The sequence below is a fragment of the Aminobacter sp. LjRoot7 genome, assembly GCF_964252895.1.
Classification (GTDB): Bacteria; Pseudomonadota; Alphaproteobacteria; order Rhizobiales; family Rhizobiaceae; genus Aminobacter; species Aminobacter aminovorans_B.
Genome location: NZ_CAXUPX020000011.1, coordinates 1 through 55,310, shown reverse-complemented (window position 1 = coordinate 55,310; position 55,310 = coordinate 1). Strand labels below are relative to the sequence as shown.

Here is a 55,310-nt window from a genome sequence, read left to right as displayed (position 1 = left end):
CTGCAGGAACTTGTCGATCCGTCCGAGGACATGTCCAACGAAGGCTTCCCCTTCATGGGCGCCCGCGAGGTCAAGCTGCGCGGCGGTGTCACCGCTCGCCTGTTCCGCATCTCGTTCTCCGGTGAAATCGCCTTCGAAATCTCCGTCCCGGCCCGCTACGGCGCCGCCATGGCGCAGAACCTGATGATCGCCGGGCGCGATCTGGGCGTCACGCCCTACGGCACTGAAGCACTCGGCGTCATGCGCATCGAAAAGGGCCACGTCGCCGGTCCCGAGCTCAACGGCACGACGACCGCCGACGATCTTGGCCTCGGCAAGATGATGTCGAAGAAGAAGGACTTCATCGGTCGCGTCATGGCTGGCCGCGAAGCACTGACGGCGCCAGATCGCCAGGTCGTCGTCGGCATCAAGCCGCTCGACCAGAAGCGTCGCCTGCGCTCCGGTGCCCATGTCCTTCCCAAGGGCGCGATCCCCGGTCCGGAAACCGATCAAGGCTACGTCACTTCGGTGTGCTACTCGCCGATGCTGGAGCAGTGGATCGGTCTTGGACTGGTCGAACGCGGCCGCGAGCGCTTCGGCGAAATCGTGCGCATCCACGATCCGCTGCGCAACGAAGACTATGAAGCCGAAATCTGCAATCCAGTCTTCTACGATCCAGAAGGAGCGCGCCAGCGTGGTTGATTATCTCTGGAACACCCAATCGCCGCTGCAGAAGGCGCTTGTTCCCGGCCGCCACGGCGCAGCTGGAGCACATGTCGGCGTGACGCTCAACGAAGTGCGCGACATCGTGCTGGTGCAGGTCATGGCTCGGCGCGGCAAGGCAGCGGAGGCCGCCAAGGCAGCCAAGAAGCTGTTCGGCATCGAAGCGCCCGCTACGCCCAAGGCTGTCACTGGTAAGGCGGCGACGCTGATCTGGTCGGGTCCCGATCAGTTCACGGTCATTGCACCGCGTACCGACGAGGCTTCGCAGCTTGCAGCCATGGCGCAGGTCTTCGCCGGTTCGGCATCTTTGTCCGACCAGTCGGATGGCCGTTGCCTGATCCGGGTTTCCGGGCCGCGTGGCCGCGACGCCATCGCCAAGTTCTCGTCGCTCGATCTGCACGACCTGGCCTTTCCGGTTGGCGCTGCGGCGAACACCTCGGTCGACCATACGGCGGTGAACTTGTGGCGCGAGGCAAATGGCGCCGACGGTCACCCTGTTTACAACATGCTGGTGTTCACTAGCTTCGCCGACAGCCTGTGGCACACCATCGTGGACGCGTCCCTGGAGTATGGCGTCGAGGCGGCAAGCGCCCGGGCGGCCTGACGTAAGCTAAGCATCCCATCAAGTACAAAAGCCCCGTTCGACTGGACGGGGCTTTTCTTTTGGTGCGCTGGTTCACGGGGCCAGGCTGAAATTCACACATAAAAATGCTCTGCCGCGAACGCTGGAACGCTCACGGCAAAGCTCTTTTTGGACAACTGTGGATCAGGCCTCGACGCAGGCTTTGCGCAGCTCAATCAACGAGGCAGTCGGACGTAGCAGCGATAGCGTCAGACGCTCGACGCAGATCGGCATCACCAGCTTGGCGCCATCGGCATATAGCGAGCCGCCCGAAGCGCGGAACGAACCCTTGTCGATGATGGTCTCGAGCACGTCGCGCGTGCGCAGCGGCAAGAGGTCGGTGCAAGCGCTCATCCGCGCAAAGATGTGACTGATGGGGACGTTGTAGCCATCGACGGCTACGAGAGGCTCTTCATTGCCTTCCTTCCACTCCTCAAGCGCTTCGAGCGCATCGTGGAAGGCGTTGTGAAGGGTGATCGGCGCGTGGCCTTCATAAAGTTCCGGCAGCACTTTCTGCATGTGCATGTTCCTCTTCAAGCTCGTTTGGATCGTGCTGCGGCGATGCGGATCAGAGTAGTGGACCTCACTTTCATGCGCCTCCCGTACTTGCCTTATATGCAACATATTTGCACATGAGTTAAATCGCGTCCACTGCAAAACGCACTGGACCAACCCACGCCAACATCCTGATCGTCGGTCCGGGCCGATAGTCCAATTTGGGCTTGGAGATCATCGTTCGGCCAGTCTCAGCACCACCCGAACGAATGGGAAATCTACCCGTACGGGGCGTTTTCAAGCCGGCACAAAAACTGTCTGCTGTCAGTTAGGAAAACTGCATCTTTCCCGACAGCCGGCTCAACGAAACGGCACGGGGAAACAACTCAAGATGAATGGGTGTCGCTTGGAGGAGAGCAGACCACTCAGCTTTCGCGAAGACGTCCGCAGCCTACTGTTCAGGGTGCTGCTTTCGGTCGTCAGCGAACGCGAGCCCGATATGGCGGAGGTCCTTACCGGCCGTGTGAGCCTTGATGCGCTCGAAAGCGGGCAACGCATTGCCGCGCTGCAGGCCACCGGTATCTGGTTCCAGCTTGTCGCCATCGCCAATGAACTTCTGGCGATGCGCTCGCGCCGCGAACTCGAACAGATGGGCGGTGCCGACGAGGTCATCGGCTCCTTCGCCAATGTGATGGGCGAAATAGCAGCCGGCGGCTACCCGGCCGAGCAGATCCAGACTACCCTCGAAGACCTTTGTGTCGGGCCGACGATGACGGCGCATCCGACCGAGGCCAAGCGCGTCACTGTTCTCGAAATCCACCGCCGCATCTATCGCAAGCTGACCGAGCTCGAGCAGCAACGCTGGGCGCCGCGTGAACGCGAGCAGCTGATCGACGACCTCAAGAGCGAGATCGAGCTGCTGTGGATGTCGGGCGAGTTGCGGCTCGAACGCCCGTCTGTCGAGCGCGAGATCGCCTGGGGCCTACATTTCTTCCGCGAAGTGATCTTCGAAGCGACGCCCAAGCTCTACGACAGCGTCGAGGAGGCGCTGGCCCGTCACTATCCCGAATATGACATCAAGGTGCCGTCCTTCATGAGGTACGCCTCATGGATCGGTGGTGACCGCGACGGCAATCCGAACGTCACGGCCAAGATCACGGCCTATGCACTCAACGAGTGCCGCCAGGCGATTGTCGGCTGGTACATCGGCCAGGTGCGCAAGCTGGTCACCGTGCTCAGCATCAGCGCCAATGTCGTCGACATTCCCGATACCTTCATCAAGGCGCTGGGCCATGCGCTGCACCGCTCCGGCAATGCCTCGGAGATCGTCGCGCGCAATCCCGACGAGCCGCTGCGCCAGTTTGCCGGCGCGATGCTCGACCGGCTGGAAGCTATGCGCGGTGCTGCCTCTGCCAAGCCTTACACCCGCTCGGAAGGCTTCAAGACCGACCTGCGCGAACTCGAGAACGTGCTTGGCCAACTTGGCGGCAAGCTGATTGCCAGGCGCTTCGTCCGGCCGCTGCGCCAGCAGGTGGAGACCTTCGGCTTCCGCACTGTTTCGCTCGACATCCGCCAGAATTCGACGGTGGTGAACCGTGTGCTGGCCGAGCTGTTCAAGCTCGCCGACCCGGCCGCAGCGCCTGCACCCGACACGCCACAATGGACGCAGCGTATCAGGGCTGCGCTCAACTCCGGCGAGCAGCTGGAGGTCGACAGGCTGGCGCTGTCGGAAGAAGCGCAGGAGCTGCTCGATCTGTTCGACGTCATCCGCAAGGCTTCGGCCGGTTTGAATGGTGGCGCTGTCGGTGCCTTCATCCTGTCGATGACCCGGTCGAGCGACGACCTGCTCGCCGTCTACCTGCTTGCACAATATTCCGGCCTGGCAACCGCCATGGATGGTAGCGGAACCATCGCGCTGCGTGTCGTCCCGCTGTTCGAAACCATCGCCGACCTGCGCGCTGCGCCAGACATCCTCGATCAGCTGTTCGCAGTCTCGATCGTTCGCCGGTCGGTCCGTGATTTCGGCAACCGCCAGGAAGTGATGCTCGGCTACTCCGACTCTAACAAGGACGGCGGGTTCCTCGCCTCCAACTGGGAGCTCAACAAGGCGCAGCGGCGCATCACGGCACTTGGCATCAAGCGCAAGGTCAAGATCAGCTTCTTCCATGGCCGCGGCGGTTCGGTCAGCCGCGGCGGTGCGCCGACGGGTAGGGCGATCGCCGCCCAGCCTGCGGGGACCATTGGCGGCGCGATGCGCGTCACCGAGCAGGGCGAGGTGGTGTCGTCCAAGTTCGCCAATCGCGGCACGGGGCTCTATCAGCTCGAAATCCTCGCCGCGAGCGTCTTCGCCCACAGCGTCAAGTCGCCAAACGAAGCCGAGCTCAAGGACATTCCCGAGTTCAGCGAGGCTTTGGAAGCACTGACCGGCATGTCCCAGGCGTCCTATTCGGGCCTGATCAACGAACCGGGCTTCATCGATTACTTCAACCAGGCGAGCCCGGTCGAGGAACTGGCGCTGCTCAAGATCGGCTCGCGTCCAGCCCGCCGTTTCGGCGCCCGCGACATCTCCGATCTGCGCGCCATCCCATGGGTGTTCGCCTGGAGCCAGAACCGCCATCTGCTGACCAATTGGTACGGTATCGGCAGTGCATTGAACTCGTTCGTCAACGTCCGCGGCGACGCCGGGCTGGAACTGCTCCAGCAGATGTTCGAGCGTTCGCGCTTCTTCCGGCTCGTCATCGACGAGGTCGACAAGGGGCTCTACCAATCCGACATGGACATCGGAAAGCTTTATGCCGGGCTGGTCCAGGACCGTGAGGTTGGTGAGCGCATCTACTCCAAGATTTCAGCTGAATATGCGCTGACCCGGCGGATGATCTCCGAGGTCAATGGCGGTCTGAAACTGTCCGAGCGGTTCCCGGCCTTCAAGCGCCATTTCGACCGCATCCGCCCACAGATGGACTCGATCCACCGGCTGCAGGTGCAGCTGCTGCGCGAGGTTCGTGCCCAGGACGATGCCACCGTCAACCCGAAGCGGGCCGTCAACGCGCTTCTGCTTTCGATCAACTGCATTTCCGCCGGTCTCGGCTGGACCGGATGACCCAGATTTCAGGCGTCTCAGGCGCCGCTAGGAGGAGCCCATGAATATACCGACAAGACCCGGCATCGGCAGCGCCCGCAACTTCTTCCGCACAGGTGTCGCCCAGGCAGACCCCGCTGTCAGCGATGCGATGGGACGCGAGCTTCAGCGCCAGCGCGACGAGATCGAGCTGATCGCCTCGGAGAACATCGTCTCAAGGGCGGTGCTCGAAGCTCAAGGCTCGGTGCTGACCAACAAGTATGCCGAGGGCTATCCCGGCCGCCGCTACTATGGCGGCTGCCAGTATGTCGATGAAGTCGAGGATCTGGCGCGCGAACGCGCCAAGGCGATGTTCAACTGCAGCTTCGCCAACGTGCAGTCCAACTCGGGCAGCCAGGCCAACCAGTCGGTGTTCATGGCGCTGATGAAGCCGGGCGACACGTTCCTCGGCCTCAACCTCGCCGCTGGCGGCCACCTGACCCACGGCGCGCCGGTCAACCAGTCGGGCAAGTGGTTCAATGTCGTCTCCTATGGCGTCAAGCCCGACACCCACCGCATCGACATGGATGAGGTCCGCGACCTCGCCAAGAAGCACCAGCCCAAGGTGATCCTCGCCGGCGGCTCGGCCTATCCGCGCATCATCGACTTCAAGGCGTTTCGCGAGATCGCCGACGAGGTCGGTGCCAAGCTGTTTGTCGACATGGCGCATTTCGCTGGCCTAGTTGCCGGTGGCGTGCATCCCAACCCGCTCGAACACGCCCATGTCGTGACGACGACCACGCACAAGACCCTGCGCGGTCCCCGCGGCGGCATGGTGCTGTCCAATGACGAAGAGATCGGCAAGAAGATCAATTCGGCGGTGTTCCCGGGTCTCCAGGGTGGTCCGCTGATGCACGTCATCGCCGCAAAGGCGGTTGCCTTCGGCGAGGCGCTGACGCCTGATTTCAAGGTTTATGCCGCCAACGTCGTCTCCAACGCCAAGGCGCTGGCCGAAACGCTGCAGGAGGGTGGCGTCGACATCGTCTCCGGCGGCACCGACACGCATCTGATGCTTGTCGATCTCAGGCGCAAGAACCTCACCGGCAAGGCGGTGGAAGCAGCCCTCGGCCGCGCCCACATCACCTGCAACAAGAACGGTATCCCGTTCGATCCGCAGGGGCCGATGGTCACATCTGGTGTTCGCCTGGGCACGCCGGCATGCACGACGCGCGGTTTCCTCAACGAAGAGTTCCGCCAGGTCGGCCGCATGACGATGGCCGTCATCGACGGACTTGCGGCCAATGGCGAGGAAGGCAATGCCAAGATCGAGTCTGCCGTTCGTGAAGAAACGCACGATTTGGTCAGCCGATTCCGAATCTACGACTGATTTCTGTCGCTGCAGAGCGGGCATGTCTTGGCGAATTCGATTGGAATGCGCCAAGACATGAAGTCGATGGCGGGCTGATGGCGCAACACAAGAAGCTGAATGTCCTGATCGCCGAGCGCAACCCGCTGGTGATTTCGGCTTTGCGCGACATGATCAGCCGCGACGAGCGTTTTGCCTTCGTCGAGGGCGTGCAAAGCGGCGATGCCTTCATCAAGGCGGTTGCGGCGGCCGAGCCGGCATTTGACGTCGCGATCGTCGCCTGGAAGCTGTCCGACATGGATGCCAGCGAGGTTCTCACCGAGCTGCAGCGCCGGCAGCTCACTGCCCGCATGGTGATCTTTTCCAACGACCATGACGTCGGCATCTTGAAGCAATGTGTGCGGCTGGGCGTGCAGGGTTTCTGCTACCAGTTCGACGATCCGTGCATTCTGTTCGACACGCTGCTTGCGGTCGCGAACGGACGCATCTGCATCCCCTACATCGATGTCGCCAAGATCAACGAGACGCCGCTGTCGCGCCTGACGACGCGCGAACTCGAACTGCTTGGCGTGCTGGCGGACGGCTGGACCAATCTGCAGATCGCCACGCGGACCGGAATCTCCGAGAACACGGTCAAGTACCACCTGAAGAATCTCTACGACAAACTGGGCGTACGCAACCGCGCCATGGCGGTCGCGCTTTATGCCAGCGAGCGCAAGCGCGGCCCGCAACCAGGTCCCCGATAGTCAGCGCAGGCCGAGCGCCTTTTTCTCATCCGCCTCCGAGAGCGGAGCCCCGGCCTGGGTCGTGGTCAGATAGGCGTCGACAGTTTCCGAGGCCCCGGCCGGGATATAGTCCTGCCCGGCAGCCGGTGCTGCCACGGCAAGCCTGAGATCCCAGTTTTGCCCGACCCGGCAAGCGACCGAAACCAGTGACGTTTCCGATACGCGATGAAGCTCGAACTCGCGGCAGAGCGCGCCTGCTTCGTCGCGGAAACTGGAGACGAACTTGATCGTGGTGCCACCGGCATTGATGTCGGTGCCTGAGGGCGTGGTGGCGAGCGCTTTGGTCATCACTGGATCGCTGATCGCGGCAACCATCCCGCCTGAAACGGGCGCGCCGGCCTTGCCGGCGAGATAGCCGCTTGCGCCGACGATAACGGCCGCAAGCGATGCCGCCAGCGGTAGAGTCCAGCTTGAGCTGACCTTGCGTGGTGCTGCCTTCGGCTGGAAGGTCACGACGTTGTCGGCGGCAGGCTGCTGGCTTGCGTCATCAGGTGCATTTTCGCGCCTGCGCGCCTCGTCGATCATCTTCTGCACCGACTGGGTAAGCACTTCGGGGACCGGCTCGTCGATCAGCGGCTTCAGCGCAGCAGACGCCTCGGCGCGGCTTTCCATGAAGGTGGCGACGCGGACAACGAGCGCATCGTCGGTGCCCATGGCCTCCTCGATCGCCGCCGTGGTTTCAGCGTCGAGCTCGCCATCGGCGAAGGCCATCAGGGTTTCGTCGTCGAATTCGCGCCTGTTCATGTCTTCCCACCTTTTCCGGGTGAACGGTCGGCTGCAGGGTTTATTCCTGCTGCCTCTGCAAGATTCTTGCGGGCCCGGGCAAGCCTGCTCATGACCGTGCCAATGGGGATGCCTAGCACCTCGGCCGCCTCCTTGTAGGACAGGTCCTCGATGCAGACGAGCAGCAAAACTTCGCGCTGATCGTCAACAAGCTCGTCTATTGCCACAGCCACGCTTTTCAGCGTCAGCCGGGCTTCGGCATCTTGTTCACCGCTCGCGCCGACGATGTCGTTGCGATCGTCGATGTCCTCGCGCGGCCCGGCCGTCTTGGTGCGGCGCACCTGGTCGATCCACAGATTGCGCAGGATGCGGAACATCCAGGCATCGAAGCGGGTGCCCGCTTCGAACCGTTCCTGGCTGGCCAAGGCACGCTCGCAGGCCGCCTGCACGAGGTCATCGGCAAGATCGCGCGACCGGCAAAGCGAAATGGCGAACCGGCGCAGATTGGGCAGGAAAGCGATCAAGCGATCGCTGACCGAAACATTGTCACCCTTCATGCAGTCGTATCCCGTCTCTCCTCACGGAAATGGCGAGGCAACGGAATAAACCGGGCCGTCGTCCGTTGGGCTCAAAATGCACAAATGTAGTCAAAATGATATGGGATGCCGAAAGGCTTATGTGGATCGCTAACAATTGCCGTCTGCGCGCCATATCGCCAGGAAAGGACGAACCATGATTTCGAAGCGCCCATCGGGTTCACTTGCGGTTGTTTTTGCGCTGGCGTTGAGTGGTGCGACCTTTGGTGTGCCTGCGGTGCCGCCGATGCTGGCAGATGTTTTCGGCAGCGGGATCGCGCTTGCTGACGACGATGATGACGATGGCGGCGGCGGCGGAAGCAGCACCGACCGCAGGGATTCCAGCTCGCCGGGAACGGGGAAGGGGCGCAATCTCTTCGATCTCTTCCGCAAGGCTGAGCCTCGACGAAAGGTGGTCCGGCCCGCGCAAGCGCTTTTGCGCCAGGCGCCGCGGGAGATCGTGGCAATCGGCCTCGATCAGGCCTCGATCACAAACCTGACCGCCGCGGGCTATTTGATCAGCGACCGCGCCGATGTCACGCTCGTTGGAGCCGAAATCGTCAAGCTCAGCGTCCCCAACGGTACGACGCTCGAAGCGGCGCGTGCCGATGTTGCGGCAGCGGCACCCAACGCTGTGGTCGACTACAATCACCTCTACCGTCCCGACCAGAATCGCGCCGAACCTTGCGGCGCCGAACAATGCCTGGCGCGCCACGTCGTGGGATGGCCGGAAGCAACGGCGATGCCGGAACGCTGCACGGCCCCAGTGCGGATCGGCCTCATCGACACGGCGATCAATGACGAACATCTCGCTTTCGCCGGCGGGCGGATCGAGACCATCCGGTTGGGAATGGGCGACCTTCCTGAATCCGCGCGCCAACACGGCACGGCGGTGGCGGCACTCCTTGTAGGCTCTGCGGAAAGCCGAACGCCGGGCCTCGTACCCGGCGGCGAACTCGTGGCGGTGGATGCTTTTCGGCGCGACGGCAGTGACGACCGTTCGGCAGTCTACGATCTCGTTCGGGCCATCGACCTGTTGGCCGGCAAGGGCGTGCTCGTCATCAACATGAGCCTGACCGGCCCGGCAAACCTTCTGCTTGAGCGAACAGTGGAGGCGGCAGCACAGCGCGACATCGTGCTGGTCGCTGCCTCCGGTAATGGCGGCCCGCGCGCGGCTCCGCTCTATCCCGGCGCTTATGAGCACGTGATTGCCGTGACGGCGATCGACCGGCGTAAGAACCCCTACAGGCGCGCCGGAGCCGGTGATCATATCGACTTCGCCGCACCGGGCGTTCAGGTCTGGACGGCGGCTTCAGTCAAGGGCGCCTCCTCGAAGACCGGCACATCCTTTGCCGCACCGTTCGTCACGGCGGCGGTGGCGATGATCAAGGCCGCCAATCCCGAGCTCAAGGCCGACGAGGTCGAGACGCTGTTGCGCCAGGGTGCAGAAGATCTTGGCAAGCCCGGCAAGGATCCGGTGTTCGGCTGGGGCCTGCTCAACGCACGGACGATCTGCCAGAGTTGAGCCGCAGGCGAGGCGCGAGATGCGCCTTGTATAATCCTGTTTTCATGTTGATTTTCATCTTATGCGCCGAGATCGAAAATAGTTTGCCGGCGATGGAATAGGTTTCTGCAACGCCCGTTCTTCCTGACGTAGCCGTTGTGCGGCGCAATTCAGGAGAACCGAAAATGCCAATCCCTTGCCCGCCTTGTCAGGCGCTACGAAGGCCCTCTACGACGACGGGGAGCGGCCGATGATCGCGCAACTTCTCCAGACGCCGTTCGCGGCCGAATTCGTTCGCTTCGGCCTCAACCTTACCGGCATGTCGGCGCTGCTGTTCGGCATGTACTACCGGCGCTACCGCGACAAGGAACTGGTCACCGCGGCGGCCCTGTTCAACATCTTTGTCTTTGCTGTGTTGACCGTACTGTCGACCGTCCAGTTCGGGGTTGCCGCGGGCTTTGGCCTGTTCGCCATCCTGGCGCTGTTCACGCTTCGCTCGGAGCCGCTTTCGAAGACCGAGATGACCTATTTCTTCGGCAGCGTGGCCATTGCTGTCATCTGCTCGGTGCAAGGCACGACCTTGCCTTTCGTGGCAGTGACGGTGGCCTTGGTGCTCGCAGGCGCCTTCGTCGTCGATCATCCCCGCATGCTGCAGTCGGTCAGCGGCACCAAGGTCTCGCTCGATAAGATCAACGTCGCACTGCTGTCGGACCCTGTCGCCATGCGCACCGAACTGTCCGAGCGGCTGGGCGTCGACGTGCTGTCCTACCAGGTGCTGCAGCTCGACTACATCACGGAAATGGCGAAGCTCAATGTCCATTATCGCAAGCACTGACCCGCTGATTGCTGGCGGCTTCGCGCCGATCAGCCTTAAGGCCCTGAACGGTAAGGCCGCCATGCTCGAGCGGCTGGACAACAAGTATGTCGTCGACGGCACCATGCTGATGCGGGCCGCCGGCGATTTCACCGAGGTCTTCGACATGCTGGAGATCGATGGCCGGCGCGCCTTCACCTACGAGACCTGCTACTTCGACGATGCCGGGCGTCGCAGCTATTTCGACCATCACCAGGGCAGGCGGCAACGCGCAAAGGTGCGTATCAGGCGCTATGTCGAGGCGGGGTTGTGTTTTCTGGAGGTCAAGCTCAAGGACAAACGCGGCATAACCGTCAAGAAGCGCCTCGACCTCGATATCGCAAGCTTCGGCAAACTCGACGACGAGGCGATGGCCTTCATCGACAAGGTCTACCATGCGCAGTACGGCCAGGCCTTCCCGCACCAGCTGTCGCGCGTTCTCGACATGCGCTACCGCCGCATGACGTTGGTGGCGCGGCAGGGCGGCGAGCGTATGACCATCGACACTGGCCTCGAGTTCTTTGCCGGCGGCGCGCGTCGTGCCGTCGATCCCAACCTGTTCATCCTCGAAACCAAGTCGGCAAACGGCAACGGCGTTGCCGACGGCATCCTCAGGGCGCTGCACCAGCACCCGACCAAGCGCTGCTCGAAATATTGCGTCGCCACCGCGCTGTTGAACCCCGGCACAAAGCATAACCGCTTCCTGCCGGCCCTGCGCAAGCTTGGTGGCGTGCCCGCCCGCCCGGCTCTTCACCAGCCAAACATCCAATAGGAGTGAGAGACATGATCAAGCACTTCACCGCCGCGCTGCTCGGCGCCTCGGCCCTTGCGCTCGCAACCCCCGTTGTGGCCGGTTCATCCGAACTTGCCGTGCTGGACAGCCAGCCTGCTCCGGTCGCCGCGCCGGACGGCCAGTCGATCAACGAGCTGTCTGGCCTTGCCTGGGATGCCGACGAAAAGCTGCTCTATGCCGTATCCGACGACGGCGTCCTGCACCACTTCCGGCTCGAGATCGCCGACGGCAAGATTTCTAGCTCGGAGCCTGTCTTATCGGTGCCGTTGAAGGCAGGCGCGACCCCTCAGGTCGTCAACGCCGAGGGGCTTGCCGTCACCAATGGCGACAATGGCAAGCAGGGCGACACCGAGCTGCTCGTCGCTTTCGAGGACGGGCCGGCTATCCATCGGTTCAAGGCCGACGGTACGTCGCTCGGTGCCGTGCAACTGCCGGAAGCACTCGCTGATGCCGCAAAGTACAGCGAGACCAACAGCCGCCTGGAGGCGGTGGCGGTCGCCGGCGCGCTCGGTGTCGTCACAGCACCTGAGGAAGCGCTCCTGGGCGAGCCCGGTGATATCCACACCATCCATGGCCTCGACGGCAAGCGCTGGAGCTTCGCCACCTTCCAGCCCAAGCGCAGCAACCTCAAGGCGGTCGAGCCCATGCCTGACGGCAGGCTGCTGCTGCTTGAACGCACGCGTGAGCAGAAGGGTGGGCCGAGCGTCGGCCGTCTCAGGGTCCTCGATCCCAAGACGTGCGGCGAGGCCAATGCTTGCGCCGTCGAAAATCTCGACACTGGAGCCAGCCGGTTGCTCAACGACAATTTCGAGGGGCTGACTGGCCTAGGTGGAGACCTCTATCTGCTGGTCACCGACAAGACGAAGAAGGAAGGGCCGGCAAGCTTCGTCCTGGTCTCGGTCAAACCGGGCGCCTAATCTTTGTCTCACTGCAACAACTGGCGGCGACCGGCACCACATTCCGGTTGCCGCTGCTGGCGTTTGAGACCGCCTTCACCCGGCGCGACTCCCCCAGTCGCTCACTTCGCAAGAACATAACGTGCAGTGCCGTTCCCGCCCGTTTGGGCAACGCGGACCGCCCGTTAGCGACCTCTGGCGTAAAATTTCCGACACCGCGTCAGGCCAACAAAATCCAATCGATTCAATGCTCTTCGGTTTCGTCGAAAGTCGTAGTGCGACAAGTGCGCGCGGTCGTCACTTGACAGGAAATTAACTTTGCCGGACATTCCTCAGGGGAAATTAATTTCCCGCAGAAGCAAACCAGAATGAAGCCGAAAACGGCCGTGGTGGAGGAGGAAAAATGGAAGCGACTTTAAGTCAGCAACGCGGGGACGCGACTCTCGAGCAGCGCATCGACAAGATGCATGGAAGGGATCGAGCGGGTCTCGTGATATTCGTTGCGGTGCTCTGGTGCACCATGTTGTTCGCCCTGTTCAGCGTCTGGTCCTACATTTCCATCCCGGCTATCCGCATCATCCTGTCGATCGCCTGCGGCCTCGTTCTGGCCTTCAACACGGCGGCCATCGTCGCCATGCTGCGCCACTACGTCGAAGACAAACACTTCATCTATGGCCTCGACATCAAGCATCTCGACGAGATGCGGCGCCGTCGCGGCTGAGGAGCGCATAATGGCTTACAAACCTCCGAAACAGAGCCTCGCCGGCCAGATTTTCGACGTCGTGACCTTGCTCGTACTGACCGTGGGCGCGCTCTACATCCCGCTTTATCTGGGCCTCGCTGGTGCCGCCAAGGTGCCAAATCCGATCGCCAACCCGACCTGGGAAGCGCTCGGCCAGAACGCCACCGAACAGCAGCAATGGGCAGCACTCGGCGTCACCGACCCGGCCGCCGCCAATGACATCATCACCGCCCGCTTCGACTACAGCTTCAGCTGGAGCGCGCTGATAGTCATGGCCGTGCTGGTCATCGGCTACTTCGTCATGGTCGTGCGGCTGTCCGACAAGGAATACCGCGAAGTCATCGAAGAACGCTTCGGCGACAAGAAGCGCTAGGGGAGGTCACCATGGATACCTGGAACATTCTGGAATACGTGGCCTGGGCTCTCTCCGCGCTCTTCGGCGTGCTGATGCTCATCGACCTCGTCCGCATCGACACGACCTATGACAATGAGCTGCTGATCTCTTCTCGCGAAGGCGAGATCGAGGCGACCGCAGAACGCCACGAGATCTGAGGGGACGACGATGGCAAATGTGACTTCAACCGCGGCGGAGCCTGAACGGCTCCAGCTGCTGCGCGTGCTCGGCCCGGCCCACATCTGGGCGCTGGGCGTCGGCATCGTGCTCGTCGGCGAATACATGGGCTGGAACTTCTCGGTCGGCAAAGGTGGCATGATCGCCGGCCTGATTGCCTGCTGGGTCGCCGGCCTGCTCTACACCTGCGTCGCCATGATCGACTCCGAGGTGACCTCGACGGTCGCCGCGGCCGGCGGCCAATACGCCCAGGCCAAGCACATCGTCGGCCCGCTGATGGCCTTCAACGTCGGCCTGTTCCTGGTCATGGCCTACACCATGCTGGAAGCTGCCAACGCGATCACGGTGGGCTTCCTGCTCGACACGGTTGCCGGCCTGCAGGGCCATACGGGGCTCAACCAGCAACCCTTCATCATCCTCGCCATCATGTTCCTGGCGTGGCTCAACTACCGCGGCGTTCTTGCGACGCTGACCTTCAACCTGGTCATTACTGCGATCGCCTTCGTCTCGATCATCACGCTGTTCATCGCGGTGCAGTTCGGTGCCTCCAACGTGCCGCTCGACTTCTCGGCCATCACAAGCGATCCGCTGCCTTACGGCTGGGTCGGCATCGTCGCGTCGCTTCATTTCGGCCTTTGGTACTATCTCGGCATCGAGGGCACCTGCCAAGCCGCCGAGGAAGTGCGCTCGCCGGCGCGTTCGCTGCCCTACGGCACGATGGCCGGCATCATGACGCTGCTGATCGCCGCGACCATGACCTGGTACGTCTGCTCGGGCTTGATCCCTTGGGAATATCTCGGCCAGGCCGGCACGCCGCTGTTCGACGCCGCCCGCGTCACCGGCAGCACGTCACTGATGGTGCTGCTGTTCGTCGGCACGACGTTCGCCACGCTCGCTTCGGCAAACGGCTGCATCAACGACGCCTCGCGCGCCTGGTTCTCGATGGGCCGCGACCGCTACCTGCCGAGCTGGTTCGGTGCCGTGCATCCGATCTATCGCACGCCGTACCGTGCCATCGTCTTCCTGGTACCGATCGCGCTGATCTTCGCGCTCGGTGCACCGCTCGATCAGGTCGTCACCTTCTCGATCCTGTCGGGCCTGCTCGGCTACACCTTCATGACCTTCAACATGGTGATGTTCCGCAACAAGTGGCCGCTCGACACGATCAAGCGCGGTTATGTGCATCCGTTCCATCCGCTGCCGACCATCGTGCTCTTGATCTTGTGCTCGACGGCCTACTTCGCGGTGTTCCTCGGCTACGGCACGCAGCTCAGCGCGATGATGTGCTTCTACATCGTGGCGTCACTCTGGTTCCACTTCCGGCGCTACCAGTTCGTGCGCCGCGGCGACCAGTTCACCATGCCCTGGCCGAAGCCGCAGGGTTACTGACAAGCCAAGCATGGCGGCGCGGACCCCGCGCCGCCATTTTCACAACAGCAAGGCGCACGAGATGCTCACCACGCTTGCCTTTTCAGCCTTCGTCGCAGTTTCCTGCGGCTGGATCGGCACGCGCGCGGTCCGCGAGCATCGCGATACTCTCGCCGAACGCAGGGGGCTGCTCGATGACGCTGCCCGACTGCTCCAGAATTCAAGGATTACGTTCGGCCCAGACCAGTTCCCGATCCTCGTCGGCCAGATCGGAGATGGCCGTCGAGCCAAGATCGAGCTCATTGCCGACACCATGGTCACGCGGCGGCTGCCGCAGCTATGGCTCAGGGTGACGCTCAGCGAAGCCAGGGAACGCAAGAGGCCGACAATTGGCGTGCTCGCCCGCCCGACAGGTGCGGAATACTACTCGCTGGTCCACGACATGCCGGAATGGTTGTCACCGCCGCAGACCGATGCCTCGCTGCTGATGCGGGGCGATGGTCAGGCAACGGCATGGCAGGTGGAGCGTGTTTCGGCGCTGGTCCGAAGCCTGTTTGCCGACCCGAAGGTCAAGGAAGCCGTCATCACGCCCCGTGGCACCCGTATCATTCGCCAAGCCGCGCAGGGCGAGCCGGGTGCGCATAAGGTGCTGAGGCAGGTGCGTTTTCCCCTGACGGCGATTCCAACCAACCTAGTGGCCCTGGCCATCACCGAAGCTGAGACGCTGAGCGCATTGCTGGTCGAAGACGACATCGTTGCTCCCGTCTATGAAGCGGCTTGAGGGTTCCATGACAAAACCGATCAATCCTTATGTCGTGCTGGCCCTGGCCATCGTACTGCCCGGTGCCGGCCATGTCGCGGTGCGCGACGCGACGCGCGGGCTCGCCTTCGCCTTCTTTGTCGTCCTGTTTTCGGTGCTTTCCTACGTCACCACAACGCCGGAGACCTCGTTCCTGGGTCGCCATGCCGGTGGCCTGTTCGTCTGGGCGCTGTCGATACCCGATGCCTATCGCCGGGCGCGAATACGCAGCGTCATGGCTCCGAAGGCCTGACTTTTCAGCCCGCAAATCGGCAATCGCCGCGGTTGGCCAAGGCGTCGAGACTGCTGGCGTTGGGGCAGAAATCCCGATAGGATGCCTCGAACTCTTTTGCATCCAGTAGTGCACTGCAAACACGCCGCGCCGAGCACATCATGCAGGTCCGGCGCATGTCGCGGTTCCATTCCGGGTAGCGGTTCTCGAACATCTCTGCATCGACGCCCGTGGACTTGATGGCCTCGGGCAGCAGGGTTTTTGACGCGAAGGCAACACGCATGGCCTGCCTGAAATCCGACTGCGATAGCCCGCACTCCGCCAGCATGCGTTCGCCGTCATGGCCGAGTTGGCTGATCTCCGACACCGCGGCACGGCGCTGGCGCCAGTCTTTGAAGCGCAGCACGGCCAATCGCCAGAGTTCGTAAGACTGCGGTATCGCATTCATTGCTGCCACCTCCCACATGTGAAGAGACCGTTCACCCTCGCAACTGTTGCAGGCGGAGCGGCAGCATTCCTTGCGCTGGATCAAACTGGCGGTCAAAAAATAAGGCGGGCTGCCCTGCGTGCAACCCGCCCAACAGAGGCCTGTATTATGCTCCCGGTCAGGCGGCAGATTGGGAGATCACGCCGCGGCGGATCTGGTCTTCCTCGATGGATTCGAACAGCGCGCGGAAGTTGCCTTCGCCGAAGCCCTCGTCGCCCTTGCGCTGGATGAACTCGAAGAAGATCGGTCCGATCACGGTCTTGGAGAAGATCTGCAACAGGATCTTGGTCATGCCGCCGTCCACCACGCCTTCGCCGTCGATCAGGATGCCGTGCTTCTTCATCTTGTCGAGCGGCTCGTCATGGCCATGCACGCGGTTGCGCGACATTTCGTAATAGGTGTCGGGCGGGCCGGGCATGAATTTCAGGCCCTTGTCGGCGATCCTGTCGGTGGCGGCGTAAATGTCGTCGGTGCCAACCGCGATGTGCTGGATGCCTTCGCCCTTGTACTTCCTCAGATATTCCTCGATCTGGCTGGTGTCGTCCTTGGACTCGTTCAGCGGAATACGAATCTTGCCGCAGGGCGAGGTGATGGCGCGGCTGACCAGGCCGGTGATGCGGCCGTCAATGTTGAAGAAATGGATCTGCTTGAAGCCGAACAGCTCGCGGTAGAAGTCCCACCACTTGTCCATGTTGCCGCGATAGACGTTGTGGGTCAGGTGATCGAGGAAATAGAAGCCGACGCCTGTTGGCTTCGGATCGGTCTCGCCGAGCCAGTCGAACTCCGCCGCATAGGCCGAGCCCTTGGCGCCATACTTGTCGACGAAATACAGCAGTGAACCGCCGATGCCGACGATAGCAGGCACGTCTAGTGCCTTGTCAGCGCCGGTGTAGGGCGTGGCACCCTTCGACACGGCGTGATCGAACGCATGCTTGGCATCGACGACGCGCCAGGCCATTGAGGCAGCGCAAGGGCCGTGTTCGTCCACGAAGCGCATGGCGTGGCTGCCCGGCTCGGCATTGACGATGTAGTTGATGTCGCCCTGGCGCCAGACCGTGATCTTCTTCGTCTTGTGGCGCGCGACCGGCTGGTAGCCCATGCGGGTGAAAAGCTCTTCCAGCTTCTCGGGTTCTGGGTGGGCGAACTCGACAAATTCGAAGCCGTCGGTGCCGGCGGGGTTGTCGGCGCTGATCCTGGCCGGGGGCGCATCGTGCGGGAACGGACCCATGGAAATTCCTCCTCAAAATTCGGTTGTGCATATTGTGCCCCCGATTTCATGCAATGTGCTTGCATTATGGCCTCATATGGGTCGAATTATGCGTGTAACGTGCATGGATGGGGAGTTGGATGCAATGAATGAGGTGCTCGACCAATTCGACCTCAAGATTCTGCGTGAGCTGCAGATCGATGGCCGGCTAACCAATAACGAGTTGTCGGAGAAGATCGCGCTATCGGCTTCGCAATGCTCGCGTCGGCGCGCCCGGCTGGAGGCGGAGGGCTTCATCCGCGGCTATCAAGCCATGCTCGACCGTGAGCGGCTGGGGCTCGACCTTTTGGTGGTGATCTCGGTGACGCTCGCCACCCACAACCGCGACAACGCCCAGCGTTTTGCCCGGCTGGTCAACGACCTGCCGGAGGTGCTCGAAGCCTATTCGCTGACAGGCGAGATGGACTACCACATCAAGGTCGTGGTGCGCGGGCTCTCGGATCTGTCGCGCTTCGTCAACGAAGTGCTGTTGCCGCACGATTCCGTACAGCACGTGAAAACAGCGATCGTGCTGAATACGCTGAAGCAGTTCGGGCCGCTGCCGATCGGGTAATCAGCCACGCTTGCGCGACCGGTCCAACAGCGCCCGCTCGACATCGGCCAGTCCTGCTTCGATGCGCTCGATGGCACCAGTGCCGAGCGCCTTCTCGAGGGTCGCTTGATAGGTGTGGGCGAGGTCAGCGATTTCGCGATAGGCCTTCTGACCGGCTGCCGTCAGCTCGAGGTGCTCGACGCGGCGGTCGGCCTCGTTTTCGCGGCGCCGTAACCAGCGGCGCTCTTCAAGTGCTGCCACGGCGCGGCTGACCTTGGTCTTGTGCATGTTGGAATGGGTGCCGATCTCGGTCGCGGTCATGCTGCCGACGCTACCCAAGGCGGCGAGCGCGCGCCATTCCGGCCGCGTCATCTGGAAGCGCTGCTTGTACTCCCTGGAAAAGCTCAGGCTGATCAGCTCTGCCGCCCGGTTCAGCCGGTAGGGCAGGAAGCTCTCCAGATCGAATGCGTCCGGCATCTCAACCCTTTGATAGTTACAAAATCGACGGTTACACTTGCAACCATCTCGACGTTCTCACGTCCGCCAGGGAGGTGCAAGACATGCTGGACAAGGTCACTCAGGGCACGACGGCGACCGCCGCCGGCTACATGCCGGGCTTCGGCAACGACTTCGAGACAGAGGCGCTGCCGGGCGCGCTGCCGCAGGGCCAGAACAGCCCGCAGAAGTGCAATTACGGCCTCTATGCCGAGCAGCTGTCGGGTTCGCCTTTCACCGCCCCGCGCGGCACCAACGAGCGCTCCTGGCTCTACCGCATCCGGCCGAGCGTGCGGCACACCAAGCGCTTTTCCAATGCCAGCTATCCGCACTGGAAGACCGCACCTTGCCTCGACGACCATTCCTTGCCGCTCGGCCAGCTGCGCTGGAACCCGCTGCCGGAGCCGAAGGACAAGCCCAATTTCATCCAGGGCATCCGTACCATGACTACGGCGGGCGATGCGATGACCCAGGTCGGCATGGCGGCGCATGCCTACATTTTCAACGACGACATGGTCGACGACTATTTCTTCGATGCCGACGGCGAGCTGATGATCGTGCCGCAGGTGGGCACCATCCGCATCTTCACCGAAATGGGCATCATCGACGTCGAGCCGTCGGAGATCTGCCTCGTGCCGCGCGGCATGATGTTCAAGGTCGCGCGCTTGGGCGATGCTGCCTTCCACCGCGGCTACATCTGCGAAAACTATGGCGCCAAGTTCACCCTGCCGGATCGTGGCCCGATCGGCGCCAACTGCCTTGCCAATCCGCGCGACTTCAAGACGCCGGTCGCTGCCTATGAGGACAAGGAGACGCCCTGCCGCGTCCACGTCAAATGGTGCGGCAAGTTCTATGTTACCGAGATCGGCCATTCGCCGCTCGACGTCGTTGCCTGGCACGGCAACTATGCGCCGTTCAAATACGATCTCAGGACCTTCTCGCCTGTGGGCGCCGTTCTGTTCGACCACCCGGATCCGTCGATCTTCACGGTGCTAACCGCGCCAACCGAGGAAGCAGGCACGGCCAATGTCGATTTCGTCATCTTCCCGCCGCGCTGGCTGGTGGCCGAGCACAGCTTCCGGCCGCCCTGGTATCACCGCAACATCATGAGCGAGTTCATGGGGCTGATCCATGGCCAGTACGACGCCAAGGAGGAGGGCTTCGTGCCCGGAGGCATGAGCCTGCACAACATGATGCTACCGCATGGGCCTGATGCGATGGGTTTCGAGAAGGCCTCGAACGGCGAGCTCAAGCCGGTGAAGCTCGACCACACCATGGCCTTCATGTTCGAGACGCGGTTCCCCCAGCAGCTGACCAAGTTCGCCGCCGAACTGGAGACGCTGCAAGCCAACTACATAGACTGCTGGGACGGGCTCGAGCGCAAGTTCGACGGCACGCCCGGCATCAAGTGAAGCATCAAGTGAGGACGTAGATGAAGCTCGCCACGCTGAAGGATTCCACCCGCGACGGCCGCCTGGTCGTGGTTTCCCGCGACCTGACCCGCTGCTCGGAAGTCGGCCACATCGCCCGCACGTTGCAGGCAGCACTTGACGACTGGGCCCATGTCGGACCGCGTCTCGCCATTGTCGCCGAGGGCATCGAGACCGGCTCGCAGCCGACCATGCGCTTTCATGAGCACGATGCCACCTCGCCACTGCCGCGCGCCTATCAGTGGGCCGACGGCTCGGCCTATGTGAACCATGTCGAGCTGGTCAGGAAGGCGCGGGGCGCCGAGATGCCCGCGAGCTTCTGGACCGACCCCTTGATGTATCAGGGCGGCTCGGACTCGTTCCTTGGGCCGCGCGATCCGATCGTCATGGCCGACGAAACCTGGGGCATAGACCTAGAAGGCGAGGTGGCGGTCATCGTCGACGACGTAGCGATGGGCGCAACATCAGATGAGGCGCGCGATGCCATCCGCCTGATCATGCTGGTCAACGACGTGTCGCTGCGTGGCCTGATCCCGGCCGAGCTCGCCAAGGGTTTTGGCTTCTTCCAGTCAAAACCGTCAACGGCGTTCTCGCCGGTCGCCGTTTCTGCCGATGAACTCGGCGACGCCTGGCGCGACGGCAAGCTGCACCTGCCGCTGCTCGCCAGCATCAACGGCCAGCCGTTCGGCCGCGCCAATGCCGGCACAGACATGACCTTCGACTTCGGCCAGCTGGTGGCGCATGCTGCCAAGACCAGGCCTCTGGTTGCGGGAACCATCATCGGTTCGGGCACCGTGTCAAACAAGCTCGACGGCGGACCGGGCAAACCCGTCGCCGAAGGCGGCGCGGGTTATTCCTGCATCGCCGAGATACGCACCATCGAGACCATCGACACGGGAGCGGCGAAGACGCCCTTCCTCAGGTTTGGCGACCAGGTCCGCATCGAGATGAACGACAAGACAGGCCACTCGATCTTCGGTGCGATCGAGCAGACCGTGACGAAATACGAAAGGGCTTGAGCCCGATGAGCGAGACAGTCCTGTTCGACTACTGGCGTTCGTCGGCGAGTTACCGGGTACGCATCGCGCTCAACATGCTGGGTCAGGCGTATCAGCCGGTATCGGTCGACCTGCTCGCCAAGGCGCAGAAGGCGCCGGAACATCTGGCGCGCAATCCGCAGGGGCTGGTGCCGGTGCTCGATATTGACGGCCACGCCTTCACCCAGTCGCTGGCGATCATCGAATATCTCGACGAGACCCGTCATGCCGGCTTCCTGCCGTCCGATCCGCTTGGTCGCCAGCGCGTGCGCCAGCTGTCCTATGCCATCGCCATGGAAATCCATGCCGTCTGCAACACCGGTGTGATCGCCGAACTGATGCGGCTGGTCCCAGATGGCGAGGGCGCGCGCGACGCCTGGATGCGGAAGTTCATTGGTGAAGGTCTGGCCGCCTTCGAAAGGCTGCTCGGCAACCCGGCCACCGGCGCCTTCTGCCATGGCGACAGCCCAACAATGGCCGACATCTGCCTGGTGCCGCAGGTTTACAATGCCCGTCGCTGGAACGTCGACATTTCGGGTCTGAAGCGGCTGCTGGAGATATCCGCCCGCTGCGAAGGCCTCGAGGCCTTCGCCAAAGCGCATCCGGATCGCGCTAAAGGCTGAGTATCAGCGCAGCCGCCAGGCCTGAGTGCGCTTGATCAGCACCCGTGACAGGAACAGGTGGATGAGGCGCGCGGCGGCGTTGGTGTAGAAGATCATCATCGCCATTGCGGCCGCTGGCGCTACGTCACCGGCGTCATCCATGTTGAGCACCGCCACCGAGGCCAGTGTCGTGTCCTTGGAATAGAGGAACACCACCGCTGACACTGTCGTCATGGCATTGACGAATATGTAGATCGAGATGTCGAGGATAGCCGGCAGGCAGACAGGCACGGTGACTCGCGCAAACAGCTTGTAGAAGGGCTGCTTGAGCGAAGCCGCCACCGGCTCGAACTCCTGGTCGATCTGCTTCAGCGCGGTCAGCGCGGTCAGGTGTCCCACCGTGTAGAAGTGGGTGATGGTGCAGACCACCAGGATGGTCATGGTGCCGTAGATGGCATGCAGCGGGTTGGCCGGATCGTTGAAGAAGAAGATGTAGGCGAGGCCCAGCACCATGCCCGGCACCGCCATCGGCAGCATGGCCAGGAACTGGAATGCCGTACGGCCGGTGCGGAAGCCGTCGGTCTTCTCGACCATGTAAGCGCCGACGAAGATGATGACCGTGCCGATGACCGCCGTAAGCGCTGCCAGCCGGATCGAGTTGTAGTAGGAACCCCAGCCGCCGCCGTCCATGCGGTCGAAGGCGAAATGCTTGAGGCCGAGGCTGAGATCGTAGGGCCAGAGCTTGACCAGTGCTGCGAACTGGCTGGTCGCCATGATGCCGAGGATGAAGACGGCGATCAGCGAACACCAGGCGAGGCAAAGCGTATCGAAGCCGCGGTTCGGCTTGGGCTGATAGGGCACCGAGCGCGCCGACAGCAGCGCCACCTGCTTCTTGGTGACCATGCGGTCGACGATGAAGGCGGCGATGGCCGGGACGAGCAGGATCACCGAGACGACAGCGCCCATCTCGAAATTCTGCTGGCCGATGACCTGCTTGTAGATGTCGACGGCAAGCACGTTGTACTGGCCACCGATGACCTTGGGCAGGCCGAAATCGGTGATGACGAGGGTGAAGACGACGAAGGCCGCGGAGATCAGACCGTAGCGGGCGCCGGGAATGGTCACCGTCCAGAAGGTACGCCAACGACTGGCGCGCAGCGAGGCAGCGGCCTCGTAATGGCGCTGGTCGGAGATGGCCAGCGCCGTCGAGATGATGATCATCGCATGCGGGAAGGCGAAGAAGATCGAGCCCACGACGATGCCGAGCGGGCCATATATCGACGCCCCCATCAGCAGGTCCTTGAGCATGCCCTGGTTGCCGAACAGGTAGATCAGGGCGATGCCGGGAAGCAGCGACGGCACCAGGATCGGCACCATGGCGACGAGCTTGAAGGCATCCTTGAAGCGCATGCAGCTGCGGTTCAGCGCATAGGCGAAACCGAAGGCGAGCCCAACGGTGATGATGGTGCTGACCAGCGCGATGAAGACTGAGTTCTCGATCGAGCGGAACAGCGTTGGCGTCGAGAAGTAGGCGGCATAATTCTCAAGCCCGAGCGCCCGCGACGGCCGCAGCATCACGCGGCGGAAATCATTGGAAGTGAATTCCTGCCACTCCGTGCCAGACTGAGGCTTGAGGCCGACAAGATAGGTTGCGTCCGACGTCGTGCCGCGGATCTTGTACTTCACCGGGCTGCGGAAGCTGAAGTCCAGGAAGAAACTCGTCGCCTGCAGCCGCCCATCGGAGTTGGTGGCGAGCTTGGCTGGCGGCACAGCACTGAGCTTTTCGTTCAGTGCGGCGGCGGTGACGGGTTCGCCCCAGTTTCCGTCCTTGTCGCTGACCTGGAACTCGAAATTGGCGAGATTGAAGCTGTAGGTCGAAAACGACTTTGACAGCATGATCGCGAGCGGTGCTGCCAGCGCAACCACCAGATAGAGCGCGATCACGACCATCAGGCCGCGCTTAATCAGTTCGTCGCGGTCGAGCCGCAAGCGGAGGCTGCGGCCGACGGGAAGGGCGGAGTCGATTGCCATCGCCATGTCAGGCGCCCCTGGGATAGATCAGCAGCCGCTCGGCCGGCAGTTCGACGGTCAGCGCGACGCCTTGCACCAGCGAAAGGCGGCGCGCGGCATTGATGGAGAAATCGGCGATCAGGGTTTCGTTGCCGAGTGCGTGGCCGTGCAGCCGGGTGCGCCAGAACGAGCCCAGGAATTCCATCTCGCTGATGGTGACGTCGATGGCGTTGGCGGTCGCACCATTGGCGAGAGAGCCTGCTGCGTGCGGAATGACGTCCTCGGGGCGGATCGCCGCGATGACGGGCGCACCCTCGTCGAAGCCGTTCTGCGCGCAGCTGAAGGTCGCCGCACCGAAGCCGACTGTGCCCTTCGAAGCCTTGGCCTCGAACTTGTTGGCCTCGCCGATGAAGTCGGCGACGAAGAGTGTCGCCGGGTGGCGGTAGATCTCGGTCGGCGAGCCGATCTGTTCGATGACGCCGTGGTTCATCACCACGATGCGGTCGGCCATCGACAGCGCCTCCTCCTGGTCGTGAGTAACCATGATGGTGGTGACGCCGAGCTTGCGCTGCAATTCCTTGATCTCGTGGCGCAGATGCGTGCGCACCTTGGCGTCGAGCGCCGACAGCGGCTCGTCGAGCAGCAGCAGGCCCGGTGAAATGGCGATTGCCCGGGCAAGCGCGATGCGCTGCTGCTGGCCACCGGAAAGCTGGGCGGGGTACTTGTTGCCCTGATCGGGCAGGCCGACGAGCTTGAGCAGTTCGGTGACGCGAGCCTCGATCTCGGCGCGCGGGCGCTTGGTGTTTTCGAGGCCGAAGGCGATGTTTTTGGCAATCGTCAAGTTGGGGAACAGCGCGTAGGACTGGAAGACGATGCCATAGTCGCGCTGCGACGGCGGCAGGGTGGAGACGTCGCGCCCGCCCTGCTGGATCGAGCCGCGGCTCTGCAGGTCGAGGCCAGCGATGGCGCGCAAAAGCGTGGTCTTGCCACAACCCGACGGGCCGAGGAAGCAGACGAACTCTCCCTCGCTGATGTCGAGCGATATGTCCTTCAGCGCATGGAAATCGCCGAAGGCTTTCCAGACGTTTGCGATTTTGAGATAGGCTGGCTTCACGTTCAGGCTGGCGGCGGTCATGGCGCTCACTTCAGTCGGAATTCGCGGCTGCCCGGCGAGGGTTTCGTGTCTCATCGTAACCATCCGGCTTGGGGGCAAAGGTGCGGGCGCAGCCCGAGGCGGCGCCCGCTAGTCGAGGTGGCTGAAGGTCAGCTCTTCGGCTCGGACTTCGAGTCGTAGCGCTTGGTCCATTCCTCGAGGATGGCGTTGCGGTTGTTGGCGGCCCATTCGAAGTCGTTCTTGATCATCCTGGCTTCGATGTCGGCGGGCAGGTGCTGCACCGGCTTGGCGACGCCGGGCATGGCGACGACCGCGTAGCCGACGTTGTACATTTCGTTGGCTTTCTTCGAGACCGACCAGTCGAGCAGGGTCTTGGCGGCTTCTTCTTTGGTCGTGCCGGCAACGATCGCCGACGCTTCCATGTCCCAGCCGATACCCTCCTCGGGAATGATGATGTCGATGGGCGCGCCTTCGGCCTTCGACTTGGCGGCGCGGAACTCGAAGGAGATGCCGATCACCGTTTCACCTGCAGCCGCCATCTTGCACGGCTTGGAGCCGGAATGCGTGTAGGCGGCGACGTTCTGGTGCAGGCCGTCCATATAGGTCCAGCCATCCTTCTCGCCGAACAGCTGCAGCCAGCTCGATACATCGAGATAGCCGGTGCCTGACGACGCCGGGTTCGGCATCACGACATGGCCTTTGTATTCAGGCTTGGTGAGGTCCTTCCAGCTCTTCGGCGCGGTCAGGCCGAGCTTCTGGCCTTCGACGGTGTTGAAGCAGATCGAAGCCGCCCAGGCGTCCATACCGACCCAGCTCGGCGGGGTATCGCTGTCGACGAAGTTGGGTTTCAGCTGGTCGGCGCCCTTGGGCGCATAGGCTTCCAGCATGCCCTCGGACTTGAGAACCAGAAGCGAGGTGGCGGCGAGACCCCAGACCACGTCGGCCTGCGGATTGTCTTTCTCGGCGAGCAGCTTGGCGGTGATGACGCCGGTGGAGTCGCGGATGAAGTTGAGCTTGATGTCGGGATGGTCCTGGTTGAACGTCTCGGCATAACGCTTGAGGTCTTCGGCCTCGATGGCCGTGTAGACCGTGAGCTCGGTCTCCGCCCAGGCCGCCGATGACATCAGCATCGTCGCAAAGGCAGCAAGCGCGAAGGCTTTCTTCTGGTTCATTGAAATGGCTCCCATTTGAATCGCTTAGGCACGTTCTGATTGGGAGAGGTCTTGCCGGGCCGCGTTTTAGCCGTGCCCGTTTTGCTCCTCGTCCATGGTCGATAGTGGGAACGCGGGGTCAATAAGTAAAATCTATTCTTTTTATGATCTGGTAGGCTGAGCTTATGCAATGCACGGGGTTGCGACAGGCATGTGACAAGGCTGCCGAATGCCTGTGCATCGGCGTCGGTTTCAGCAGCTGAAACGCGAAAACCTGCCGGTCAGTCAACCCGAGAAGGCGAGAGCAATGACACCGCCGGCAACGATGGCTGCTGAAAGTATGCGGGCCTGCCAGGGTCTCTCGCCGAATATGAACAGGCCGATGAGCGCTGCGATGATAACGCTCGATTCACGCACCGCCGAGACTGCACCCAAAGGCGCGATTGTCTTGGCGTAGATCACCAGCCCGTAGGCGGAAACGGCGCCCAGGCCGCCGACGAGGCCGAGCATGACGGTCTTACGATCGATCGTGTGTGTCGCCCCGCGCCGACGGAAGAGCACGAACAATGTTACGGGGAACTCGAGCAGGAACAGCCAGCCCATATAGCCGAACGGGCTGTCGGACAGGCGCACGCCGATGCCGTCGATGACCGAATAGGAGGCGATCAGCACGCCGTTTATGGCGGCGGCCCCTACGGCGCGCGGGTCGCCATGGGCGGCACCGCGCTGGAATGCGAGGAAGGCGATGCCGAAGGTGATCGCGCCGAGCCCGACCCAGCCGAGCGGCGGTAGCGTCTCGCCGATCATTACGTAGGCACCGAAGGCGACCAGCGCAGGCGCCAGCCCGCGCGCGATCGGATAGACCTGGCTGAGGTCGCCCAGCCGGTAAGACTGGAACAGGAAGACGTAGTAGCCGTAGTGAATGACCGTCGACAGGAAGATGTAGATCCAGCTCGCTTGCGACGGCGGCGTGGCGAAGAACACCAGCACGAGTCCGAGTATGGCATGAGTTGCGGACACCGCCGCCAGGACGACGGCGCGGTCGGTCGCAGCCTTGACGACGGCGTTCCAGCTCGCATGCAGGAAGGCCGCCACCAGCACGATGGTAAGGGCGAAACCGGACATGCGTTCAGGCTTTCAGGAATGTCGCAGGGAAGGGCAGCGTCCCGGTCGAATGCGACCCGGTAATAGGCAACAGCATTTCCCCTCCAAGCAAATGAGGGAGCACCAGGCTCCCTCATCGACACTCATCTGATTTGCCGGCTCAAGACAAGGCTCAGGCCCAGGGCAAAGAGAAAGTCTTGACGTTGGTGAAGCTTTTCATCGCTTCGATGACGCCTTCCTTGTAGCCGTTGCCCGAGTCCTTGATCCCGCCAAATGGCGACATCTCGATGCGATATCCCGGGACTTCCCAGATATTCACCGTGCCGACCTGAAGCCCCGCGATGTATTTCTGCATGCGGCGGAAGTCGTTGGTGCAAACGCCTGAGGAGAGGCCGAAGGCGGTTGAGTTGGACAGCGCGATCAGCTCGTCGTCATTGTCAGGTGCGCGCACGATCGGGATGATCGGACCGAAGGTCTCTTCCATGACCAGTTCCGACTTGTGCGGCACGCGGTCGACGACGATGGGCGGCAACAGAGCGCCCTTGCGGCCGGGGTCGTAGAGCACTTCGGCACCTTCTTCGGCGGCCATGTAGACGCGCTTTTCGAACAGTGCGGCGGCCTTCTCGTGCACGACAGTGCCGAGATCGGTCGACCGGTCCATCGGGTCGCCGAACCTGATCTTCTTGGCCCGCTCGAGCACCATCGGCACGAAGCGGTCGGCGACGCTTTCCTGGCACAGGATGCGCTTCACCGCCGTGCAGCGCTGGCCCGAGTTCTTGGTAGCACCTGCCACCGCGAGATCGGCTGCCTTGGCGAGATCGTCGTCAGACAGGTCGTTGAGGATGATCAGCGGGTCGTTGCCGCCGAGTTCCAGCACCTGGCGCTTGTAGCCGGCGGTGCGGGCGATCAGCTTGCCGACCGGCACGCCGCCGGTAAAGGTGATCAGCTCGATGTTGTCGTTGGTGATCATCTCCGCGCCGATGTCGGCGGGCATGCCCGTCACCACTGACAGCATCTCCGGCGGCAGGCCGGCCTCGTAGAGGATGTCGGCGAGGATCAGCGCCGTCATCGGCGTCAGTTCCGTCGGCTTCACGACCACGCAATTGTTGGTGGCGATTGCCGGCGCCACCTTGTGCGCCACCATGTTGAGCGGATGGTTGAAGGGGGTGATCGCCGAGATCGCCCGCAGCGGCTCGCGGGTGGTGAAGATTTTCCGCGCTTTTCCATGTGGCGTCAGATCACAGGAAAAGATCTGGCCATCATCCTGGATGCACATCTGCGCCGACAGCGTGAACACGTCATAGGCGCGGCCGACTTCATAGAGGGAATCGGCCTTGGAGATGCCGAGCTCCAGCGTGATGACGTCGGATATCTCTTCCTTGCGCGCAGCAAGCGCTTCGGCAGTGCGGAACAGAATCTGCTGACGCTCGTAGCGCGTCAGCTTCGACTTGTAGTTGGCCGCGATCTCGAAGGCCTGGCGGGCGTGCTCGGCGCGCCCGGCCGGCACCGTGCCGATCACCGCATCGGTGTAGGGATAGTGGACGTTGACGACGCCATCGGCATCGACCTTGCGTCCGGCGATGCGCATGGGTTCGTGGCGCACCTTGAACGTCGTTTCAGCCTTGACCATGGCAGGTCCTCCTTCAGGCCAGCGCTGCCGCCATGGCGGCATAATAGAACGCATCGAAGTTGCGCAGAACCGGCTCGTTGGGCAGCGTCGGCAGCTTGCGGTTGACGATGAACGGCACTGCCTGCTCGGTCAGGCCACCATGCGAGCGCAGCGGCTCGTTGAGAGCTGCGAGGTCGTGGCGATGTTCGCTGGTACCGATCGTCTTGTTCTCGGTGGACACCAGCACGATGTCGCCGATGCGGTCGGACGGCAGTTCGAAGCGTTCGCAGGCGGTGGCGTTGTCAATGACGACGTCGATGCCTTTGATGGCGGCGAGGCGCTTCATGATGTCGGCCTGGTCGGCACCTTCGGGCAGGTAGGCGGTGGCAAACGAGCCGAGCGCGCCGTGATGGACAACGTAGGGATCGGTGATCGGCAGGATGACGCGCGCGGCGTCCTTGCCGAGCCACTCGTCGAGCAGGTCCTGGACATAGACCACGTCAGGGGTGCCGTCGGCCTTGTGCTTGGGCTTCATGCCATGGTCGGCGGTGATGACGATGGCAGCACCGAGCGCGTCGAGTTCGCCGAGATACCTGTCGAACATCTCGTAGAAGGCGTTGGCCTGCGGCACGCCGGGCGCATATTTGTGCTGCACATAGTCGGTGGTGGTCAGGTACATCACGTCAGGCTTGAATTCCTTCAGCAGCTTGACGCCAGCGGCAAAGACGAACTCCGACAGTTCCGCCGAATAGACTTCCGGCACCGGCTTGCCGAGCCAGGCCGCCGCATTGTCGATGCCGTGCTCGGCCTTGGTCGAGACGTCTGATTTCTCCGACGAGAAGCAGATGGCGCGGCCTTCGTCGAACTTCAGGCCGCTGCCGAGCAGGGCGCGCAGCTTGTCCTTGGCGGTGACCACGGCAACGCGTGCGCCAGCATCGTAGAAGGCCTGGAAGACGGTCGGCGCGCGCAGGAAGCGCGGGTCGTTCATCATCACTTCCTTGCCGGTCTCACGCTCGTAGAGATAGTTGCCGCAGATGCCGTGGACTGCAGGCGGACGGCCGGTGGCAATCGACAGATTGTTGGGGTTGGTGAAGCTCGGGATGACGCTGTGGGCGGTGCGTTCGGTGCCCTTGGCGCGGATTTTCACCAAGTTCGGCATCAGGCCGGCCTTGATCGCCTCGTCGAGATAGGCCGGCTCGCAGCCGTCGAGGCAGATCGCAATCGCCGGCACGCGCGGCCATTCGTAGTTCCGGCCATTGGCGCTGACGTTGATTGTGGTCATCTTGTTCATGGGAGGAAGGTCCTTTGTGATCTTCTTGTTATCAGGCGGCGAGCTTGGCGCGCTCGGCGATTGCTGCAGCCGGGGGAGCTGCGGTGTCGACGCCCATTTCGCGCAGGGACTGGCCAGCGGCCTCCACCACCTTGCGCATGACGTGTTCGTCCATCCGCCCGATGCAGCCGACGCGGAAGCTGTCCACCACTGTCAGCTTGCCCGGATAGATGATGAAGCCCTTTTCCTTCATCAGCTCGTAGAAGCGGTCGAAGGCAAAGTCCGGATGGGCTGGGCAGAAGAAGGTGACGATGATCGGCGACAGCCAGCGGTCCTTGAGCAGCGTCTCGAAGCCGAGCTCGCGCATGCCTGCCACCATGACGTCGCGGTTTCTGATATAGCGGGCGCCGCGGCCGGCAACGCCGCCCTCGGCCTCGTGCTGGCGCAGTGCCTCGAGGAAGGCCGCGACCACATGCGTCGGCGGGGTGTAGCGCCACTGGCCGGTCTTGTTCATGTGCGCCCACTGGGCGTGCACGTCGAGACTGAGCGAGTGGCTGCGGCCCTTGGCGGCCTCAAGTTCGCTCTTGCGGGCGATGATGAAGCCGAAGCCGGGTACACCCTCGATGCACTTGTTGGCCGAGGAGACCATCGCCTCGTAGCGGATCTCGCTGACGTTGAGCGGGATCGCGCCAAAGGCGCTCATCGAGTCGACCAGGAACTTGCGGCCCTTAGCATAGACGGTCTCGGAAATCTCGGCGACCGGGTTGAGGATGCCGGAGCTGGTCTCGCAGTGAACCAGGATGACATGGGTGATGGCGGGGTCGGCATTGAGCGCTGCGGCAACCTCGTCGCCGCGCGGCGGCATGTAGTCGCCCTTGTCGATGGCGACGTGGTCGCGGCCGAGATAACCGAGCGTCTGGACGATGCGTTGGCCGTAGGCGCCGTTGACCAGCACCAGTGCCTTGCCGTCGCGTGGCACGAAGGAGCCGAGCATTGCCTCGACGGCGAAGCTGCCCGAGCCTTGCATCGGTACGCAGTCGAATTCGCCGTTTCCGTCGCCGAGCATGGCGAGCAGCCGCTGGCGCATCTCCGACGTCATCGCACGGAAGTCGCCGTCCCATGAGCCCCAGTCGCGCAGCATCGCCTGCTTGACGGCATAGGAGGTGGTCAACGGCCCGGGGGTGAGCAGGTAGGGCTCGCCCAATGCCGGAGCGGGGAAGGGGGCCTGAGCCGCAAGCTTATGTTCGGACAGCATTTTCGTCTCCTCGCCGTCATCCTGAGATTGCCTATGGCTCACCTTGGAATCCCGTGATCCATATGTACAATCGTTATTTCGTATCCAATGATAAGTCTGAATGATGATGTGCTGATGACATCGGGGAAATCTGTTCACGCCGTCTTGGCCAGCCGGCTTTCCAAGAGGTCGCCGCTCTGGGTCAGGATCGGGTAGGCGACCGAGACGAGCAGCGAGTTGAACTCCTTCAACGCCCGCACCGCTTCGAGATGGATGTCGCTGGTCTCGATGCTCTGTACGGTACCCGACTGCAGGCGCTTCAGGTGGCGTTCGTGGCTGTCGCGCTCAAGCTTGCGCATGCGCTCCTTCTCGACCACCAGCTGGCGCGCCGCTTCGAGGTCGCCTGACACCAGAACGTTCATGGCGATCTGCATGTTGGCGAGCACGCGGTCATGCAGGGCCGTCAGCTCCGACCAGCCTTCCCTGGAGAAGCTCAGCCTCTTGTCGCTCTTCTCCTCGGCCAGCACCAGAAGGTTCTTGGCGATGATGTCGCCGGCATGTTCGAGATTGATGGCGAGGTCGGTGAGCTCGATGCCGCGGCGCGCCTCGTCCTGGCTCATCGTGCCACGGTTGACCTCGGCGATGTAGAGCTTGATGTCGGTGTGGGCGCGGTTGACCTCCTCGTCGAGCCGGCGCAGCTGCGCCACGCGCGCCTTGTCGCCGCTCTCGAACAACTCCATGACTGGCCGGAGCATGATCTCCACCGTTTCGGCCATGCGCAGCACCTCGCGGGTGGCGCTCGCCAGCGCCACGCTCGGCATCTTGATGACGGTGCGATCGAGCGCACTTTTGCGCCGCGACATCAGGTCGAATGTCTCGTCGCCTGCCGGCGCGTCGGGCAGGATCAACCGCGACAGTCTTTCCATTGCCGCGGTGAAGGGCAGGCAGACGACCAGCAAGGCAAGGTTGAAGGCGAGGTGCAAATTGACCACCTGGCGCGCAGCTGTTTCGCCGAACCAGGACATCGGCAGGCTAGCCACCTGCAGGCCAACCAGAATGGCGACCGCTGCCGTTGCCCGGAAGATCAGGTTGCCCAGCGGGATGCGCCGAGCTTCGATTGCCTGGCCGCGGGTCAAGCCGACAGCGACCAGTCCGGCACCCAGATTGACGCCGAGGATCATCGGCAGCGCCACCTCTGCCGGTAGCACGCCCTGTGCCGCCATCGACATGAACAAAAGCACCGAGGCGACGCTGGAGTGGATCAGCCAGGTAAACAGGGCAGCTGCACCGAAGGCCGTCACCGGATCGCCGCGCAGATAGTCGATCGCCATCGGGAGAAGCGCGCTGTGACGCATCGGTGCAGTCGCTTCGCCGACCATCCGCAGCGAGATCAGGATGAAGGCGATGCCGAGCAGAGTGCGCCCGGTCTGCTTGACGATGCGGGCCTCGACCTTGAGGAACATCGTGGCGCCAGCGAAAAGCAGCAGCGGTACCAGCCAGCTGAGGTCGAAGGACAACGCCTGCACCACCAGTGCAGAGCCGACATCGGCGCCCAGCATGACGGCAAGCCCACCCGAAACGGTCATCACGCCAGTGGCAGCGAAACCCGCTGCAAGCACGGCGACGGCGGTGGCACTCTGCAACATGACGGCGAGCACGGTGCCGGCCGCCGCCGCGCGTATCCGCCCTTTGGTGGCGCCACGCAGCGCCTCGCGTAGCAGTGCGCCATGCGCGCGCTCGACGCCGGTGCGCACCATGCGCACGGCCCAGAGCAGAAGCATGATGGCGCCAGCCAGCTGCAGCAGGATGTACAGAAGATGCATGGTGCCGTGCCTCCCAACGCGCGGCGCGCAAGGGTGGCGCCTGCCTTATCCTCGGCATGTCGTGCCATAAATCAAATCGTTAGTTTCGATGTTTCTATCGTCTCAGTTTATTGCTATTCTGCCCTGATATCAGGGATCGGACATGCGGTACGTACAGCTCAGGGCTTTTCACTATGTCGCGGTGTGCGGTGGCTTTTCGCGCGCCGCCGAGATGCTGTTTCTTACCCAGCCGGCGATTTCCGACCAGGTGCGCAAGCTGGAGGAAGAGTATGACGTGCTGCTGTTCAACCGTCACAAGAAGCAGGTGACGCCGACGGCGTCGGGCCTGCAACTGCTCGAAATCACCCGGCGCATGTTCGACACAGAACAGCAGGCGCTCGAGCTTTTGTCGGAATCCCGCGCGCTGCGCTCAGGCACCCTGCGCATCGTCGCGGACGCCGCCCATCATCTGCTGCACATTCTCGGCCAATTCCGCCAGAAATATCCCGGTATCCAGGTCTCGGTTCGCGCCGGCAATACCGAGACGGTCATTTCCAGCCTCTACAGCTACGAGGCCGACATTGGCGTGCTCGGCGAAATTCCGACGGGCCGCGACTTCGAGATCGTCAACCTCAACTCGACGCCGATCGTAGCCTTCGTTTCGACCGATCATCCGCTGGCTCAGGCCAAGTCACTGTCGCTGCACGAGCTATCGTTGCTGCCGCTGGTGATGCGCGAACGCGGCTCCAAGACCCGCGCCAAGCTGGAGGACCTCGCTTCGAAGGAAGGCTATGAGTTCAAGCCGGCGATCGAGGCGGAAGGCCGCGAGGCGGTGCGCGAGATCGTCGCCTCGGGTGCTGGCGTCGGCTTCGTGTCGGCGGCAGAGTTCGGACAGGACGTCCGACTGGTCCAGATCCCGATCGCCGCGCCCGAAATGCTGATGGACGAGGCGCTGATCTGCCTCAAGGAGCGCAGCGGCGGCAAGCTGGTGCGGGTTTTCCTCGATATAGCCAGGTCGATGGCGGCCGGGTAAGCGTCTGCCGGCGACCTATGTTAGGCTGGTTGCTCCACACCAGCCTGGGAGGCGCGCCATTCCTGAGATCGTGGTCCTCTTGCTGCTGCTCTCGCTGGCCTTCTCGCTCGGCTTTGTCCTCAACAGAAGTTCGACCTGCGCAGTGATCGCCATGACCGAGCTCCTCCAGGAGCGCAAGCCGGCGCGCTTCGTGGCATTCTTCGAGTGCACGCTCTGGGGCGCGCTCATCTACGCGGCTTGGCAACTGACGTCCGGGCCGCAGGCGCATTGGGCGACGTTGGCTTATGCGGCAACCGGCGGTGTGATCTTCGGTGTTGGAGCTTTCGTGAACGGCGCCTGCGCCTTCGGCAGCGTCGGTCATCTCGGCAATGGCGATACCCAGTTCGGCTTTACGTTCCTCGGCATGTATGCCGTCTCGACGGTCGCAAGCCTGGCAAATCTGTTGCCCGCAGTCATGACGTCGTCGATGTCACTTCAGCTTGCGGCGCCGGTCACCCTGTTGATGCTGGTCGGTATTGCCGTCCTGCGCTTTGCGATCCAGCGAAACAACGTCGCGTCCTATCTGAAGATGACATGCACTATGCTTGCCGTCGGCGTGGCCTATGCGACGATCGTACTGCTCAAGCCGGGTTGGTCCATCGCGCTGTCGCATGCTCAATCTCTTCCATGGGCATCCATAGCTGTTACTGTGGCGATGTTTGTCGGCAGCATTGGCAGTCGCTGGTTGGAGACAGGCCGCAGCAGGATCAAGTGGCCGGGCCTCCGCGGCGCGCTTCGGCGCCTCGCCGGAGGGGCGCTGATGGGAGGCGGGGCGGCACTTATCCCTGGTGGCAACGACACGCTGCTTCTGGTGGGCTTGCCCACAGGTGCGCAGGAGGCGGCTCTGGCCTATCTGCTGTTTGCCGTATCGATCGCAATTCTGGTCAGGACGATAGGCTCGCCGGCCCGGGCATGGTCCTAGCAATCTGGCCGTTCCCGGAACTCAACATGTTGCCGAAAATTTCTCTGGAATGAAACAAGATTTCATGCTAGGAATTATCTGACTTCGGATCAGATCGGCAATCGGCCGCCATCCGAACATTCGCAGACTTAAGCAACCGAACCATGTGCTGAAGCCTCCGGGCTTCAGGCAGGTCGCTATTGACTGGCGATGGCTATGAAAACGGCATCAACCTTCCTGCAGCTCCTGGCCCTGAGCGCTTGCCTCGTTGCCCGCGTGCTTGGCGCGGGAGACCTCCAAATGCCGGGCGTGCGCCGTGCCTTGCAGACCATGGCGGGAGCCGGACGTCAGACGATCACCGAATGCCTCGCAGCGCAGGCGTGATGTGCCGCCGCTGAAGAGCGAGCCGAAACCTAAGGAGAATGCTTGCTAGCCGTCGCCGGCGGCGATCGAAGCGCCGGGAACATAGAGCATGATTGGCCGTATTTCATAGACTGCGGTCGGATTGGCGGAACGCAGCTCGCGCGCCGCAGCCACCGCGCCGTCCATGCTGGGGTAGTCGACCACGTAGAAACCGAGCAGCTGCTCCTTGGTCTCGGCGAACGGACCATCGGTGACCAGTCCGAGACCTTTTCCCCTCAGCGTGACCGCGCTGTCTGTCGGCCCGAGACGCGCCGCCGGCCCGAGATGCTTCTCGCTGACAAGACGATCGTTGACCTCGAGCAGATCCTCCATCAGTGCTGCGTCTTCCTCCTCGGTCCAGGACTCGACCACTCCCTCGGCGTGATACGCCAGGATGGCATAAAGCATGGCTGCTCCTCCCTTCGTTCCGCATCTTGCAGTTTCGGCCAGCGAGCCATTGTTTGGTTCTGACTGCAAGTGACAAAAGCTGCACGGCTGCCGACCCTCCAGCATGGCACTGACTACAAGTGCCGCCTGCCTTCGAAAAGCTCCCGCTCGCGGACAAGTCCCTCGCCAACGACATCGAAAAACGCGCGGACGCGGGCTGTACCCTTGAGATCGGAATGGGTGACGATCCAGAGTTCGCCGGCGAGTTCTTCGATCGGCTCGGTCAGCGCACGCACCAGCCCCGGCTCGCCGTCGCCGAGATAGCAGGGCAGGAGCGCCAGGCCGATGCCGGCGCGAGCCGCCACTGACTGGTTAACCAGGCTGTTGGTGCGGTAGACGAATCGCTCGGCCGAGACGTTCCGGTCCAGCCAGTCGGCGGCCATGATGCCGCCCGCCGTCTCCTCCCAACCAATCAGGGCGTGCGGGCCGAGCGCTGACGTTTCGCGGATCGGGCCATCGCGGGCGTCGAGATAGGCCGGCGAGGCGAAGAAGGTCCAGGCGACGCCAGCGAGCTTGCGGCCCCAGAGGTCGCCTTCCTTTGGCCGGATCGGCCGCAGCGCCACGTCGGCTTCGCGGCGCGACAGGCTGAGAACACGGTTTTCGATGGCCAGCTCGACGACGATGCCGGGATGGACGGCGCGGAACTCGGCAAGGTGCTTCGTCAGCCTGGAATAGGCGAGCGTTTCCGACGAGGTGACGCGCAACCGTCCGGACAGCCGGCCATCCGCGCCGGCAATGTCGCGCGCCAGCGCCAGCGCCTCGTCTTCCATGCGCTCGGCGGCAGCGGCCATGCGTTCGCCTGCCGGTGTCAGCTGGTAGATGCCGCCGGGCAGTCGCTCGAACACACGCACCGCCAACCGCTGTTCGAGCCCGTTGAGCCGGCGAAACACCGTCGAGTGGTCGATGCCGAGCTGTCCGGCTGCCGTGGTGAGGCTGCCGGCGCGGGCGACCGCCAGCACCAGCCTGAATTCGTTCCAGTCTTCCATTGCTGCCTTCTAGCATGATCTGAGTTTGCAGTCATGCAAGTGCTATTGGCAAAGACCCAACGAGCGTTGCGACTACGCAAGGCATACATTTGTCCTCGGAAGCCCCGACCGTCGGGTCAGAACCCAAGAGGACAGATCATGAAACTCTACTACGCCACCGGCACCTGCTCGCTCTCGCCCCACATCGTGGCGCTGGAAGCCGGCATCACGCTCGACATAGAGCGCGTCGACATTTTCAAGAAGCCACATGTCACTGGCGCCGGCCACGACTTCACCAAGGTGAACCCGAACGCCTATGTGCCAGTGCTCGAACTCGACGACGGTTCTCTCCTGACCGAGGGGGCAGCGATCGTGCAGTACCTTGCCGACCTCAAGCCGGAGGCCAGGCTTGCACCGGCGGCCGGCACACGCGAGCGCTACCAGCTGCAGTCCTGGCTCAACTTTATCGCCACGGAATTGCACAAGATGTACAGCCCGTGGCTGTTCCATCCTGAGTATGGCGCCCAGGCGCAGGAGGTGGCGCGCGGCAAGATCGCCGAACGTCTCGCTTATGTCGAACGCCATCTGGAGCGCAGCGGCCCATATCTGATGGGCGAGACCTTCACCGCGGCCGACGCCTATCTCTTCACCATCGTCGGCTGGTCCGCCTTCGCTAAGGTCGATCTTTCCGCTTTCCCGAAGCTGCGCGCCTACATGGATCGCGTCGGTGCGAGGCCCACGGTGCGCGAGGCAATGCGGGCCGAAGGCATGAAGCTCGCGGCCTGACCATGAGCCAGGGCCTTGCCTGGACCCTGCTGGTGGTAGCCGGCGTTCTCGATGTCGCCTGGGCGGTGTCGATGAAATATGCCGAAGGTTACACCCGCCTTGGCTGGTCGGTCGTCTCGGTGCTGCTGCTGGCGGCCTTCGTCTACCTGCTCGGCAAGGTAATGGAGGTTCTGCCCGTCGGCACTGCCTATGCCGTGTGGACCGGCCTCGGCGCCGCCGGCACGGTCATCATGGGCGTAGTGCTGTTTGGCGAGACGCTTGGGCCGTTGCGGTTGGGCGGGGTCGTTGTCGTGCTTGCCGGCATCGCCATGCTCAAGCTGGCTGAAGCCTGACGCCGAAGAAAAAGCCCCTCCCGTAACGGGAGGGGCAGGTGGGGTGGGTATGGTGAATGATCAGGCGGCTTCGCGCAGTTCGGAGCTGTCCGCCCGCACGCGCTCGGATTTGGGATCGTAGGGCGCCTTGAGATGGGCGGTCGCTGTATGGCGCTCGCCGGCAAGGTCGATCTCGAAGCGCCCACTTTCGATGAATCCCTTGTCGACGCCGGCCTCGTTGTGCAGCAGGCCGAGCGCAACGGAGCGGCCGAGCGTGTGGCCGTAGGATGCCGAGCGCACCTCGCCGACCGGCTTGCCGTCGCGCAGGATCAGCTCGCCGCCCCAGAGCATGGGTGCTGCATCGTCGAGCGTGAACTGTACGATGCGGCGGGTGAGCTTACCCTTGGCCTTGGCGGCGACCAGCGCCTCCTTGCCGATGAAGCCGCCAGGCTTGTCCATCGACACGGCGAAGGCGAGCCCTGCCTCGTAAGGGTTGATGTCGGGCGTCAGCTCGCGGCTCCAGGCACGGAAGCCCTTTTCGATGCGCAGCGCCTCGAGCGCATAGTAGCCGCAGTCGGTCAGGCCGTGTTCGCTGCCCGCTTCGTGCAGCGCCTCGTAGACGCCGACGGCGAATTCGGTCGGCACGATCAGCTCCCAGCCAAGCTCGCCGACATAAGTCATGCGGTTGGCGTAGGCGGTGGCGTAGCCGATGTCGATCTCGCGGATGGTGGCAAATGGGAAGCCGGCGTTGGAGAGATCCGCCGAGGTGAGCTTGGCGAGGATATCGCGCGAGCGTGGCCCCATCAGCGCCAGCACCGCATAGGACGAGGTTACGTCGGTCAACGTGACATGGGCGTCCTCGGGGATGTTCTTGGAAATCCAGTCGGCATCATGGACGGCTTGAGCCGAGCCGGTGACGATCAGGAATTTCTCGCGGCCGATGCGCATGACCGTCAGGTCACTCTCATAGCCGCCGCGCTCATTCAGCAGGCCGGTGTAGATGGAGCGGCCGATCTCGACATCGATGTCGGCAGCACAGATGCGGTTGAGCACTGACGCTGCATCGCGGCCCTGCACCAAAATCTTGGCGAAGGAGGTCTGGTCGAAGATGCCGGCGGCCTCGCGGGTCGCCTTCATCTCGCGCTTCACCGCCTCATGCCAGTTCTGCTTGCCGAAGGAATATTGTGTCTCGGGCTTCTCGCCCGGGGCGGCGAACCAGTTGGCGCGCTCCCAGCCCATCTTGGAACCGAAGCAGGCGCCCCTGGCGGCCAGCCGGTCGTAAAGTGCTGAGCGGCGGAAGGGGCGGGCTGTGTCGAGTTCACGGTTCGGCCAAGGCATGGCGTAGTGCAGGCCGAGCGTTTCCTTGACGCGGTCGTGCAGCCAGCGCGGATTGTTGTTGAAGCCGGCAAAGCGCCTGATATCGACCGGCCACAGGTCCATGGTCGCGGCACCGTTGACGATCCATTCGGCCAGCGCCCGGCCGGCGCCGCCGGCACTGGCTATGCCCATCGAATTGAAGCCAGCACCGACGAAGAAGTTCTTGAGCTCCGGCGCCTCGCCGAGAATGAAGTTGTTGTCGGCAGTGAAGCTCTCTGGCCCGTTATAGAATTTCTTGACCTCGGAGGTTTCCAGCTGCGGCACGCGCACCAGCGCGTTCTGCATCAGGATCTCAAACTGGTCCCAGTCGTCGGGCAAAAGCGCGAATTCGAAATCGTCGGGGATGCCATTCATACCCCACGGCTTGGCCTCGGGTTCGAAGCCGCCCATGACCAGGCCGCCGACTTCTTCCTTGAAGTAGATGTAGCCATCGGGATCGCGCAGCACCGGAAGGTCGGGATGCACGCCCTCGATCTTGCCGGTCACGATGTACATGTGCTCGGCCGAATGCAGCGGCACCGTGACCCCGCACATCGCGCCGACCTTGCGCGCCCACTGCCCGGCGCAGTTGACCACGATCTCCGCTGCAATGTCGCCTTTGTCGGTCGAAACGCCTGTGGCGCGGCCGTCCTTGGTCTGGATGCCGGTGACGCGGACACGCTCGATGACCCGCGCACCGCGGTTGCGCGCGCCCTTGGCCAGAGACTGGGTCAGGTCGGTCGGGTTGGCCTTGCCGTCGCCCGGCAGCCAGACAGCGCCGACGAGATCATCGATGGCCATGACCGGCCACTTCTCTTGCGCCTCCTTGGCCGAAATCACCTCGATGTCGACGCCCTGCGCTCGGGCGGAGGCTGCAGTGCGCTTCAGCACGGTCATGCGGTCGGCCGAGCGCGCCACCGACAGCGAGCCGCAGTTCTTCCAGCCGGTGGCGAGACCGGTTTCGGCCTCGAGCTCGCTGTAGAGTTGGGTCGAGTATTTGATCAGGCTGGTCATGTTGGCGTGGCTGCGCAATTGGCCGACGAGGCCGGCAGCATGCCAGGTGGTGCCGCCGCTGAGCTGGCCCTGCTCGAGCAGGACTACATCGGTCCAGCCGAGTTTTGTCAGGTGATAGGCGACCGAGCAGCCGATGATGCCGCCGCCGATGATGACGACGCGAGCCTGCGTCGGGAATTCCTGCGCCATGATGAAAAGACCTCCCAAAGGTGATGGTCGTCACCATATCGCGCTCGCAACAAAATGCAACATTAAATGCAACAAATCACCACATCATGTTTGGGCCGTTTGGCAAAGGCCGGAAATACGCCATAAATTTCTTCACGTCGCTGTCGGAACGGGTCGCCGCTTAACGTCTTCAAGACGTAGAGCCGGCAGGGGCGATGAAGGAGAATGACATGAGAAAGATCGTGGTGGGTGCATTCATGAGCCTCGACGGCATCATGCAGGCGCCGGGCGGACCGGAAGAGGACCCGATCGGCGGCTTCCAGTTTGGTGGCTGGGCCGCGCCCTATTTCGACGAGACGATGACCGAGGCTGTGGGCGAGATGTTCGCCAGGCCGTTCGACCTTCTGCTCGGGCGCAAGACTTGGGATATCTTCGCCGCGCACTGGCCCTATGTCGATGCCGACGACCCCATCGGCCCGCTGTTCGATCGCATCAACAAATACGTCGCGACGCGAAATCCCGAGTTGAAGCTCGGCTGGCAGAACAGCCATTCGCTCGGGGCTGATGCCGTCGCTGCCGTGCGCAAGCTGAAATCAGAGGACGGACCGGACCTGCTGACCCAGGGCTCGACCGATTTCCTCAAGACCCTGCTCGCCAACGACCTCGTCGACGAACTCAACATCTCGATCTTCCCGCTGGTGCTGGGCAAGGGCAAGCGCCTGTTCGGCGACGCCGCCCTGCCGTCGAAGCTGAAGCTGGTGTCGTCCAAGGTTTCCGGCACCGGCGTGACGGTCAACAAATATGTCCGCGACGGCGACATCGTCACCGGCTCGTTCGAGTTCGAGACGCCGACCGAGGCGGAACTGGAGCGGCGACGGAAGCTGACCTGACGTTCACGCAAAAGGCGGAGCGACGGCGCGCGCCGCTTCGCCATCTATTCCCCGACGATCACCTTCGGCCCCTTGCGCTCCAGTGCTTCCACCATGGTGGCGGGGGGAGGGGCGTCGACGATGACACCGGCGGCGAGTTCGAAGCGCTGGATGCGCAGCGGCGTGAGACGGCCGAACTTGGAGCTGTCGAGCACGAAATAAGCGCGGGCGGCGGTGGCTGCCATGCGCGAACGCTGCTCGGCGCCGTTGCGGGTGAAGTCGGTGATCTCGCCGTCAGGCGACAACGCGCCGCCGCCGAGGAAGGCGACGTCGATGCGGAAGCGGCCGATGGCGTCGAGCGCGTCGATGCCGACCGCAGCCTCTTCTGACGGGTCGATCTCGCCGCCCAGCATGTGCACGCGCACATGTGGCTGGCGGCACATGTGCAAAGCGATCGTCAGGCTGGTGGTGCAGATGGTCAGGTTCTGCTTGCCGGTCAGCGCATGGGCTACGGCAAGCGTGGTGGTGCCGGAATCGAGGAACACCACCATACCGTCCTCGACAAGTGCCGCCGCCGCCCGGCCGATTGCGGCCTTGCCGCCGGCATTCTCCTGGCTGCGCTGGGTGAGCGCCGGCTCTGTTGCTTCGAACAGGGTCGCGCCGCCATGGACGAGGTCGAGTTGGCCGCGCTCGGCCAGGAACTTCATGTCACGGCGGATTGTCTCGCGCGAGACATCGAAAAAGGCGGCAAGCTCGGTAATGCCGACCGAGCCGTCGGCGGTGAGCCGCCTCAGGATCTCGTCGTGGCGGCGCGGCGCGAGCGCCTTGTGGTTCTGCGAGTCGGACATGCGGCCAATGTGGCGGCATTGCCCCTGCAATGGCAAGCAGATGTTGCAATATGTGGCATGTGGAGTGCGGCGCCACATCAGAGCGCCGTAGGTCTGTTCGGACGCGCGGCGCTCTGATGTGGGAGACTTCTGGCCGTTTTTCCGACGGACTTGCGGGTGCGCTAGATGCGGACGCGTTCGCCCGCGGGATCGTAGGCGCAACGCTCGACGACGGTGGCCCGGCTCCGACGGCCGAAAGCCTCGACCTCGATTTCCTTGAGGCCCATGTCGTCGCCCCTGAGATACCCGAAGACCAGGGACGCACCGATCGTGTGGCCGAAGTCGCCGCTCGTCGTCATGCCGACGACGCGACCGTTCACCGACATCGCCTCGCCGCCATAGACGGGCAGGGGATCCGCCAACCGGAAACAGGCGAGCTTGCGGGTCAGCCCGCGCTCCTTCTGGGCCGCGAGCGCGTCGCGGCCCTGGAAGTCGCCCTTCTTCATTGCGACTGCAAAGCCGAGGCCGGCTTCCAGCGGCGTGTCATCAGGCGTGATGTCGGCGCCCCAGTAGAGGTAGCGCTTTTCCATGCGCAGGCTGGAGATCGCTTTATAGCCGACATCGGCGATGCCGAACGGCGCACCGGCATCGCGCAGCACCTCATAGACATAGGCCATGTATTCGATTGGCACATGCAGTTCCCAGCCGAGCTCGCCAACATAGGTGACGCGGGCGGCAAAGACCGGAGCCCAGCCGACACGGATTTCGCGGCAGGTCATGTAGGGGAAGGCCTCATTCGAGACATCTTGCTCGTTCACCTTGGCCAGCACCTCGCGCGCCAGCGGCCCGCAGAGATTGATGACGCCATAGGCGCCGGTCACGTCATGCACCGACACCGAGCCGTCGCGCGGCATGTGGCGGCGGATCCAGCCGCCGTCACGGGTGCCGAAGGCCGAGCCGGTGACCACATGGAAGCGATCTTCGCCACGCCGCATGATGGTGAGATCGGCCTCGATGCCGCCGCGCCTGTTGAGCAATTGGGCGTAGATGACGGCATTGTCGCCCTTGTCGACATTGGCCGCTGCCAGCCACTGCAGGTAGGCTAGCGCGCCTGGGCCCGCGACCTCGAATTTCGAGAAGGACGACTGGTCGACCAGCGCCACGCCCTCACGCACGATCCTGTGCTCGCGACCGATCACCTCGGCATAGGGCGCGCGTTCGAAGGTTTCGAGCGGCGGCTTTGCCTCTCCAGGCTTGAGGAAGTAGTTGGGGCGCTCCCAGCCGAACTTGACGCCGTTGACAGCACCTTGTGCCGTCAGCGTCTGGTAGAGCGGCGAGCGGCGCAGCGGCCGGCAGGCCGAGCGCTCCTCCTCCGGCCAGGCAATGGCGTAGTACTTTGAATAGGCCTCGATGGCGCTGTCCCTGAGATAGGCGAGCCCGCCATGCGGATGGCCGAAACGGCGCAGGTCGAAGGCCCAGAGGTCCATGCCCGGGTCGCCTTCGACAATCCAATTGGCCATGGCGCGGCCCGCGCCGCCGGAAGCTGCGATGCCCGAAGTGAAGCCGCAGGCAACGAAGAAGTTCTCGAAGTTGCCGGCAAGGCCCATGACAGGCTCGCCATCGGCCGAGATCGGGATCGGGCCGTTGACCACGGCGCGCACGCCGAGTTCGCCAAGGATCGGAATGCGGTTGGCCGCCCCCTCGATCACTTCCGAGATGCGCTCGAGATCGTCGGGGAACAGCTCCTGGCCAAAACTCATCGGCAGCTTGCCGAGCCCATAAGCGGCGCGCGTCTCTTTTTCCCAGCCGCCGATCGCCATCGCACCGGGCTCCGGCTTGACGTAGAAGTTGGCGTCAGGATCGCGCAGGGTCGGCAGATCGTCGGGCACGGCAGGCGACTTTTCGGTGACGAAATATTCGTGCTCGACGACTGTGATCGGCAGGTCGATGCCGGCGAGTTCACCAAGCTGGCGCGCCCACAAACCTGCAGCGTTGACGACGATCTCGCAGCCGACGTCGCCGTCGGCGGTCTTCACCGCTGTGATGCGACGATCCTTGATGGCAAAGCCGGTGACGGTGACGCCCTCGACGATGCGCACGCCGCCCGCACGCGCGCCCTTTGCATAGGCATGGGTCAGTGAGTAGGGGTCGACATGGCCGTCGGAGGCGATCCAGGTTGCGCCGCGCAGGTCCTTGGTGTCGACGAGCGGGAACAGCCGCTTCACCTCGTCGGGCCCGACAAGCTCCATGTCGAAGCCGTAGCTCTTGGCGGCCGTATGCGCCCGCTTGAGCTCTTCCCAACGCGCGTCGGAAGCGGCAAGGCGCAGGCTGCCGACATTCTTCCAGCCGACATCCTGGCCGGTCTCGGCACCGATTTTTGCGCACAGGTCGGCGCTGTATTGCATCAGGCGGGTCAGGTTCACCTTGCTGCGCAGCTGGCCCATCAGGCCTGCGGCGTGCCAGGTCGAGCCTGCGGTCAGCTGGTTCTTTTCTATGAGCAGCACGTCCTTCTCGCCCGCCTTGGCGAGGTGATAGGCAATGGCGGTGCCGATGGCGCCGCCGCCGACGATGACGATGCGGGCGTGCGAGGGAAGCTTGGACATGGTGGCCTTTCGGGACTGTCCTCGCAGGGAGCGAGGTATTGCTGATTTGGTTGGGGCGGCGCGTGCCGGCCGGTTCAGAGATCAAGCGTGAGGCTCGCCGAGCGGGCGCGCGAGCAGCAGACGGTGAGGAATTCGCGGCGCTCGTCATCGGTGAGAGCCTGGTCGCGATGGTCGGGTTCGCCGTCGAGATAGGCAACCATGCAGGAGCCGCAGATGCCCTGCCGGCAACTGGTCGCAATGTCGTGGCCGGCGGCTTTCAGGGCAGCGAGCAAGGTGGTGCCTGCCGGTACCTGGATGGTCTTTCCGGTCGAAATGATGGTCACGTCAAACGGCCGGTCACCTTCGGTCTGTTTGGTCTCGGGCGCGAAGCTTTCAACGTGGACCTGTCCGCGCGGCCAGCTTTCGGTGGCGCGGTCGAAGGCTTTCAGGAACCCGGCGGGACCGCAGGCATAGACATGCGTGCCGTCGATGGCGGCGCCAACCATCGCTCCCATGTCAGGCCTGCGCGCCGGATCGTTGCCGTCGAGATGGAGTGCCGCCTGCCCCGCTGCGACCTCGGCCTGGATGAGATCGCGAAACGCCACCTCCTTCAGCGTGCGGGCGCAGACATGGATGAAATAGCTCGCCTTGTTGCGCCTGAGATGGTGGATCATCGCGACAACAGGCGTGATGCCGATGCCACCGGCAATGAGCACGTGGTGCCGTGCATCCTCGGCCAGCGGCAAGCCGTTGCGCGGCGGGTCGGCGCGAACCACCACGCCGCGGGCAAAGGTCTCCGCCACCTCGAGCGAGCCGCCTTCGCCATTTTCCTCGCGCTGGACCGCCACCCAGTATTCGGCCTTGTTGGCAGGGTCGCCGCACAGCGAGTAGCAGCGTGTTCGGCCGCTCGGCAGACGGAAATTGAGATGCGCGCCCGCGCTCCAGGTCGGCAATCGCTCGCCATGGGGCGACACCAGGCGATAGGCCGACACGCGCGGCGTCAACACCTTGATCTCGGCTATCTGCAGCAGGATTTCCGGCCTGGAGAGCATTGTTCGCACCGTCCTGGGAGGATCGATCATGGAGACGGAAGTTCTTCTCCCTCAAAGGGGGAGGGAGATTGCAGCGCGCTGCGATCACCCCGTCATCTGGCTCGCATACCATCTGACATAGCGATCGACATTTGCTTCCTTGGTCGGCGAATAGGGGCCTGGTTCGAAGCCGGGGGAGGTGATGCCGATCCATTGGCGGCGGCAGATCTCCCAGTCTTCGGACATCACCTGGTCGTGGAAGGCGGCGATCTTCTCGGGATCGTAGTCGCGGCCCTCGACGGCCTTTTCATCGACCAACCAGTAGCCGCGCACGATCGTCTTGGCCGGCGACACCGGCGTGATACGCACGGTGTGGGCATAGTCGGAATTGGCGTGGCACCAGAAGTTGATGTTGGTGTTGGCGCGCGCCGTGCCCATGTCGGGATCAGTGAAACCGGCCATCAAGACGTCGCAGACGAGCTGTCCATCGGGGCTTTCGGTGACCATGCCCTTGCGCACCGGGGTGCGGTTGGCGCGGAACCATTCGGCGGTATAGTCAGACGAGGTGTTGACGCGGGCGGTGTCGAGACCAGCCTTGTCCCAGCGGATTGCGCAATCGGCCAGACGTTCTGAAATCTCGTCCTTGAGGTCGGGATTGTCGTTCTCGGTATCGTATTGCACCGAGACATAGCCATGGTGGTTGGCCTCGCAGTGGTAGCACTCGCGGTTGTTCTCGACGACGATCTTCCAGTTGACGTCGAGTTCGTAGTCGCGGATCAGCGCGATCTTGGCCCGGTCCATGCCTTGCGATTTCAGGATCGGCGACAGGTGGTCGCGCAGTTCGTGGAAGGGGGAGGGTTCGTCCGACAGGTTGACGAAGATCAGGCCGTCAAACTCCTCGGCATGCGCCTTCTTCAGACCATGCGCCGACTTGTCGAAATCCTCGCCCATCATCGGCGCGCCAATCAACTGACCGTCATGGGCGTAAGACCAGGAGTGGTAAGGGCAGACCAGCCGTGCGGCCTTGCCCCTTTCCTTGGTGCAGATGATCGAGCCGCGGTGGCGGCAGACATTGTGGTGGGCATGTACCGTGCCATCACGGTCACGCACCACGACAACGGGTGCACCGCCGACATCAAGCGTCATGTAGTCGCCCGCCTTGGGCAGCTCGACGGAATGACCAGCGAAGAACCAGCTGTTGCGGAAGATGCGCGCCTGCTCCTCGGCGAAGATTTCCGGATTGGTGTAGAAATCACGCGGCAGGCCGTAGCCGGGACGATAGCCCTGGAGCCAGTGGATGTTCATAGCAGTGCCTCCCAGATGCTGAACTCATCGGATTGGAACCGTTCTTGCCTGTGCGAGCAAACGCGATTACCTTGGGGGAAGCGTAAGAAAATCTAATGGTGCCATGGCCTCCGCCCGACCACCCCTGAACTGGCTCCGGGCCTTCGAGGCTGCGGCACGGCTCGGCAGCTTTGCTGCCGCCGGCGCGGAATTGAACGTCACGCCCTCGGCTATCTCCCAGCATATCAGGGCGCTGGAACTTCGCCTCGGCAAGGAGCTGTTCGATCGCCATGCCAATGGCGTCAGGCTCACCGACCGCGGTCGTCGCTATGCCGAAGAGCTCGGCCGTGCGTTCGCCCTGCTCGATGAAGCCACAGCCAGGATCGCCGGACGCGGCACGCGCGAGATGCTGGTCGTGCATGTCCCGACATCCTTCGCCAGCCAGTGGATTGCGCCGCGGCTCGACCTGTTTCGCGCCCAACACCCGACCATCGATCTCAGGCTCACCGCGCTTGACCATGGCGAGGGCAAGGTCGATGCCGCTATCGAGTTCGGATGGGGCAATTGGCCAAAGCGCGAGGCGACGCTGCTTTTGCGTGACGAGACTTTTCCGGTCTGCGCGCCGAAATATGCCGAGACGCTGAATTCGCCTGAGGACCTCAGGGCACGCGACCTGCTGCATGTACCGGGCTATGACGAGGACTGGGACACCTGGCTCGCCCATGTCGGCGTAACCGGCATCGACACATCGGCCGGTTCGTTCTTCGACCAGTCGATCATGGGTATCAGGGCCGCGATCGAAGGCAAGGGCGTGTTGCTCGGCAGGACGGCGCTCATCGAGCGCGAACTGGCGAGCGGCCTGCTGGTTGCGCCGTTCGAGCAGCGCCTGCGCGGGGCCGGATCCTACTGGTTCCTTGCCACGCCGCAGAAAGCCAGGACACCGAAGGTGACGGCATTCCGTGACTGGCTGTTGAGCATGACCGCGCCCGTGGCGCCCGTCGGGGAGTGAGCCTGGACTGCCAAGGGTGACGCTTGCCACAAATTGCAATGTTGCATTTTGTGTTGTTTTGCGCCAATTTGTGACTCGACGGTTTTGGCCTGGGAAAAGTCGAGCTCCTGCCTTGCCGCATGCGCCGGGAGGGCCACATGAACGCGCCAAGCAAGCACACGGACTTCGATGTGGCAGCCCGCTGGCCGGGCGTGGGTTTCCAGCGCCCGGTGCCGCGGTCCCAAGTGGCGCAAGCATCTGCCGAGTTCTCCATCCTGCTATTGCAGGGCTTTTCCCAGCTCTGCCTGTCGTCACTGGTCGAGCCATTGCGGGTTGCGAATTCCCTCGCCGCTGCCGAGCTGTTCCGCTGGAAGCTCGTCAGCCTTGACGGCCGCTCAGTGGCGAGCGCCAGCGGTATTTCGGTCGAGGTTTCCGGCAGCTTCGCCGAGGCGGCCAGGGCGCTGCCGTTCGAGCCGCAGGCGGCGTTGGCGATCTGCGCCGGAGAAGGTGTGGAACGGCACGGCTCGCAGGAACTGCGTGCCTGCCTGCGCCGCATCGGCCGCGCCCAACTCCCGATCTATGCCTTGGGCACCGCGACCTGGCTGCTGGCCGACGCAGGCATGCTCGGCGACGCCCGCTGCACCATCCACTGGGGCAAGATGGCCGCACTTTCCGAGACCTTCTACGATCTCGCTATCGACGATGCGCTGTTCGTGCGCGATGGCCAGATCATCACCTGCGCCGGTGAGTTGGCAGCCTTCGACCTCGCCATCGACATCGTGCAGGAGCGCTGCGGCACCGAGCTGGCGCGCAGCATCTGCCAGCACGTCACCGCCGACCGCTGGCGCGATGGTGCAGCCTGCCAGTCGGTGCCACCCGGCCTGCGCTACGGCAACACCGGCAAGAAGCTTTTGCGCATCATCCAGTTGATGGAGAAACACATCGAAGAGCCGCTGTCGCTCGAGGAGATATCGGAGCGCGTTTCGCTGTCGCGCCGCCAGATCGAGCGGCTGTTCGAGCGCCATCTCGCGACGACGCCCTGGCAGCATTATCTCGGCCTGCGGCTTGCCAAGGCCCGCCAACTGATCGAGCTGACGGCGATGCCGATCATGGACATAGCGGTTGCCTGCGGCTTCGTCTCGTCATCGCATTTCTCGAAAAGCTTTCGCGACCACTTCAAGGTCTTGCCCAGCAAACTGCGCTTGGCGGCCGCGTAGCCGCCGCAAGCTCGCCGCCGGGTCGGATGACGTTCCCGCTCGGTGATGTGACCGACAGCTGCAGAGCACAGGTGGGCGCAGGTATCGGGCTGAACGGTAGGGGATTCGAATTGACGAATAAGCTAGCGGGTTCGTTATCGCGCATGATGTCACGCTGCTCGGCCGAAACGGAGATCCAACGCCAGCACGGGATGAGCTGTCAGAACCCTGACGTCGATTTCTCGATCTGCTTCAGCTTGCCATTTTCAATGCGAAAAAAGGGCATTGCCCGTTCGCCAGCGCCGTCATCGCGGAAGCGGAAGACGCCTGTCGAGCCGCGGAAGCCGGTCGGGTTTTCGATCACCTTCTTCGTAAAGCCCTTGGGACCCATGGCGCTGGCAATGCCGGCGGCCAGCGCGACAGTATCGTAGCCATAGGCGACATTGACGTCTGGCTCGTAGTTGTAGGTTTTGCGGAAACGGTCGGCGATCGGCCCGATCTCCGCCGCGTCTAGCGTTGCGATGTAGGCGCCCTGTAGCGCTGGGTCGCCGATGCCGTGCTCGAGCCAGCGGGTGGAGCCAATAAGCGAGACGTTCTTGCCGAGCATGCCCTTGGCCCTCAGTGCCGAGACCAGAGGTGCAGGATTGGCGCTGCCGCTGGCGATGACTATGGCCTGCGGATCGTCGACAAGCGCCATCATGTCTGCGACAGCCTTTTCCGAACCGCCACTCGACGGGCCGAAAGGTAGCGCCACCGCCAGCGACGCTCCGTAGATGCTGAGGCTGTTGGCAACTCGTTTTTCGATCGGCTTGCCAGCATCGCCTTCGGCCATGAACAAGACAAACTTGCGCGCGCCCTTGGCGGCGATGGCGGCGGCACCGGCTGCGGCGCTGTCCGCCTCGTTGAGCCGGACCGAATAGACGCCTGGGGCGCCGGCGTAGTTTTCGGCGAGCGCGAGAACGAGCGGCCTGTTGGCACCCGATACGGCAGACAGCTGGCGCACCGCTCCTTGCTCGGAAGGGCCGATGACCAGCTTGGCACCCGAAGCAAGGGCGCCCGTCGTCAAAGTGCGCGCACGAGTTTCGTCGCCGCCGGTATCCTCTATGTTCAGGGTCAACAGGTCATTGCCGAGGTCAGCCATGGCGAGGGCGGCCGCGTCGCGCATCTTGCGGCCTCGGTCGCCGGCGGTCCCGCCTGCCGACAGCGGCAGGAGCATCGACACCTTGACCGGCCCTTTGCCGAGGCTTTCGCCCGATTTCGCCGGCCCGGTCTTCTCGGCAACCGTGTTCTGGGATGCATTCTGGCCGTCGGCCGCGGAGCCCAGCACGTCTTCGCTGCCAGTGCCGGACTGGCACGCAGCAAGGCCGAGCGGCAGCGCCAAGGCGAGAGCCAGCACTGCGGCATGCCGCAGCCGTGTAGATCCCCTCATCATCCCTCCCCAGGAGCGCAAGCCCGCGCCCCGACTTCCAACCTGCTCATCGCGTGGGGCAATGTCCACGTCATTCCACCGGGCTTTCAGCCGGAGCAGTAATTGTCCCAGCCACCTGTTGCAAAAATACTGACCGGACGGAGTACGGGACTACGCTTCCGCTCCTGTGGCAATAGAAGGCGCGCTGAAAGCTCATGCCGCAACCATGGTGTCAGCCATGCTAGCCACCGAACAGCTTCGCGCGCAGGCTGCGGATATGACGCGCCTGTGCCGCTGGTCGGTACTCGACGCAGCGCATGTAGCGCGGACCTGGCACGAAAGACCTCCGGACGCAGACGCCCTTGGGCGCTGCCGATCCCTTGGCATTGACCTCGCCCAGGCCGACCACGGAAGCGAAGCCGAATGTCGCCTCGGGCACCGTACCGGTGACCTTGAAACCGTCCCGTTCAAGTATCGCACGGGCCCGGAGGCAATAGCGCACCGAGAGGGCTGAAAACCGCGTTTCGGCATGGCCGGCGCGGTACTTCATCACCGTGGTGCAGAGATCGCCTTCGGCCAGCCGGAAAGCGCCCGCGAGATAGCGCACGCCAAGGGATATGTTGGTCCGGGGGTCGGCCAGCTCGTCGAGCGTTCCGCGAAACCCCATCAGCCGGGCGGTCGCCGGCATCACCTGCATCAGGCCGATTTCGCCATCGCCGCCGCGTGCCTCGGGATCGTAGAAACTCTCGATTTCCATCACGGCGAGCGCGAACTCTGCCGGCAACTCCTTTGCACGGGCCTCGCAGGCTGCAAGCGCACGGAAGGTTTCCCTGTCCGCCTCGCTGACCTGTCCAGCGCAAGGCTCGGCGCGGGCGCCGATCGGCCTTTCAGCTTGCGGCCGCACCTGCTCCGGAACCGCGGCAGATGCAGCGCCCGAAAGTGCCAGGCTGGCCAGGAGTGCCAGGGCGAGGTGCCTCATCATCATGGGAGCCGGGGCTCGTTCGTGCCAAGGGCGGCCGGCGCGCCTGGCTAGTTCATGTACTCCACCATGCGGCTGTGGAAGCACTCGCATTTGTTGAGGTAGTCTTCGTCACGATAGTTGGTCTTGAGGTAGCCATAGGCCTTGCCGCAGGCGACCTTGGCTTCCGATGCCCAGACGAAGACAGGGCGCGAGGAATCGAGCCATTGCGAGCTGTTTGCTGCCGCCACGGCCTCGTCCATCATGCGCACGACTTCGGTCTTCACCTCGCCGATGTTCTCGTTCAGCGCCAGATCCGACGTCGTTGCCAGGCGGCAATAGCTTGCCGTCGGCACGTCGATCAGGTCCGCCGCCGCCACCTGCCCGGCAAAGGCGAAAACACAAAGGCCGGTAATGGCTGACTTCTTCCAATTGAATACCATGAGAAATACCTTTCCTCTCCTGCCCCGCTCGTGATGCGGTTACCCGTTGTCCCATTCGTATCGACGCCGGAGTGTCCCGGCGCATTCAAAACTCAAAGCGTGCCGTGTCCAGACGAAGTGTCGTCCTCGAAGAGAACGGTAAAATGCGCAGTCGTAAACATGCCCACAGCTTCGAAGTCTTCGCCCCGCGGGGGCTCCGCATCGATTTCGGTAACTTGCGAGGAATTGACAGCGTGGCTGGGTGCCGTGGCTGAGAGCGCCGAGATAAGGTCAGAGATATCGATATCCTCACCGAAAATAGCGTCATCAAAAATGTCGCTAGGCACCGCGTTGGCCGAGGCGACCGGTATCAGCGCAAGCATTGGCAAGTCGCTGAGCATCGAATCGTGGGACCGCTCCGTCAAGACCGGGTCCATCGCTGCAGCGCCAGGCTCGTCCCTTGTGTCAGCGACGGTGCTTACCATTACCATGTGCCTTTTTCAGTGCGCTGAACCCAGACTAAAAGAGACTGTCAACTCGCGGGCAACCGCCCCCCACATTCCCATGTCAAGCCGTAACCAATTCCGGTTGATCCGGCAACGTGTGCGACCTCTCGTCACCCAATCTTTGAGGCGCGCCCATGCGCGCCTCACCTTGCAACAACAGCTAGATGACGTTCGCTTGTATGGTGTGCGTTGTGTTTCCATCATCGTACAGCAAAGTGACGGTGATGGCCGTCGGCGTATTGCTGAGCGTTGCAACATCGACAAAATTTGCACCGTTCGCAGTTCCATCCACGTCGACGCTAAGCTTGCCAGTGCCAGCGTCGTAGTTGACGTAGTCTCCGACCGTCGCCGGGGCCGAGTCGAACAAGGCAGTCAGATCGATCTTGTCCCCCTCCGCACCGCTGTAGTCGGTGATGATGTCGGCCATGTCCAGATTCTCAAGCTTGAACGTGTCCGCACCAGTGCCGCCGGATAGAAGATCCTGGCCTGAACCGCCGATCAGGATGTCGTTGTCGCCGCCGCCGAACAGGCTGTCCGCTCCCGAACCTCCGAACAGGATATCATTCCCCGAGTTTCCGGTGAGAGTGTCGTCGCCGCGCCCACCGGAAAGAAGATCGGCCAGGCCGTTGAGCCCGTTGAGCGTGTCGTTGCCGTCCTCGCCGAGGAGCGTCGTTTCGGTAGCGGTTGTGGTGTGCGCATCGTTGCCGGAGGTCCCCTGCCATGTGCTGCCGTCCGGCGACAATTTTGCCGTCACCGAGCCAGAGACCGTGTCGCCATCGCCATCGGTCGCCGTAACAGGGATGGAGATGTCGAAAGGCGTTACGGCGTTGGCCGTCGTATAGGTGACGGGACCAAGCTTGAAGTCATTGGTGCCGGCGTTTCCTCCGATTTCAATCGCGCTGAACGGATCGGCGTTTGCAATGACGGTAAAGGTGTCGCCCTGCGCGAGACCCGTGATCGTCCACGTTCCATCGATGGCGTTGTATGTTGCCGTTGGCGCAGCTCCGCCGGAGCCATTGACTACCGTTACAAGGGTGCCGAACGCGGTCGTTTCTCCCGCCGCGTCGCCGATGTAGGACGAGTCGTTGTCCGCATTTAGCGGCCTGATCGTAATGGATACGAGCCCTGGGCCAGATACATTACCAATGCCTTGGGTGTAGCTCGCCACCTCGTAGTGACCCGTATACGTCGTTCCGGGGCGAGTGCCATCCGTGGCTCCACTACTGACGAAATCGAAGCGGATCTTCTCCCCGCCGGTGATGCTGTTTCCGCCATCGACACCCCAGCTTCCCGTGCTGGTGTTGACGAAGTTGGCGCCGTTGCCAGTCGCCAGTAGGTCGCTGGTCGAACCAGTGGAATCTAGGACGATCGCTTCGTTGTTTCCGCCGCTTGGGCTGAACAGGGCCGTGTTGAACTGGTTGCCCGCAAACATGGTGGCATGCTGCGTATAGGTCCAGGTGCCCGTCGCCGGATTTAGCGTTGCGGTAAAGGCGAGGTCGCCGCCATTGGCCACCGACGTCCTTCCCTCCACCGTATGGGTATCCACGACACGGTAGAAAACCTGCTCGCCGTTCATGAAGATGTTCGTGCCGGTGGAGTCCTTCACAGCGGCATCGTTGACCACATTGAAGACCACGTCGCCGACGCCATCGGCACCGGCACGCGGGGCGAAATTGATCTGCTCCGTGAGAACCGTGTGCGTTGTGTTTTCCACGAAGATAGTGTCGGGCGTGAACGGCAGCGGGGCATCATCCACGACGGTGAGATTGACGTTGCCGCTGGCTTCGTCGCCGCTGGTGTCCGTCGCGACGACCTTGAGCCCGGTGACCGTGATGTTGCCGGATCCGACAAGATGCTGGAGCTGATCGGTCAGTGTTGCGGTGACAACCGGTGTCAGCGAACTGTTGGCGCCTGCGGTGGTGTTCGACAGTGAGAGATAGATCGCCGGCCCGAGATTGATGGCACCCTGCATCAGCGTGCCCACGAGCTCGTTGCCGACCAGTGCCCAACTGATCGAATATCCGGCGGCCAGACCGGAAACCGTTGGCGCGACCCAGCTCGGGTCACCGACGGGATTGGCGAATGCGACAACAATCGCCTCGCCGGAGCTGGTAAACGTGATGCCGCTGGCCGCCTGCGCGGTCTCGCCACGGCTCCCCGGGGTTGTTCCGGTGACAGCCCCCGCGTGAAGGTCTGCCGGCGTCGGTGCGGCATCAAGTGTGGTGTCGAGAGCGCTTTCGTTCAGTGTCAGGGACACGGTTCCGCCGCCGGACGGCACGGTGTTGGTCTGGACGTTCAACGACACGGTCGCGGTCGAGACGTCGCCGTCGCCATCCTTGATGGTGTAGGTGAAGCTGTCGGAACCTACGTAAGGTACCGTCGGCGTGTAGGTGAAGGTCCCGTTATTGTTGTACGTCACCGTGCCATGGGCAGGCTGGGTGACGGTCACCTGGCCGACGACGGGGCTGTTGTCGATGTCGACGCCGTCGGCACCGAACACGTCGTTGGCAAACAGGCCGGTCAGAACCGTCGCGCCGGTAACTGTCGAAGCCCAGGTGTCGTTGTTGGCGGTCGGGCCGTCATCATTGA

General features: G+C 63.1%; 54 protein-coding genes (1 of these 54 running past the window's edge). 27 read left to right on the top strand and 27 right to left on the bottom strand.

The features are described from left to right. A protein-coding gene (locus ACSQ3E_RS25165; RefSeq protein WP_436124747.1) for a sarcosine oxidase subunit alpha family protein crosses the window boundary here: on the top strand, positions 1-681 show its 3' portion. Its footprint begins 2,382 nt before the window's first position; only the last 681 of its 3,063 coding nucleotides appear in the window; its start codon lies beyond the left edge, outside the window; its stop codon occupies positions 679-681. Next, positions 674-1,306, top strand: a complete 633-nt coding sequence (locus tag ACSQ3E_RS25160; RefSeq protein ID WP_436124746.1) for a sarcosine oxidase subunit gamma — start codon at positions 674-676, stop codon at positions 1,304-1,306. The genes ACSQ3E_RS25165 and ACSQ3E_RS25160 overlap by 8 nt, the downstream gene beginning before the upstream one ends. A 162-nt stretch (positions 1,307-1,468) precedes the next feature. On the opposite strand, the gene ACSQ3E_RS25155 is transcribed toward ACSQ3E_RS25160, so the two are convergent. Then, positions 1,469-1,843: a hypothetical protein gene (locus tag ACSQ3E_RS25155; RefSeq protein ID WP_436124745.1), complete on the bottom strand. Its 375-nt coding sequence runs from the start codon at positions 1,841-1,843 to the stop codon at positions 1,469-1,471. 382 nt (positions 1,844-2,225) lie between these two features. Between ACSQ3E_RS25155 and ACSQ3E_RS25150 the strand changes: the two genes are divergently transcribed. The 3 genes from ACSQ3E_RS25150 (at position 2,226) to ACSQ3E_RS25140 (ending at position 6,989) form a co-directional block, all read left to right on the top strand. Beyond that, positions 2,226-4,919: a phosphoenolpyruvate carboxylase gene (locus tag ACSQ3E_RS25150; RefSeq protein ID WP_436124744.1), complete on the top strand. Its 2,694-nt coding sequence runs from the start codon at positions 2,226-2,228 to the stop codon at positions 4,917-4,919. 40 nt (positions 4,920-4,959) lie between these two features. Continuing rightward, positions 4,960-6,264 carry a serine hydroxymethyltransferase gene (gene glyA / locus ACSQ3E_RS25145; protein WP_436124743.1) on the top strand — a complete coding sequence of 435 codons (1,305 nt, stop codon included), beginning with the start codon at positions 4,960-4,962 and terminating at the stop codon, positions 6,262-6,264. Positions 6,265-6,341: 77 nt separating this feature from the next. Then, complete coding sequence (locus ACSQ3E_RS25140) at positions 6,342-6,989, top strand: LuxR C-terminal-related transcriptional regulator (RefSeq protein ID WP_436124742.1); 648 nt, start codon at positions 6,342-6,344, stop codon at positions 6,987-6,989. Here ACSQ3E_RS25140 and ACSQ3E_RS25135 read toward each other — a convergent pair whose 3' ends face one another. The 3 genes from ACSQ3E_RS25135 to ACSQ3E_RS25125 all read right to left on the bottom strand — a co-directional run bounded on the left by ACSQ3E_RS25135 (position 6,990) and on the right by ACSQ3E_RS25125 (position 8,756). Continuing rightward, positions 6,990-7,772: an anti-sigma factor family protein gene (locus ACSQ3E_RS25135; RefSeq protein WP_436124741.1), complete on the bottom strand. Its 783-nt coding sequence runs from the start codon at positions 7,770-7,772 to the stop codon at positions 6,990-6,992. Beyond that, positions 7,769-8,308: an RNA polymerase sigma factor gene (locus tag ACSQ3E_RS25130; protein WP_436124740.1), complete on the bottom strand. Its 540-nt coding sequence runs from the start codon at positions 8,306-8,308 to the stop codon at positions 7,769-7,771. Before ACSQ3E_RS25130 ends, ACSQ3E_RS25135 begins: the two co-directional genes overlap by 4 nt. A 199-nt stretch (positions 8,309-8,507) precedes the next feature. After that, positions 8,508-8,756, bottom strand: coding sequence for a hypothetical protein (locus ACSQ3E_RS25125; protein ID WP_436124739.1), 249 nt, complete (start codon positions 8,754-8,756; stop codon positions 8,508-8,510). On the opposite strand from ACSQ3E_RS25125, the gene ACSQ3E_RS25120 reads away from it, so the two are divergent. The 10 genes from ACSQ3E_RS25120 to ACSQ3E_RS25075 all read left to right on the top strand — a co-directional run bounded on the left by ACSQ3E_RS25120 (position 8,739) and on the right by ACSQ3E_RS25075 (position 16,105). After that, positions 8,739-9,851 carry a S8 family serine peptidase gene (locus tag ACSQ3E_RS25120; protein WP_436124738.1) on the top strand — a complete coding sequence of 371 codons (1,113 nt, stop codon included), beginning with the start codon at positions 8,739-8,741 and terminating at the stop codon, positions 9,849-9,851. The two genes, ACSQ3E_RS25125 and ACSQ3E_RS25120, sit on opposite strands and share 18 nt — an antisense overlap. Positions 9,852-10,080: 229 nt before the next feature. Beyond that, on the top strand, positions 10,081-10,665 hold the full coding sequence (locus ACSQ3E_RS25115) for a DUF4956 domain-containing protein (protein WP_436124737.1): 585 nt from the start codon (positions 10,081-10,083) through the stop codon (positions 10,663-10,665). Continuing rightward, positions 10,643-11,455: a polyphosphate polymerase domain-containing protein gene (locus tag ACSQ3E_RS25110; RefSeq protein WP_436124736.1), complete on the top strand. Its 813-nt coding sequence runs from the start codon at positions 10,643-10,645 to the stop codon at positions 11,453-11,455. Before ACSQ3E_RS25115 ends, ACSQ3E_RS25110 begins: the two co-directional genes overlap by 23 nt. Positions 11,456-11,466: 11 nt before the next feature. Next, complete coding sequence (locus tag ACSQ3E_RS25105; RefSeq protein WP_436124735.1) at positions 11,467-12,393, top strand: esterase-like activity of phytase family protein; 927 nt, start codon at positions 11,467-11,469, stop codon at positions 12,391-12,393. A gap of 382 nt (positions 12,394-12,775) precedes the next feature. Beyond that, entirely contained in the window at positions 12,776-13,093 is a 318-nt protein-coding gene (locus ACSQ3E_RS25100) for a hypothetical protein (protein WP_310323612.1), read from the top strand. Positions 13,094-13,103: 10 nt separating this feature from the next. Then, entirely contained in the window at positions 13,104-13,487 is a 384-nt protein-coding gene (locus ACSQ3E_RS25095; RefSeq protein ID WP_436124734.1) for a hypothetical protein, read from the top strand. An 11-nt stretch (positions 13,488-13,498) separates the two neighbouring features. Beyond that, positions 13,499-13,666 (top strand): hypothetical protein, encoded by a 168-nt coding sequence (locus ACSQ3E_RS25090; RefSeq protein ID WP_310323608.1) that lies wholly within the window; start codon positions 13,499-13,501, stop codon positions 13,664-13,666. Between the two features lie 10 nt (positions 13,667-13,676). Continuing rightward, positions 13,677-15,074 carry an APC family permease gene (locus ACSQ3E_RS25085; RefSeq protein ID WP_310323605.1) on the top strand — a complete coding sequence of 466 codons (1,398 nt, stop codon included), beginning with the start codon at positions 13,677-13,679 and terminating at the stop codon, positions 15,072-15,074. A gap of 10 nt (positions 15,075-15,084) precedes the next feature. Continuing rightward, positions 15,085-15,834, top strand: a complete 750-nt coding sequence (locus tag ACSQ3E_RS25080) for a hypothetical protein (RefSeq protein WP_436124733.1) — start codon at positions 15,085-15,087, stop codon at positions 15,832-15,834. A 7-nt stretch (positions 15,835-15,841) separates the two neighbouring features. Beyond that, positions 15,842-16,105: a hypothetical protein gene (locus tag ACSQ3E_RS25075; protein ID WP_436124732.1), complete on the top strand. Its 264-nt coding sequence runs from the start codon at positions 15,842-15,844 to the stop codon at positions 16,103-16,105. A gap of 4 nt (positions 16,106-16,109) precedes the next feature. Here ACSQ3E_RS25075 and ACSQ3E_RS25070 read toward each other — a convergent pair whose 3' ends face one another. Both ACSQ3E_RS25070 and hppD read right to left on the bottom strand, forming a co-directional pair. Then, positions 16,110-16,532, bottom strand: a complete 423-nt coding sequence (locus ACSQ3E_RS25070) for a hypothetical protein (protein WP_436124731.1) — start codon at positions 16,530-16,532, stop codon at positions 16,110-16,112. Between the two features lie 157 nt (positions 16,533-16,689). Continuing rightward, entirely contained in the window at positions 16,690-17,799 is a 1,110-nt protein-coding gene (gene hppD / locus ACSQ3E_RS25065; RefSeq protein WP_436124730.1) for a 4-hydroxyphenylpyruvate dioxygenase, read from the bottom strand. Positions 17,800-17,923: 124 nt separating this feature from the next. On the opposite strand from hppD, the gene ACSQ3E_RS25060 reads away from it, so the two are divergent. Further along, positions 17,924-18,391, top strand: a complete 468-nt coding sequence (locus ACSQ3E_RS25060; RefSeq protein WP_436124729.1) for an Lrp/AsnC family transcriptional regulator — start codon at positions 17,924-17,926, stop codon at positions 18,389-18,391. On the opposite strand, the gene ACSQ3E_RS25055 is transcribed toward ACSQ3E_RS25060, so the two are convergent. Then, positions 18,392-18,847, bottom strand: a complete 456-nt coding sequence (locus tag ACSQ3E_RS25055) for a MarR family winged helix-turn-helix transcriptional regulator (RefSeq protein ID WP_436124728.1) — start codon at positions 18,845-18,847, stop codon at positions 18,392-18,394. 83 nt (positions 18,848-18,930) lie between these two features. Here ACSQ3E_RS25055 and hmgA point away from each other — a divergent pair, with 83 nt between their 5' ends. The 3 genes from hmgA to maiA are packed head-to-tail and all read left to right on the top strand — an operon-like array spanning position 18,931 to position 21,955. Next, positions 18,931-20,277, top strand: a complete 1,347-nt coding sequence (hmgA, locus tag ACSQ3E_RS25050; RefSeq protein WP_436124727.1) for a homogentisate 1,2-dioxygenase — start codon at positions 18,931-18,933, stop codon at positions 20,275-20,277. Positions 20,278-20,297: 20 nt separating this feature from the next. Continuing rightward, positions 20,298-21,314 (top strand): fumarylacetoacetate hydrolase family protein, encoded by a 1,017-nt coding sequence (locus tag ACSQ3E_RS25045; RefSeq protein ID WP_436124726.1) that lies wholly within the window; start codon positions 20,298-20,300, stop codon positions 21,312-21,314. Positions 21,315-21,319: 5 nt separating this feature from the next. After that, a complete protein-coding gene (maiA, locus tag ACSQ3E_RS25040; RefSeq protein WP_436124725.1) occupies positions 21,320-21,955 on the top strand; it encodes a maleylacetoacetate isomerase in 636 nt (211 codons plus the stop codon). Between the two features lie 3 nt (positions 21,956-21,958). On the opposite strand, the gene ACSQ3E_RS25035 is transcribed toward maiA, so the two are convergent. The 8 genes from ACSQ3E_RS25035 to ACSQ3E_RS25000 all read right to left on the bottom strand — a co-directional run bounded on the left by ACSQ3E_RS25035 (position 21,959) and on the right by ACSQ3E_RS25000 (position 33,249). Further along, a complete protein-coding gene (locus ACSQ3E_RS25035) occupies positions 21,959-23,971 on the bottom strand; it encodes a putative 2-aminoethylphosphonate ABC transporter permease subunit (protein WP_436124724.1) in 2,013 nt (670 codons plus the stop codon). Position 23,972: 1 nt separating this feature from the next. Continuing rightward, positions 23,973-25,133, bottom strand: coding sequence for a putative 2-aminoethylphosphonate ABC transporter ATP-binding protein (locus tag ACSQ3E_RS25030; RefSeq protein ID WP_436124723.1), 1,161 nt, complete (start codon positions 25,131-25,133; stop codon positions 23,973-23,975). 74 nt (positions 25,134-25,207) lie between these two features. Then, positions 25,208-26,230, bottom strand: coding sequence for a putative 2-aminoethylphosphonate ABC transporter substrate-binding protein (locus ACSQ3E_RS25025; RefSeq protein ID WP_436124722.1), 1,023 nt, complete (start codon positions 26,228-26,230; stop codon positions 25,208-25,210). A 264-nt stretch (positions 26,231-26,494) separates the two neighbouring features. Next, entirely contained in the window at positions 26,495-27,334 is an 840-nt protein-coding gene (locus ACSQ3E_RS25020; RefSeq protein ID WP_436124721.1) for an EamA family transporter, read from the bottom strand. A 151-nt stretch (positions 27,335-27,485) separates the two neighbouring features. After that, the gene (gene phnY / locus ACSQ3E_RS25015; RefSeq protein WP_436124720.1) at positions 27,486-28,943 is read right to left on the bottom strand and encodes a phosphonoacetaldehyde dehydrogenase; all 1,458 of its coding nucleotides are present in this window, start codon (positions 28,941-28,943) and stop codon (positions 27,486-27,488) included. Positions 28,944-28,956: 13 nt separating this feature from the next. Then, complete coding sequence (phnA, locus tag ACSQ3E_RS25010) at positions 28,957-30,213, bottom strand: phosphonoacetate hydrolase (protein WP_436124719.1); 1,257 nt, start codon at positions 30,211-30,213, stop codon at positions 28,957-28,959. Between the two features lie 31 nt (positions 30,214-30,244). Then, the gene (locus ACSQ3E_RS25005; protein WP_436124718.1) at positions 30,245-31,447 is read right to left on the bottom strand and encodes a 2-aminoethylphosphonate--pyruvate transaminase; all 1,203 of its coding nucleotides are present in this window, start codon (positions 31,445-31,447) and stop codon (positions 30,245-30,247) included. Positions 31,448-31,581: 134 nt separating this feature from the next. Further along, a complete protein-coding gene (locus ACSQ3E_RS25000) occupies positions 31,582-33,249 on the bottom strand; it encodes a Na/Pi cotransporter family protein (protein WP_436124717.1) in 1,668 nt (555 codons plus the stop codon). A 142-nt stretch (positions 33,250-33,391) separates the two neighbouring features. Between ACSQ3E_RS25000 and ACSQ3E_RS24995 the strand changes: the two genes are divergently transcribed. The 3 genes from ACSQ3E_RS24995 (at position 33,392) to ACSQ3E_RS24985 (ending at position 35,585) form a co-directional block, all read left to right on the top strand. Next, a complete protein-coding gene (locus ACSQ3E_RS24995) occupies positions 33,392-34,261 on the top strand; it encodes a LysR substrate-binding domain-containing protein (protein WP_310323561.1) in 870 nt (289 codons plus the stop codon). A 79-nt stretch (positions 34,262-34,340) separates the two neighbouring features. Further along, the gene (locus ACSQ3E_RS24990) at positions 34,341-35,222 is read left to right on the top strand and encodes a YeeE/YedE thiosulfate transporter family protein (RefSeq protein ID WP_436124716.1); all 882 of its coding nucleotides are present in this window, start codon (positions 34,341-34,343) and stop codon (positions 35,220-35,222) included. Positions 35,223-35,417: 195 nt separating this feature from the next. Then, the gene (locus tag ACSQ3E_RS24985; protein WP_310323556.1) at positions 35,418-35,585 is read left to right on the top strand and encodes a hypothetical protein; all 168 of its coding nucleotides are present in this window, start codon (positions 35,418-35,420) and stop codon (positions 35,583-35,585) included. A gap of 45 nt (positions 35,586-35,630) precedes the next feature. On the opposite strand, the gene ACSQ3E_RS24980 is transcribed toward ACSQ3E_RS24985, so the two are convergent. After that, on the bottom strand, positions 35,631-36,011 hold the full coding sequence (locus ACSQ3E_RS24980; protein WP_310323553.1) for a YciI family protein: 381 nt from the start codon (positions 36,009-36,011) through the stop codon (positions 35,631-35,633). A 113-nt stretch (positions 36,012-36,124) separates the two neighbouring features. Further along, positions 36,125-37,036 (bottom strand): LysR family transcriptional regulator, encoded by a 912-nt coding sequence (locus ACSQ3E_RS24975; protein ID WP_436124715.1) that lies wholly within the window; start codon positions 37,034-37,036, stop codon positions 36,125-36,127. 138 nt (positions 37,037-37,174) lie between these two features. Between ACSQ3E_RS24975 and gstA the strand changes: the two genes are divergently transcribed. Continuing rightward, positions 37,175-37,801 (top strand): glutathione transferase GstA, encoded by a 627-nt coding sequence (gstA, locus tag ACSQ3E_RS24970; RefSeq protein WP_436124714.1) that lies wholly within the window; start codon positions 37,175-37,177, stop codon positions 37,799-37,801. A 2-nt stretch (positions 37,802-37,803) separates the two neighbouring features. Next, on the top strand, positions 37,804-38,133 hold the full coding sequence (locus ACSQ3E_RS24965) for a DMT family transporter (RefSeq protein ID WP_436124713.1): 330 nt from the start codon (positions 37,804-37,806) through the stop codon (positions 38,131-38,133). Positions 38,134-38,193: 60 nt separating this feature from the next. Here ACSQ3E_RS24965 and ACSQ3E_RS24960 read toward each other — a convergent pair whose 3' ends face one another. Continuing rightward, positions 38,194-40,671: a GcvT family protein gene (locus tag ACSQ3E_RS24960; protein WP_436124712.1), complete on the bottom strand. Its 2,478-nt coding sequence runs from the start codon at positions 40,669-40,671 to the stop codon at positions 38,194-38,196. Positions 40,672-40,880: 209 nt separating this feature from the next. Between ACSQ3E_RS24960 and ACSQ3E_RS24955 the strand changes: the two genes are divergently transcribed. Further along, positions 40,881-41,540 carry a dihydrofolate reductase family protein gene (locus tag ACSQ3E_RS24955; protein ID WP_436124711.1) on the top strand — a complete coding sequence of 220 codons (660 nt, stop codon included), beginning with the start codon at positions 40,881-40,883 and terminating at the stop codon, positions 41,538-41,540. A gap of 44 nt (positions 41,541-41,584) precedes the next feature. Here the strand turns inward: ACSQ3E_RS24955 and ACSQ3E_RS24950 are convergent, their stop codons facing one another. From ACSQ3E_RS24950 to ACSQ3E_RS24935, 4 genes are all read right to left on the bottom strand, one after another. Next, a complete protein-coding gene (locus tag ACSQ3E_RS24950; RefSeq protein WP_436124710.1) occupies positions 41,585-42,367 on the bottom strand; it encodes a DeoR/GlpR family DNA-binding transcription regulator in 783 nt (260 codons plus the stop codon). Positions 42,368-42,528: 161 nt separating this feature from the next. After that, positions 42,529-44,949 carry a GcvT family protein gene (locus ACSQ3E_RS24945; protein ID WP_436124709.1) on the bottom strand — a complete coding sequence of 807 codons (2,421 nt, stop codon included), beginning with the start codon at positions 44,947-44,949 and terminating at the stop codon, positions 42,529-42,531. 74 nt (positions 44,950-45,023) lie between these two features. Next, positions 45,024-45,980: a PDR/VanB family oxidoreductase gene (locus ACSQ3E_RS24940; RefSeq protein WP_436124708.1), complete on the bottom strand. Its 957-nt coding sequence runs from the start codon at positions 45,978-45,980 to the stop codon at positions 45,024-45,026. A gap of 84 nt (positions 45,981-46,064) precedes the next feature. Continuing rightward, positions 46,065-47,264, bottom strand: coding sequence for an aromatic ring-hydroxylating oxygenase subunit alpha (locus tag ACSQ3E_RS24935; protein ID WP_436124707.1), 1,200 nt, complete (start codon positions 47,262-47,264; stop codon positions 46,065-46,067). A 103-nt stretch (positions 47,265-47,367) separates the two neighbouring features. Between ACSQ3E_RS24935 and gcvA the strand changes: the two genes are divergently transcribed. Both gcvA and ACSQ3E_RS24925 read left to right on the top strand, forming a co-directional pair. Beyond that, positions 47,368-48,252 (top strand): transcriptional regulator GcvA, encoded by an 885-nt coding sequence (gene gcvA / locus ACSQ3E_RS24930; RefSeq protein ID WP_436124706.1) that lies wholly within the window; start codon positions 47,368-47,370, stop codon positions 48,250-48,252. Positions 48,253-48,389: 137 nt separating this feature from the next. Further along, positions 48,390-49,448, top strand: coding sequence for a GlxA family transcriptional regulator (locus ACSQ3E_RS24925; RefSeq protein WP_436124705.1), 1,059 nt, complete (start codon positions 48,390-48,392; stop codon positions 49,446-49,448). 199 nt (positions 49,449-49,647) lie between these two features. Here the strand turns inward: ACSQ3E_RS24925 and ACSQ3E_RS24920 are convergent, their stop codons facing one another. The 5 genes from ACSQ3E_RS24920 to ACSQ3E_RS24900 form a co-directional block, all read right to left on the bottom strand. Then, on the bottom strand, positions 49,648-50,856 hold the full coding sequence (locus tag ACSQ3E_RS24920) for an ABC transporter substrate-binding protein (protein ID WP_436124704.1): 1,209 nt from the start codon (positions 50,854-50,856) through the stop codon (positions 49,648-49,650). Between the two features lie 220 nt (positions 50,857-51,076). Continuing rightward, on the bottom strand, positions 51,077-51,820 hold the full coding sequence (locus tag ACSQ3E_RS24915) for a lytic transglycosylase domain-containing protein (protein WP_436124703.1): 744 nt from the start codon (positions 51,818-51,820) through the stop codon (positions 51,077-51,079). A 44-nt stretch (positions 51,821-51,864) separates the two neighbouring features. Continuing rightward, positions 51,865-52,236 carry a hypothetical protein gene (locus ACSQ3E_RS24910; protein WP_436124702.1) on the bottom strand — a complete coding sequence of 124 codons (372 nt, stop codon included), beginning with the start codon at positions 52,234-52,236 and terminating at the stop codon, positions 51,865-51,867. A gap of 92 nt (positions 52,237-52,328) precedes the next feature. Next, positions 52,329-52,598, bottom strand: coding sequence for a hypothetical protein (locus ACSQ3E_RS24905; protein ID WP_436124701.1), 270 nt, complete (start codon positions 52,596-52,598; stop codon positions 52,329-52,331). A 283-nt stretch (positions 52,599-52,881) separates the two neighbouring features. After that, a partial coding sequence (locus tag ACSQ3E_RS24900; protein ID WP_436124700.1) for an Ig-like domain-containing protein occupies positions 52,882-55,310 on the bottom strand: 2,429 nt, incomplete at its 5' end.

Excerpts from the sequence above, each read along its gene's own strand:
- ACSQ3E_RS25155 (WP_436124745.1), bottom strand. The coding sequence starts at position 1,843 with ATGCAGAAAGTGCTGCCGGAACTTTATGAAGGCCACGCGCCGATCACC.
- glyA (WP_436124743.1), top strand. The coding sequence starts at position 4,960 with ATGAATATACCGACAAGACCCGGCATCGGCAGCGCCCGCAACTTCTTC.
- ACSQ3E_RS25140 (WP_436124742.1), top strand. The coding sequence starts at position 6,342 with ATGGCGCAACACAAGAAGCTGAATGTCCTGATCGCCGAGCGCAACCCG.
- ACSQ3E_RS25135 (WP_436124741.1), bottom strand. The coding sequence starts at position 7,772 with ATGAACAGGCGCGAATTCGACGACGAAACCCTGATGGCCTTCGCCGAT.
- ACSQ3E_RS25130 (WP_436124740.1), bottom strand. The coding sequence starts at position 8,308 with ATGAAGGGTGACAATGTTTCGGTCAGCGATCGCTTGATCGCTTTCCTG.
- ACSQ3E_RS25115 (WP_436124737.1), top strand. The coding sequence starts at position 10,081 with ATGATCGCGCAACTTCTCCAGACGCCGTTCGCGGCCGAATTCGTTCGC.
- ACSQ3E_RS25110 (WP_436124736.1), top strand. The coding sequence starts at position 10,643 with ATGTCCATTATCGCAAGCACTGACCCGCTGATTGCTGGCGGCTTCGCG.
- ACSQ3E_RS25105 (WP_436124735.1), top strand. The coding sequence starts at position 11,467 with ATGATCAAGCACTTCACCGCCGCGCTGCTCGGCGCCTCGGCCCTTGCG.
- ACSQ3E_RS25100 (WP_310323612.1), top strand. The coding sequence starts at position 12,776 with ATGGAAGCGACTTTAAGTCAGCAACGCGGGGACGCGACTCTCGAGCAG.
- ACSQ3E_RS25095 (WP_436124734.1), top strand. The coding sequence starts at position 13,104 with ATGGCTTACAAACCTCCGAAACAGAGCCTCGCCGGCCAGATTTTCGAC.
- ACSQ3E_RS25090 (WP_310323608.1), top strand. The coding sequence starts at position 13,499 with ATGGATACCTGGAACATTCTGGAATACGTGGCCTGGGCTCTCTCCGCG.
- ACSQ3E_RS25085 (WP_310323605.1), top strand. The coding sequence starts at position 13,677 with ATGGCAAATGTGACTTCAACCGCGGCGGAGCCTGAACGGCTCCAGCTG.
- ACSQ3E_RS25080 (WP_436124733.1), top strand. The coding sequence starts at position 15,085 with ATGGCGGCGCGGACCCCGCGCCGCCATTTTCACAACAGCAAGGCGCAC.
- ACSQ3E_RS25075 (WP_436124732.1), top strand. The coding sequence starts at position 15,842 with ATGACAAAACCGATCAATCCTTATGTCGTGCTGGCCCTGGCCATCGTA.
- ACSQ3E_RS25070 (WP_436124731.1), bottom strand. The coding sequence starts at position 16,532 with ATGAATGCGATACCGCAGTCTTACGAACTCTGGCGATTGGCCGTGCTG.
- hppD (WP_436124730.1), bottom strand. The coding sequence starts at position 17,799 with ATGGGTCCGTTCCCGCACGATGCGCCCCCGGCCAGGATCAGCGCCGAC.
- ACSQ3E_RS25060 (WP_436124729.1), top strand. The coding sequence starts at position 17,924 with ATGAATGAGGTGCTCGACCAATTCGACCTCAAGATTCTGCGTGAGCTG.
- ACSQ3E_RS25055 (WP_436124728.1), bottom strand. The coding sequence starts at position 18,847 with ATGCCGGACGCATTCGATCTGGAGAGCTTCCTGCCCTACCGGCTGAAC.
- hmgA (WP_436124727.1), top strand. The coding sequence starts at position 18,931 with ATGCTGGACAAGGTCACTCAGGGCACGACGGCGACCGCCGCCGGCTAC.
- ACSQ3E_RS25045 (WP_436124726.1), top strand. The coding sequence starts at position 20,298 with ATGAAGCTCGCCACGCTGAAGGATTCCACCCGCGACGGCCGCCTGGTC.
- maiA (WP_436124725.1), top strand. The coding sequence starts at position 21,320 with ATGAGCGAGACAGTCCTGTTCGACTACTGGCGTTCGTCGGCGAGTTAC.
- ACSQ3E_RS25035 (WP_436124724.1), bottom strand. The coding sequence starts at position 23,971 with ATGGCGATGGCAATCGACTCCGCCCTTCCCGTCGGCCGCAGCCTCCGC.
- ACSQ3E_RS25030 (WP_436124723.1), bottom strand. The coding sequence starts at position 25,133 with ATGAGACACGAAACCCTCGCCGGGCAGCCGCGAATTCCGACTGAAGTG.
- ACSQ3E_RS25025 (WP_436124722.1), bottom strand. The coding sequence starts at position 26,230 with ATGAACCAGAAGAAAGCCTTCGCGCTTGCTGCCTTTGCGACGATGCTG.
- ACSQ3E_RS25020 (WP_436124721.1), bottom strand. The coding sequence starts at position 27,334 with ATGTCCGGTTTCGCCCTTACCATCGTGCTGGTGGCGGCCTTCCTGCAT.
- phnY (WP_436124720.1), bottom strand. The coding sequence starts at position 28,943 with ATGGTCAAGGCTGAAACGACGTTCAAGGTGCGCCACGAACCCATGCGC.
- phnA (WP_436124719.1), bottom strand. The coding sequence starts at position 30,213 with ATGAACAAGATGACCACAATCAACGTCAGCGCCAATGGCCGGAACTAC.
- ACSQ3E_RS25005 (WP_436124718.1), bottom strand. The coding sequence starts at position 31,447 with ATGCTGTCCGAACATAAGCTTGCGGCTCAGGCCCCCTTCCCCGCTCCG.
- ACSQ3E_RS25000 (WP_436124717.1), bottom strand. The coding sequence starts at position 33,249 with ATGCATCTTCTGTACATCCTGCTGCAGCTGGCTGGCGCCATCATGCTT.
- ACSQ3E_RS24995 (WP_310323561.1), top strand. The coding sequence starts at position 33,392 with ATGCGGTACGTACAGCTCAGGGCTTTTCACTATGTCGCGGTGTGCGGT.
- ACSQ3E_RS24985 (WP_310323556.1), top strand. The coding sequence starts at position 35,418 with ATGAAAACGGCATCAACCTTCCTGCAGCTCCTGGCCCTGAGCGCTTGC.
- ACSQ3E_RS24980 (WP_310323553.1), bottom strand. The coding sequence starts at position 36,011 with ATGCTTTATGCCATCCTGGCGTATCACGCCGAGGGAGTGGTCGAGTCC.
- ACSQ3E_RS24975 (WP_436124715.1), bottom strand. The coding sequence starts at position 37,036 with ATGGAAGACTGGAACGAATTCAGGCTGGTGCTGGCGGTCGCCCGCGCC.
- gstA (WP_436124714.1), top strand. The coding sequence starts at position 37,175 with ATGAAACTCTACTACGCCACCGGCACCTGCTCGCTCTCGCCCCACATC.
- ACSQ3E_RS24965 (WP_436124713.1), top strand. The coding sequence starts at position 37,804 with ATGAGCCAGGGCCTTGCCTGGACCCTGCTGGTGGTAGCCGGCGTTCTC.
- ACSQ3E_RS24960 (WP_436124712.1), bottom strand. The coding sequence starts at position 40,671 with ATGGCGCAGGAATTCCCGACGCAGGCTCGCGTCGTCATCATCGGCGGC.
- ACSQ3E_RS24955 (WP_436124711.1), top strand. The coding sequence starts at position 40,881 with ATGAGAAAGATCGTGGTGGGTGCATTCATGAGCCTCGACGGCATCATG.
- ACSQ3E_RS24950 (WP_436124710.1), bottom strand. The coding sequence starts at position 42,367 with ATGTCCGACTCGCAGAACCACAAGGCGCTCGCGCCGCGCCGCCACGAC.
- ACSQ3E_RS24945 (WP_436124709.1), bottom strand. The coding sequence starts at position 44,949 with ATGTCCAAGCTTCCCTCGCACGCCCGCATCGTCATCGTCGGCGGCGGC.
- ACSQ3E_RS24940 (WP_436124708.1), bottom strand. The coding sequence starts at position 45,980 with ATGCTCTCCAGGCCGGAAATCCTGCTGCAGATAGCCGAGATCAAGGTG.
- ACSQ3E_RS24935 (WP_436124707.1), bottom strand. The coding sequence starts at position 47,264 with ATGAACATCCACTGGCTCCAGGGCTATCGTCCCGGCTACGGCCTGCCG.
- gcvA (WP_436124706.1), top strand. The coding sequence starts at position 47,368 with ATGGCCTCCGCCCGACCACCCCTGAACTGGCTCCGGGCCTTCGAGGCT.
- ACSQ3E_RS24925 (WP_436124705.1), top strand. The coding sequence starts at position 48,390 with ATGAACGCGCCAAGCAAGCACACGGACTTCGATGTGGCAGCCCGCTGG.
- ACSQ3E_RS24920 (WP_436124704.1), bottom strand. The coding sequence starts at position 50,856 with ATGAGGGGATCTACACGGCTGCGGCATGCCGCAGTGCTGGCTCTCGCC.
- ACSQ3E_RS24915 (WP_436124703.1), bottom strand. The coding sequence starts at position 51,820 with ATGATGATGAGGCACCTCGCCCTGGCACTCCTGGCCAGCCTGGCACTT.
- ACSQ3E_RS24910 (WP_436124702.1), bottom strand. The coding sequence starts at position 52,236 with ATGGTATTCAATTGGAAGAAGTCAGCCATTACCGGCCTTTGTGTTTTC.
- ACSQ3E_RS24905 (WP_436124701.1), bottom strand. The coding sequence starts at position 52,598 with ATGCTTGCGCTGATACCGGTCGCCTCGGCCAACGCGGTGCCTAGCGAC.